This is a genomic window from Streptomyces sp. NPDC008086 (assembly GCF_042957325.1).
Classification (GTDB): Bacteria; Actinomycetota; Actinomycetes; order Streptomycetales; family Streptomycetaceae; genus Streptomyces.
Genome location: NZ_JBIBIA010000004.1, coordinates 784,373 through 830,829, shown reverse-complemented (window position 1 = coordinate 830,829; position 46,457 = coordinate 784,373). Strand labels below are relative to the sequence as shown.

Below are 46,457 nucleotides of genomic sequence, written 5' to 3'. Positions count from 1 at the left end.
ACGCTCCGCCACCACCACACACGCATCCGCCAGACCCAACACCCCCGACACATGCGCAGCCACCACCTCACCCACCGAATGACCCAACAAGAAGTGGGGCGTCACACCGTGGTGTTCGAAGAGGCGGAACAGGGCGACCTCGACGGCGAAGAGCGCCGCCTGGGTGTAGGCCGTCTCGTGGAGCAGTGCGGCCTCTGCGGTCCCTTCGGCGGCGAACAGGACACTCTTCAGGGGGTGCTCGAGGCGAGCGTCGAGCTCGGCGCACACCTCGTCCAAGGCTCGCGCGAACACGGGGTGAGTTCCGTACAACTCCCGCCCCATGCCGAGGCGTTGGGACCCCTGGCCAGTGAAGAGGAACGCGGTCTTGCCGGGCTTCCTGACACGTCCGCGCACCACCTGGGGCGAGGACGTCTCGTGTGCCAGGGCGTCCAGCGCGTCGAGGAGGGCGGTCCGGTCGCCGCCGAGTACGGCGGCGCCGTGGTCCATGACGGCGCGCCCGGTGGCCAGGGAGTGGGCGACGTCGGCGGGGGCGAGTTCGGGGTGCTCGCCGAGGTGGGCGTGCAGCCGTTCCGCCTGCTCGCGCAGGGCGTCCGGGGTGCGGGCCGTCAGGATCCAGGGAACCGTCGCTCCCGGGTCGGCGGTGTTGTCCGCGGCCGGCGCCGCCGATGCGGCCGATGCGGGCGCCTCCTCGATGATGACGTGGGCGTTGGTGCCGCTGATCCCGAAGGACGAGACCCCGGCGCGGCGGGGCCGTCCCTCAGCGGGCCACGGCCGCTGCTCGGTCAGCAGGGTCAGCGCACCGGATTCCCAGTCGACGTGCTTCGACGGCTCGTCCACGTGCAGGGTCTTGGGCAGCACGCCGTGCCGCATGGCCTGCACCATCTTGATGATCCCGCCGACACCGGCCGCCGCCTGCGCATGCCCGATGTTCGACTTCAACGACCCCAGCCACAACGGACGCTCACCGTCCGGCCGCTCCTGACCATAGGTGTTCAACAACGCCTGCGCCTCGATCGGATCACCCAGCGTCGTCCCCGTCCCGTGCGCCTCCACCACATCCACATCCGCCGCACCCAACCGCGCGTTCGCCAACGCCTGACGAATCACCCGCTCCTGCGACGGACCGTTCGGCGCCGTCAACCCATTGCTCGCACCGTCCTGATTCACCGCCGAACCCCGCACCACAGCAAGAACCGTGTGCCCGTTACGACGCGCATCCGACAACCGCTCCACCAACAACAGGCCGACACCCTCCGACCAGCCCGTGCCGTCGGCCGAGGCGGAGAACGCCTTGCACCGACCGTCCGCCGCGAGCCCCCGCTGGCGGGAGAACTCGACGAACGTCGTCGGCTGTGCCATGACGGTCACGCCGCCGGCGAGCGCGAGGTCGCACTCACCGCTGCGCAGCGCGTTGGCCGCCAGATGCAGCGCCACCAGCGACGACGAGCACGCCGTGTCGACGGTCATCGCGGGCCCTTCGAGGCCGTAGGTGTAGGCGATGCGGCCGGACAGGACGCTGGAGAGGTTGCCAGCGAGCAGGAAGCCCTCGAACTCGCCGGCGGAGGACGCGATCCGGGCGGCGTAGTCGTCGTACATCGCGCCGGTGAAGACGCCGGTGCGCGAGCCCCGCAACGAACCCGGGTCCACACCCGCACTCTCGAACGTCTCCCACGCCGTCTCCAACAACAACCGCTGCTGCGGATCCACCGCCGTCGCCTCCCGCGGCGACATCCCGAAGAACTCCGGATCAAACAGATCCGCCTCATGCAAGAACCCGCCATGCCGCGTGTAACTCGTCCCCACACGCTCCGGATCCGGATCGAACAACCCCTCCAGATCCCACCCCCGATTCGACGGAAACCCACTGACCGCATCCACCCCGTCGGCCACCAACCGCCACAACCCCTCCGGCGACACCACCCCACCCGGAAAACGACACGCCATCCCCACGATCGCGATCGGCTCGTCGGTCCCGCGGCGGGGCCGGGTGTGTCCGGTGCCGGCCGGCTTCTTCTGCTCGGCGACTCGTTCCAGGAGGTAGGCGGCCACGGCGCCCGGTGCCGGGTGGTCGAAGACGAGGGTGGAGGGCAGCCGCAGGCCGGTGGCCCGGGTGAGCTGGTTGCGCAGTTCGACGGCGGCCATGGAGTCGAAGCCGATGTCGCTGAAGGCCCGCTCGGGGGCGATGGCACCGGCACCGGTGTGGCCCAGGACGGCGGCGACCTTGCCGCGTACGAGGTCGAGGATCGCCTCCTGGCGGGCGTCGGCGGGGAGTCCGGCGATGCCACGCGCCCAGTCGGAAGCGGCCCCGGCGGTCGACCGGGTCGTGGCCGCGGTCCGTCGGGTGCGCGGTGCGAGGTCGCGCAGCAGCGGGTGCGTCGCGTCGGCCGCCGTGGTGATCGGTCGCAGCGGTACGGGGGCCAGGACGGGGACGTCCGTGCGCAGGGCCGCGTCGAAGAGGGCGAGGCCGCGTTCGGGGGTGAGCGGGGTGATGCCCGCCCGTTCCCAGCGGGCGATCTCGGCGTCGGTGAGTCCCGCGCCCATGCCGTGGGCGGTGTCCCACAGGCCCCAGGCGAGGGAGGTCGCGGGCAGGCCGTGGGCCCGGCGGTGCTGTGCCAGGGCGTCCAGCGAGGTGTTGGCGGCCGCGTAGTTGGCCTGGCCCGCGGTGCCGAGGAGCCCGGAGACGGAGGAGAACAGCACGAACGCGCGCAGGTCGAGGCTTTCGGTCAGTTCGTGCAGATGCCGGGCGGCGTCCGCCTTGGGCGCCAGGACGGCGTCGAGCCGCTCGGGGGTGAGCGACGGGACGGTCACGTCGTCCAGGACGCCTGCGGTGTGCACCACCGCGGTCAGCGGCCGGTCGGCGGGGACGGAGTCCAGGAGTGCGGCAAGGGCCGTACGGTCGCAGACGTCGACCGCGGCGATCCGCACCTGGGCGCCCAAGTCACCCAACTTCGTGGCGAGTTCGCTCGCGCCGGGCGCGTCGGGGCCGCGTCGCCCGGCCAGCAGGAGGTGGCGTACGCCGTGTTCGGTGACCAGATGGCGGGCGAACAGCGCGCCGAGGCCACCGGTGCCGCCGGTGATCAGAACCGTGCCCTCCGGGTCGAGACGCGGCAGGTCCGGGTCCGCGCCGGAGGCGAGGGCCGCGAGCCGGGGCACCCTCAGCTCTCCGGCGCGCACGGCGATCTGCGGCTCGCCCGTGGCCAGGGCCGCGTTGAGTTCCTCGTCGCCGGAGTCGTCGTCCAGGTCGACCAGGACCAGCCGGTCGGAGTGCTCGGACTGCGCGGCGCGGACCAGGCCCCACACCGGGGCCGCGGCGAGATCGACGACGTCCTCGCCGGGCCGCACGCCGATCGCGGACCGGGTCACCAGCGCCAGCCGTGTGTCGGTGAACCTGGCGTCGGCCAGGAACTCCTGGATCAGCCGCAGGGCGCGGTGCACGGCGATGGGCCGGCCGTCCTCGCGCGGAGGCAGGTCGTACAGGCGCACGGCGACGACATCGGCCGGTGCCACGGCGTCGAGGCCGTCGACCGCCTCGACCCGGTCGGTGGGCTCCGGCACGGCGGCCGGGGCGAGGACCGGCCAGCGCACTTCGTACAGCGCGGAGTCCGGGGCCGGAGCGGCAGGGACGGCCGTGCTACCCCTGGCCACGGGGCGCAGCGTCAGGGCCGCCACATCGGCCACCGGTGCGCCGGTGGTGTCGGTCAGGGAGAGGGCGAAGGTGTCCGTGCCCTGCGGGCTGATGCGGACCCGGAGGTCGGTGGCGCCGGTGGCGTGCAGGGTGACACCGGACCACGCGAACGGCAGCCGGATGGTGTCCTCCTGGCCGGGGGGCGCGGCCGCCGCAAGGACCAGTGGGTGGAGCGCGGCGTCGAACAGGGCGGGGTGCAGGGCGAAGCCACCGACGGCGTCCCGTGCGGTCTCGGGCAGCCGTATCTCGGCGTACAGGTCCTCGCCGTCGCGCCAGGCGGCCACCAGGCCCCGGAATGCGGGGCCGTAGCCGTAGCCGAGTCCCGCGAGTCGGGCGTAGACGTCCGTGAGCGGTTCGGGATCCGCGGTGGCGGGCGGCCAGGGCGCCGCGTCGGTGAACGCCGGGACGGGGACGTCCTGCCGGGCGAGGGTGCCGGTGGCGTGCCGGGTCCACCGGCGCGGTGCGCTGTCGTCGGTGTCGGGGCTGGCGTGCACGGTGAAGGACCTTCGGCCCGAGTCGTCGGCGGCGCCGACCGTCACCTGGACACGTGTGCTCTGTTCTGCTGCCAGGGGCAGCGGCGCGTGCAGCGTGAGGTCCTCGACGTGCGGTGCGCCGGTGGCGTCGCCCGCGGCGACGGCGAGCTCCAGGAAGGCGGTGGCCGGCAGCAGCACGGTCGCGTCGATGGCGTGGTCGGCGAGCCAGGGGTGACTGCTCAGCGAGATACGGCTGGTGAGCACGGTGTCGTGGCTGTCGGCCAGGTCGACGACGGTGGCGAGCAGGGGGTGGTCGGCGGTGTCCAGACCGAGGCCGCGCGGGTCGGCGGCGGGCTCGGGGGCCAGCCAGAAGTGCTCGCGCTGGAAGGGGTAGGTGGGCAGGTCCAGCAGGGCAGCGCCGGGGAAGAGGCGGGCCCCGTCGAGGGGGGCGCCGGCGGTGTGCGCGCGGGCGATGCCCTCGGCCAGCGTGCTGGTCTCCGGGCGGCCGGGGCGCAGGAGGGCGACGGTGGTGCTGTGGTCACCGGCGTCCGCGGTCTCGCCGCTGCCGTCGGCGTCGTCGAGCGCGCCGTGGACGAGCGGGGTGAGCACGGCGTCGGGGCCGAGCTCGACGAAGACGGTGGTGCCGTGGCGGGCCAGTTCCCGGGTGGCGTCCAGGAAGCGCACCGTGGCGCGGATCTGGCCGCTCCAGTAGTCGGGGGAGGTCAGCTCGGCCGGGTCGGTGAGCCTTCCGGTGACGGTGGACACCAGGGGGATGGCGGGCGGCTGGAAGGCGAGGCCGGCGGCGACCTGGCGGAACTCCGCGAGCACACCGTCCATGTGCGGCGAGTGGAACGCGTGGCTGACCTTGAGCTCGGTGGTCTTGCGTCCCCGCGCCCGCCAGGTCTCCGCGACGGACCGCGCGGTGTCGGCGTCGCCGGAGATCACCACGGAGCGCGGTCCGTTGACGGCGGCGACCGACACCCTGTCCTCGTGCCCGGCCAGCGTGCGCAGCACCTCTTCCTCGTCGGCCTGTACGGCGATCATGGCGCCGCCGGTGACGGCCGACGCCATGAGCCGGGCCCGGGCGGCCACGAGGGTCGCGGCGTCGTCGAGGGTGAGCACCCCGGCGACATGGGCGGCGGCCAGCTCGCCGATCGAGTGGCCGGCCACGAAGTCCGGTGTCATGCCGTGGTGGGCGAGGAGCCTGAACAGGGAGACCTCTAGGGCGAACAGCGCGGGCTGGGTGTAGGCGGTCAGATGCAGCAGAGCGGCGTCCGGGTCGCCTTCGGAGGCGAACATCACCTCGCGCAGGGGCCGTTCCAGTCGACCGGCGAACGCGGCGCACACCTCGTCGAGCGCCGCGGCGAAGACCGGGTCGGCGGCGTACAACTCGCGTCCCATACCGTGGCGTTGGGCGCCCTGACCGGTGAACAGGAACGCGATGCGGCCGGTGTCGGCGGCCCGGCCGGTGATGAGGTTCGGTGCCGTGTCACCCGTGGCCAACGCCTCGACCGCGGTGAGACGCTCCGCGAGCGAGTCGCCGAGGATGGCGGCGCGTTCCTCGAAGGTGGTGCGGGTGACGGCCAGGGACCGGCCGACGGCGGCCTCGTCGTCGGCCGCGCCGATCCGGGCCCGCAGCCGGGCGGCCTGCGTGCGCAGCGCCGGGACGTCACGGGCGGACAGCAGCCAGGGCGCCGGGATTGCGGTGGACGAGCCCGGCTCGGGCTCGGTGACCGGCTCGGCGGCGGGGTCGTGCTCCAGGACGACATGGGCGTTGGTGCCGCTGATCCCGAAGGAGGAGACGGCGGCACGGCGCGGGCGGGTGCCGGTGTCGGGCCAGACCGTGCTGTCGGTCAGCAGCGAGACCTGGCCGGCGGACCAGTCCACGTGCGGTGAGGGCTCGTCCACGTGCAGGGTCCTGGGCAGGACGCCGTGCCGCATGGCCTGCACCATCTTGATGACACCGCCGACGCCCGCCGCCGCCTGGGCGTGCCCGATGTTCGACTTCAGCGAGCCCAGGTGGAGCGGTGCTCCGGCGGCCCGCCCGCTGCCGTAGGTGGCCATGATGGCCTCGGCCTCGATGGGGTCGCCGAGACGGGTGCCGGTACCGTGCGCCTCCACGGCGTCCACGTCGGCGGCGCTGAGACGGGCGTCGGCCAGGGCCTGGCGGATGACACCCCGCTGGGCCAGTCCGCTGGGCGCGGTCAGGCCGTTGCTCGCGCCGTCCTGGTTGACGGCGGATCCACGGATGACGGCGAGGACCCGGTGGCCGTTGCGGCGGGCGTCGGAGAGCCGCTCGACCAGCAGCATGCCCACCCCCTCGCCCCAGCCGGTGCCGTCGGCGGCGGCGGCGAACGACTTGCACCGTCCGTCGGGGGCCAGCCCCCGCTGGCGGGAGAACTCCACGAACATGCCGGGCGAGGCCATGACGGTGGCGCCGCCGGCCAGGGCGAGGTTCGTCTCGCCGCTGCGCAGCGACCGGATCGCCAGATGCAGGGCGACCAGGGAGGACGAGCAGGCCGTGTCGACCGTCACCGCCGGGCCGAGCAGGCCGAGTTGGTAGGCGATGCGTCCCGACATCACGCTGGAGGTGCTGCCGGTGAGGACGTGGCCGTGGACGCTGTGCGGGGCGTCCTGCAGCCGTGTCCCGTACTCCAGCGCCGTGGCGCCCACGAACACGCCGGTGCGGGTGCCGTGCAGGGTCGCCGGCAGCACACCGGCGCGTTCGACGGCCTCCCAGGAGGTCTCCAGCAGCAGCCGCTGCTGCGGGTCCATGGCCAGCGCCTCGCGCGGCGAGATCCCGAAGAAGGCGGCGTCGAACTCACCGGCGTCGTGCAGGAATCCGCCGTGGCGCACGGCGCTCTTGCCGGGCCGCTCGGGGTCCGGGTCGTACAGGTCTGGGTCCCAGCCCCGGTTGTCGGGGAAGGCGGAGACGGCGTCGACCTCGTCGACGAGGAGCCGCCACAGGTCTTCCGGGGAGGTGACGTCGCCGGGGTAGCGGCAGGCCATGCCGATGATCGCGATCGGCTCGTCGCCGGCGCCACCGGCTCCGTCGGGGCCGGTTTCCTCGGCCCCGAGGAGTTCGGCGGTGACGAACTCGGCGAGGGCGGCGGGCGTGGGGTGGTCGAAGAGTGTGCCGGTCGGCAGCCGAAGGCCGGTGGCGGTGGCCAGGGCGGCGCGCAGTTCGGTGAGCATCAGGGAGCTGAAGCCCAGTTCGCCGAAGGCGGTACGCGGGGCGACGGGCTCCTCGGGCGGGTAGGCCAGTACGGCCCTGATGTGGGTGTCGACGAGATCGCGTACGGCTCGTTCGCGGTCGGCGGCGGACAGACCGGCCAGACGGGCGCCGAGCTCACCGCGCGGGCTGAGCTCGCCTTCGGTGTCCCCCGGGTCGGCGTGGTCGAGCGGCTCGGCTGCCGGGGCGGGCGTGGTCGGAGCGGTCCGACGGGTGGTGTCCAGCCAGTGGTGCCTGCGCTGGAAGGCGTAGGTGGGCAGGTCGACCCGGCGGGCGCCCCGCGCCCCGTACAGCGCGCCCCAGTCGACATGGGTGCCGTGGACGAACGCGGTGGCCAGCGCGGTCAGCAGGCTCTGCGTCTCGGGCCGTTCACGGCGCAGCACGGCGACGGCCGTGGCCTCGTCGGGGTCCCGGAGGCTGTCCTGGGCGAGCGCGGCCAGGACGCTGTCGGGCCCGACCTCGACGAAGGTCGTGACGCCCACGGCCTCCAGGGTGCGGATGCCGTCGGCGAAGCGGACGGTCTGCCGGATGTGCCGGACCCAGTACCCGGGCGTGGTCAGCTCCCCCTCGTCGGCGAGCGCGCCGGTGACGTTGGAGACCACGGGGATGGTCGGGGCGTGGTAGGTGAGCCGGGCCGCGGCGTCGTGGAACTCCTCCAGGACGTCGTCCATGTGCGGCGAGTGGAAGGCATGGCTGACGGTGAGCCGCGTGGTCTTGCGGCCCTGCGCGCGCAGCCGCTCGGCGACGGCCTCCGCCGCCTCGGCGTCACCGGAGATCACGGTGGAGTGCGGGGAGTTGACGGCGGCGACGGCCACCTTCCCCCCGTGGTCCGCGAGGAGGGCCGCGACCTCGTCCTCCGTGGCCTGTACGGCGATCATGGCACCGCCGGCGACGGCGGACTGCATCAGCCGGGCGCGGGCGGTGATCAGCGCGGCCGCGTCGGCCAGGTCGAGGACTCCGGCCACATGGGCGGCCGTGACCTCGCCCACGGAGTGGCCCGCCACGTAGTCCGGGCGGACGCCGAGGGACTCCAGGAGCCGGAAGAGGGCCACCTCCACGGCGAACAGGGCGGGCTGTGTGCGCGCCGTCTCGTCCAGGCCGTCACCGGTGCGCACGGTGTGGGCCACCGGCCGGTCCAGATACGGGTCGAGGGCGGCGGCCACCTCGTCGAACGCGGCCGCGTAGACGGGGAAGTCCTGGTACAGCCGCTGGGCCATGCCGATGTGCTGGGCGCCCTGCCCGGTGAACAGGAAGGCCGTACGGCCCTCACGGACGCTGCCGGTGACCACGGCGGACGAGGGGGTGTTCCGGGCCAGGGCGTCGGTGCCCGCGAGCAGACCCGGCCCGTCGGGTGCGAGGACGACGGCGCGATGGCGCAGGACGGCCCGGGTGCGGGCCAGGGACCAGCCCACGTCGACGGGCGAGGCGTCGGTGCCGGCGACGTGGGTGTGCAGGCGGTCCGCCTGGGCGCGCAGGGCGCTCTGGTCGGCGCCCGAGATCACCCAGGGCAGGATGGACGGCACGGTGGCGGCCCGCCGGAACTCGACGATGTTCGTGGTGGGGCTTTCGGTGAGCACGACATGGCAGTTGGTGCCTCCCATGCCGAAGGAGCTGACACCGGCCACCAGGGGACGCCGGGGGTCGGGCCACGCGGTGAGCTCGGTCTGCACGGCCAGCCCGAGCTCGCCCAGGTTGATGGCGGGGTTGGGGGTCTCGAAGTTCAGGCTCGGCGGCAGTTCGCGGTGGTGGATGCTCAGCAGCGTCTTGATGAGCCCGGCCATGCCGGCCGCGCCCTCCAGGTGTCCGATGTTGGTCTTGACCGAGCCGACGCGCAGCACGTCGCCCACCGGCCGGCCGGCACAGGCGCCGAGCGCCGAGCCCAGGGCCGCGGCCTCGATGGGGTCGCCGACCGGGGTGCCGGTGCCGTGCAGTTCGACGTACTGCACGTCCTCGACCGCGACGCCGGCCTGTTCCCGGGCGGTACGCAGGAGCAGCTCCTGGGCGACCTTCCCCGGCACGGTCAGATGGGTGGTGCCGCCGTCGTTGTTGACCGCGCTGCCGCGGATGACGCCGTAGATCCGGTCGCCGTCGGCGCGGGCCTGCCGGAGTGTCTTGAGCACGACGACACCGCCGCCCTCGCCGGGCACGAAGCCGTTGGCGCGCGCGTCGAAGGTGTATGTGGTCCCGTCCGGGGACAGTGCGCCGAAGAGCGACTCGGTGACGGTGTGCTCGGCGAGCAGGTTGAGGTTCACACCGGCGGCGAGCGCTGCGGTGGACTCGGCGCGGCGCAGGCTCTCGCAGGCCAGGTGCACGGCGACCAGCGAGGAGGACTGGGCGGAGTCCACGGTCATGCTCGGCCCGCGCAGCCCCAGGTGGTGGGAGACGCGGTTGGCGATCAGACCGCGGTTCACACCGGTCATCGTGTGCTGGGTGAGGGCGTCGGTGCCGTGCTGGTGGACCAGGGTGGTGTAGTCGTCGCGCAGGGTCCCCACAAACACGGCGGTCCTGGTGTCGCGCAGGCTCGTCGGCACGATGCCCGCGTCCTCCAGGGCCTCCCAGGCGAGCTCCAGGACGATCCGCTGCTGCGGGTCCATGGCGGCGGCCTCGCGGGGCGAGACGGCGAAGAAGGCGGCGTCGAAGCCGCCGACGTCCGGCAGGAATCCGCCGCGCGTGATCGCGGTGGGCACCGATGGGTCGAAGCGCCCCTCGGGCACGTCGGTGATGGCGCTGGTGCCACCGCGCAGCAGCTCCCAGAACTCCCCGGTGGACGCGGCTCCGGGGAACCGGCAGGAGAGCCCCACGACGGCGATCGGCTCGTCGCGCTCAGGAGAGCCGTCAACGGCCGCCGGACCATGCTCGCTCATCATGAACTTCCGCTGCCCTTTCACTACTGGATTCCCCCGCGGACCGACTCTGCTTTTTCGGGCGGGCGCCGGAGAACGGGAATTCTGAACAACAAGCCGGCTCTGAAAGGAGGAGGTGCCGCACAGCCGGGATGGAGGCACTACGGCATTGTGTGCGGGCGTGCTCCAACGCCCGCACACCACGCAGTAATCGAATGATTCACCGACAGGTGCTGCGCAAGGTGTTCAGGAGGAGAGGACCAGTCGGTGGCCGGCCTGGTCGCGCACCAGCGTGCACACGTCCCGCAGGGCGAGCTCCAGTCGGTCGATCTCCTCGTCGGTGAGCAGCAGGGACGGCTCGAAGCGCAGGGTGTGCACCGCGCTGGCGGTCGGGAAGGTCCGGATGGCGTGCGCGTGGAGCAGGTGCCCGGCGATCACATAGCCGAACATCGATGAGCGGGCCGCTTCCCGCAGCGTGTCGTCGGTGGCCTCGGACTGGTCGTGGAACTCGAAGCCCAGCATCAGGCCGTGTCCGCGTACGTCCCTGACCACGTCGGGGAAGTCACTGCGCAGGCCTCGCAGCATGCCGGCCAGCGCGGCGCCGCGTTCCCGCGCGAGACGGTAGCCCTGTCCACCGTCGGCCTCCAGCATCTGCAGGACCTTGAGGGCGATGTGGCAGGAGAAGCTGTCCTTGGCGAAGGTCGAGCTGTGCAGCAGCTCGAACTCCGGGCGGTAGCGCCCCTCGCGAACCAGTGTCACGGAGGCCTTGGCGAGGCCGCCGCCGAGGGACTTGGCGAACACGTAGTAGTCGCCGCGCAGGCCCAGCCGGGTGGCGCCCAGGAAGGAGCCGGTGCGGCCCATGCCGCTCTGGATCTCGTCGATGACCACGGGGCAGTCGGCCTCTTCGGCGAACGCCCTGATCTCCTGGGCGAACTCACGCGACAGCGGCCGGATGCCCCCCTCGCCCTGGACCGGCTCCAGCAGGACCGCGCAGATGGTGTGGTGGTCGCGTTCGACGAGCCGGACGCCGCCGTCCTCCACGGTCAGTTGCAGCAGCGTGCCCCGCTCGTCCTGCAGCACCTCCTTCAGCGCCTCCGGGCGGTCGCAGGGCACGAACCGGGCCTGTGCGCCGAGTGCCGCGAAGGGGGTGCGATAGGCCTCGTTGTGGGTCAGCTGGACGCTGCCCATCAGCTTTCCGTGGAAGCCCGACTTCAGTGCCACGAACACCGGAGGCCTGGCGCGCCGCCGTTGGTTGCGGCGGTCGATCTCGGCGATCAGGAGGTCGAGCGGGTCCTGTCCGGCGGCGGGCCGGGGCAGGCCGAGGCCGGCGCCCAGGCTCTCCGGCACGACCGCCGTCCCCGCCTGTACGGCCTCCTGTGCGCGCCGGTTGCTCTCCTCGATCTCCTCGAGGACCGCTGAAAGGCGCAGCACCCGGTCGAGTTCGGCATGCTTGATCGCCGCTTCGATGCCCTCCGCGCCGCTGTTGGCGAAGGTGGCGTAGTACGGCTCGTCGGATCCGGTCTCGCGTCGGATGATCCGGTTGAGTGCCTCGGCCAGCTGGTTGGCGTACGGATGCGAGGAGAACTGTGCGAGCACCGGGGTCTGCTCGTCGAGGAGCTCCCGGGCGCGGGCGACGATGTCCGGATGGTTGTGCCCGAAGATGAGCGCCCCATAGCCGGCGGCGTAATCGAGAACGGGTATCCGCTCGCCGTTGGCGCCCTTCCGGTAAAGCGTGTTGCCGCTCGCGCTCACGTACTCGACGTCCAGACCGGCCGTGGAAAGCAACCGACGCAAATTGGGTTCGGCGAGCTCGCGGGCCACGGATTCGGAATTCATGCCACTCCTTTTCGGGCACCCTGGAGATGCGTCCTGACATCCTGTTCCAGGGCGTCCCAGCGGACGGTCATACCGAGGTCATTCCGCGGAGCCGGTGGCGGAGTGGGCGCCGAATTACCGGGGGCGTGCTTGGGCCGTTGCCGGCGGGCGGCCGACAGCAGCAGGTCCACCAGGTGCTCCCCGGTGGCTCCGGTCGGCTGCACCAGCGTGACCGAGGAGGCGTGGCTGCGGCCGCCCGCCCAGGTGGGCCGTCGAAGCAGCAGTTCCGGCGCCGAAGCGGCCACCACGAACAGACGTCCCGATCCGGTGGAGCCCACCAGTTCCTCGATCGTGTCCAGGACCCGGTCGTCGGCCCGGTGGAGGTCGTCGACGCACAGCACCAGCAGCATGTGCTGGGCGGCGGCGAGGAACAGGTCGCGCCAGGCGGCGAGGACGTCACCCGTCGGGTCCGCGCCGCCGCCCCGAGGCGCCTGGTGCGCGGCGTCGAGCGCCGGGGGCAGGAGCGGGGCGAGCCGGGACGAGAGGCGCTGCGCCGCCGTCCCCGACCCGATGACCTCGCGCACCTTTACCGCCAGGGCCTCGCGCGCGGACTCGGCCGTGTCGTCGGCCTCGATGCCGCAGAACGCCGCCAGGATCTCGGCCGGCGCCTTCAGGGGGTGGCCGGTGGGTGCCGTCGGCGTACCGCCGGTCAGGAACAGGGGCGCGTCGGGACGGCTGCACGCCCACCGGCCGAACTCTCGGAGCAGTTCGCTCTTTCCGGTGCCGCTCTCCCCGAAGACCGTGACCAGATGCGGCACGACATGGCGCCGGGTCCGCTTGAGCAGACCCTGGAGGACTTCCAGTTCATGGGCCCGGCCGGCGCCCGTGCCGTCGGCGACGTGCCGCTCGCGCACTTCGATCGCCTGCCATGAGGCGGGCGAGACGGTGGTGGGGGTGTAGAGGACGGCGCTCTCCGTGGCCGTACGCACCGCGTCGCTGGCCCACACCTGTCCGGCCGGCACCTCCGCGAGCAGGAACTGGGACTCGTCGAGCGCCGCACCGACCACCGTCGGCGGACCGTCCTGGCCACGGCGGCGCAGCAGCACCTCTCCCCTGGTGACGCATACGTGCACGGTCAGACGCAGGTGCTGGGCGCCAGGTGTGGCGATGTCCAGGACGTCACGCACGGCGAGGGCCGCCAGGGTGGCCTTGCGGATGTCCTCCTCGCCCGGTCCGTCCATACCGAACACCGCCAGGGACACCGAGCCCAGGCTGGCCGTGACCGTCCCGCCGAAACGCTCGATCTGCGCCCTGACCAGTTCGGCGGCGCCGTCCAGCAGTTCGTCCAGGTCCTCCCGGACCTCGGCGCCCGCTGCCGGGGCGAGCCGCGTCCGCACGGAAACCACGCTGACCGTACGACGGTCGCTGACGGCGCGCGGCGCCCGGGCGCCTGGTGCGTCGGGGACGCGGGGCGCCGGAACGCGAGGGGCCGGAACACCGGCGGCCGGAAGGGCGGCTCGAGGGAGGGGGGTGTCGGCAGCGGCCGGCGCGGGGGTGTCCTGGGAGGGCGCCGGCCGAGAGCGCAGCCGGACCCTGGGCCGTACCTCCTCCGCGTCCCCTTCGACGAAGGCCCTGCGGTGGTCGGGGCGGTCCATCGACAGGGACGGGTCCTGGGTGAGGATCGCCTGTTGCAGCTGCTGCAGGCCCCGGCCGGGCTCCAGGCCCAGGTTCTCCACCAGTGCCGCACGCACCTGGCTGTAGGTATTGAGCGCGTCGGCCTGCCGCCCGCACCGGTACAGCGCGAGCATCAGCTGCGCCGAGGCCCGCTCCCGCAGCGGCTCGGCCTGCACCATGGTCTCCAGCTCGGCCAGGATCTCGTAGTGGCAGCCGCACAGCAGCTGGGCTTCGAAGTAGTCCTCGGTGACATCGAGTCGGGTGCTCTGCACGGCGGCCAGTTCGGGCCAGTCCAGGCCCGCCTCCACCAGGTCGGCCAGGGCCGGACCCCGCCACAGGGACAGCGCCTCGCGCAACAGCGCCGCGGCCGCCGGAGCGTCGCCCTCGGCCTGCTTGTTCCGGCCCAACCCCACCCATTTGTGGAACAGATGGAGGTCCACCTGCTCCGGATCGACGCGCAGCATATAGCCGGGTGCCTGGGTCAGCAGCGCGGGCGGCGGCCCGTCGTCGCCACGATGCGAGGCGAGAACGCCGCGCAGCCCGTAGACCGCGTTCTGCAGGATCTTCCGGGCGGTCGTCGGCGCCTCCTCCACGCCCCACAGGGCGTTCAGCAACCGACTGGTGGCCACCACCCGGTTGGCTTGGAGCAGCAAGTAGCCCAGGGTGGCACGCTGTTTCGTGCCGCCGAGAGCAACGTTCTGCTCATCGGCGACGACCTCCATCGGACCCAGTAACCGGAATTGCATCGTTCCCCCAGATCGACACCCGCTCGGTCAAAATCCGGTCACCATGCTGCAAGGGAGCGATCCAAGCCCACACAAATCTGATACAAGCTCCAACCACCGGAGTCACCCGCCGGTCAGAGAACCTCCAGTACCGCACACCCGAAACTGTGGCCGAAACCGTCCCCGACCAGCACCACCTTGTCCCCCGCAGCGAGCTCGGCGGACGCCAGCAGGTGGGCGAGACCCGCGGCCTGGTCACCGGACGGCAGATGCCCGACCCCGTTGCCCCAGTCCCAGGTGGTCCGTTTCTCGTCGATGCCCAACACCGCGCGCCTGTCCCAGCGTTGTAGCCCCGAACCCAGGTGCGGGAAGACGAACCGTGCGACGTCGTCGACGCCGAGCCCGGCGTCCGCCAGGGCGTGCTCCATGACCTCACGCTCCCGGTCGGCGAGCAGTTCGGCGAGTCGGGCCTGATCCGCCTCGGGGCCGGCCGCCGCGTCGGGAGCCGGTGCCCGCTCGGCGTCGGGTATCCGCCACGGCAGGTCGGAACGCAGGACCAGCCGGTGCGGCGACTCCCCCACCACCGTGGTGGCCAGGAGCCGGGCCTGTCCGGTGCCGGTGCGGACCACCACTCCCGTCGCACCGTCGGCGAGCACCCGTCCGGGCCCCCGGCGGAACCGGTCGCCGGGTGCCGTCGCGCCGTCGCCGGTGGTGACCAGAGCGGCGGTCATGTCCGGGGACGCGGAGAGGTACTGAGCCGCCAGATGCAGACCCACCAGGCCGCTGCCTGCGGACCCGCGGACCTCCAGCGCGGTGGCGCGCGGGCATCGCAGCGCCCGCCGCACGCCCTCCGCTGGGCAGCCGTCCGCCCGCACCGCCCAGGAGGAGGCGTGCACAACCAGGTCCACCTCGCCGGCCGGCACGCCCGAGCGGCGACGCGCCAGGTCGGCGGCCCGCACCACGAGGTCCGGCAACGCGCCGTCGTCCGCCACGCACACCGCACGGTAGGCGTCCCGCCGGTACTGCCGGGCGTCGTACAGCCCGGCGCCGACCGCACCCCGGACGTCCTGGCTGGCCCCCAGCGACATCGCGGCCGCGCCGATGAACAGGCCGTCCCAGCGCGTCACACGCCTACCCCCTCGATCTCAAGGACGGTGAACGGCCGCGGGTGTGGCGTCGCCCCGAGGGCTCGCGCCCGCCCGCGGTGGCGGTACGGCCGACAGTCACCGTCGGACACCGGCCGGTTGCCTGCGCGCTCATCGGGCCCGCACGCTATCGGCCCTCGGTCACCGCGAGAGGCCCCACGCCTGCCTCGCTCACGGCGGCGGTGACCACCTCGGCCACCCGCGGCAGGTGGGCGTCGAGGAAGAAGTGCCCTCCGTGGAAGACCCGTGTCGTGGAGCCGGCAGTGGTCAGCTCGCCCCACGCCTCCGCCTCGTCCCTGCCGACCACGGGGTCCGCGTCCGCGACGAGCACGGTGAACGGTATGTCCAGGGGCGGGCCCGGCCGCCACACGTAAGCGCCGATCGCGCGGTAGTCGGCCCGTAGCGCGGGCATGACCATGTCCCGCAACTCCGGGTCCTCCAGCACGCGTGGAGTGGTGCCGCCCAGAAGCCTGACGACCCGCATGATGTCCTGGTCCGTACGCAACCGGTCGTACCGGGCGGGCCGGGCGGTGGGCGCGCCCCGGCCGGAGAGGATCAGTGCCGCGGGCCCGGGCAGCGACCGCGCGGCGAGCCGGCGGGCCACCTCGTAGGCCACGAGTGCGCCCATGCTGTGCCCGAACAGGGCATACGGCCTTGTCTGGTTCGCCACCGGTGCGGTGAGCGCGTCGGCGAGCCGACCGAGGTCGTCGACGGGCTGCTCGTGCCGGCGGTCCTGCCGGCCGGGGTACTGCACCGCCAGCACGTCCAGCGCCGGAGCGAGGGCCCGTGCCAGCGGCAGGAACGCGCTCGCCGCGCCGCCCGCGTGCGGGAAGCAGATCAGCCGGGGTGTTCCGGTACCCCGCCGCGGAGCCGGACTCGGCGTATCGAACCTGCGCAGCCACTCGCCCTGCACTGCCACTCCCTGGATGTCCGTGCTCCACGCCGCTCGTGTGCGGCGCCCGGCCGCCCCCAGCGTGCACCGGTCCGTTCAAAGGCCGCACAAACGCCGCACAAGTCACCAACGCCCGAGGATCCGGCAGCGGCTGCGCAACGGGCGGAAGGAACGCGATACTTGTCGCATGATCGCCATCCGGTTCGACCGCTTCGGCGGCCCCGAGGTCCTTCGGACCGTGGAACTGCCCGTCCCGGAACCACAGCCCGGGCAGACCCTGATCACGGTCGAGGCCGCAGGCGTCAACTTCGCGGACACCCACCAGACCGACGGCTCGTACCTGACCGCCGACATGCTGCCCCACGTGCCCGGCAGCGAGGTCGTGGGTCGCACACCGGACGGCCGACGCGTCCTCGCCCGCGTCCCACACGGCTACGCCGAGCAGGTCCTGGCCCCGGAGAGCGCCCTCGTGGACATCCCGGAGGACCTCCCGGCCGCTCACGCGCTGGCCCTGCTCACCCAGGGTCTGACCGCCTGGCACCTGCTGCGCACCGCGGCTCGGCTGGTGCCCGGCGAGACGGTGGTCGTCCACTCCGCGGCCGGCGGAGTGGGCAGTCTGGCGGTACAACTGGCCAGGCTGTTCGGCGCCGCACGCGTCCTCGCCCAGGCCTCCACCCCCGACAAGCGGCGACTCGCCCTGGAACTCGGCGCCGACGGCATCGCCGACTACCCCCTGCCCGATCCGGCGGACGTCATCCTCGACGCGGTGGGCGGCGCCCTCTTCGACCAGGCCCTCGACTCCCTGGCACTCTCGGGCCGCCTCGTCACCTACGGCAACGCGGCCCGCACGCCCTTCACCCCCCTCGACCCGTCCCGCCTCAGCCGCCTCAACGCGTCCGTCGTCGGATTCTGGCTGCGTCCCACCCTGAAGGCCCCCGGCGCCTTCGCCGAGCCCCTGCGGGAACTCCTCGCCCTCACCGCCGACGGCCGGCTCCGCCCGGTCACCGGTCCCCGTTACCCCCTGGCGCAGGCCCGGCGCGCCCACGAGGACCTGCTGGCCCGGCGCACCACGGGCAAGGTCACCCTCCAGCCCTGACCTCTCAAAGCCTGCTCAAAAGCCGGTGCGGCCGCCTGACATACCCACACCCGGGCCCTTGAGTCCACGCCACCGCCACCCTCATGATCAACCACGGCACACCACGCCCCCTGACGTGACCGGGCCGGCCGATTCCCCCGTCGTCCCGGCCCGGTCACCACGCTCGCGGTGCCTGGGTGGGCAGCGGGGGTACCGCAGGAACTTCGGCTCCGACCACCGCAGCCCACGCGGAGGCAGGTGCCGGAACAAGGAAGGGCGCCGCCCGAGCCGCAGTGCGGCGGGATCAGGCCCGAATCGGGGGCCGGGCGGGGCCGTTCTCCAGGTCGATGACGAGGCGGAGGACGAGTTCGCCGTCGACGGTGCGGGTGCGGTCGCCGATGATCCGGTTGAGGTGGCGGACGCCGGGCTCCAGGGACAGGACGTGGGTGAGGAGCGGGTCGGCGCTGCTGTCGGTGCGCAGGGCTTCGGCGGCGGCGACGAGTTGGGCGTTGGTGACGCCGCGGTTGCCGGTGAGGGTGAGGCTCAGGCCCGGACGGGTGAAGGTGGTGGTGGCCGGGGGCCAGGGGCCGCCGGTGTTGGCGCGACGGACACCGTCGAGGTCGACGCCGGGCAGCAGGGGGGTGGTGGCGCGGGGCGGGACACCGCCGAGGGGGTGGACGGCGACCAGGCGCTCGCCGAGGGCGGTGACGGCGGCCTCGACGGCGGGGACGGTACCGCCGCGATGCGTGGTGACGAGGAGCGCGACGGCGCCGGTGACGTGCCGGTCGAGCGGGTCGGAGGCGAGGACGCTCACCGCGTGCGGGACGTGGGCCTGGGTCCACTTGAGCCCGGCCTCCGTGCGGTGGACCACGACGACCCGGACCGTGGGGAAGAGGAAGCGGGGTGCGAGCAGCGCGGCGAGGTTGCCGGTGAGGCCGTCGCCGTGGACGACCAGGGTGTCGGGCGCCGAGGTGGCCAGGCAGGAGAGGGCGTAGCGGACGACGGCGTAGGGCTCGACGAGGGTGGCGCGGGCGGCGGGGAGGTCGTCGGGGAGGCGGGAGACCAGACCGGCGCGCACGGCCGAGGCGCCGATGAGGACGCGCTGCTGGAAGAGGCCCGGCACGTTGTGGCCCAGGAGGAAGGAGGGGTCGCCGGGGTGGGTAGGGTTGACGATCACCCGGTCGCCGGGCGCGAAGCCGTCGGCGCCGGGCCCGGCGGCGACGACCCGGGCGGCGCCCTCGTGTCCGACGACGGGTGAGGGGTCGTCGCGGTCGCGGCGCAGGATCTGGATGTCGGTGCCGCAGAGGCTCACCTGCTCGGGTGCGAGCAGGAGTTCGCCGTCGACGGGGTCCGGGGTGGGGACCTCTTCGACACGGCAGGTGGTGCCGTGGCGGACGATCGCGAGGTGGGTGGCCGTGGCCGGCATGGGGGTCCTTCCTGGGTGGTGACGGTGGGCGGGGCCTACCGCTTGGTGACGGTCAGTGCTCCGTGGGAGAGCGCGACGGCGCCCGCCATCGGGTCCACCTCGCCGGGGCGGCACAGCCGCAGACCTTGTGCGGCCCGGTCGGGGCCGGTGTCGCGGTCGGCGTAGCTGCGCACCTCGCCGACCTGGCGGACCAGCTCGTCGCGGTAGGGGTCGCCGAGTCCCTCCGCGTAGCCGCCGCCGATGCCGATGAGGTCGATACGGGGGTCGAGGCAGCGCAGGGTGCGCACGAGCTCGGCGACGGGTTCCACGACCGTGCCGAGCAGACGGCGGGCGGCGGGGTCCCCGGACCGCAGCCGGGCGGGGAGGTCGTCGCGGATGCCCTCGGGGTGTGCGACGCCGAGCGCGGCGGCGACGTGCGGCAGGGCGGGTCCGGCGGCCAGCGCGGCGACGTGGCCGGTGCCGCCGCAGGGGCAGCTCAGGGCGCGGACGGCGGCGGGCGCGGTGGAGACGGCCGGGAGGTGGCCGACCTCGCCCTGCAGACCGTGGGCGTCGACCGGGACGGAGCGTTCGGCGAGGTCGGCGGTGCGCAGGGCGATGCCACTGCTCACCGTGACGTACACGACGCGGCGGTGCCCGGGCCGGGCGAACCGCTCGACGAAGCTCGCGAGACCGGCGGTGACGTCGTTGAACAGGTGCCAGCTCACGTCCGGGCGGCGGGCCGTGAGCAGGGCGTGCAGCGGGACGGGCCGGTCCGGGCCGCCGCCCCAGAGCGGGCCCGAGCCGTGCAGCACGCCGTGCTCCTCGTCCATGGCGGCGCCGCAGGACATCGCCACCCGCGCGCCCTCCGGCACCGCCTCGGCGAGGGTCTCGATCAGCTGCTCCAGGAGCACCGCCGGATCCTCGCCGGGCCGGTTGAGGATGCTGGGCGCGGGCAGCCGTACGGTCTCTCCCGACCCCGTGCGGATCCGCAGCCAGGTCCCTCCGAGGTCGACGGCGACGTCGGTGCGTACCCGCTCGTCGTGGTCCGCCGCCAGGGCGGAGGCCCGCGCGCTCACCGCCGTATCCCTTCCGCCGGTTCGGCGTGGGCCAGGGGCTGCCGGAACTCCAGGCGGATACGGCCGCCTTGCACCTGCGCGGTGACGGCGGTGAGGTCGTCGACGCGGTACGGGGCCGGTTCCGCGGCGGGGGCGGCGACGGCGACGGGGGTGCCGCCGGAGCGGTGGGCGGCGAGCAGGCCGGGGGCGGAGTCCTCGAAGAGAAGGCAGTCGGCGATGTCGACGTCGAGGAGACGGGCGGCGGCGCGGAAGCCCTCGGGGTCGGGTTTGCCGGCCCGGACGTCGTCGGCGCAGACGGCGACGGCGGGCAGGGGCAGTCCGGCGGCGGTGAGGCGGCGCTCCATCATGGTGCGGGAGGCCGAGGTGACGACGGCCCAGGTGCGCGCCGGCAGGGCGGTGAGCAGCCTGCGGGCACCCGGGATCTCCGTGACGGTGTCGGCGGTTGCCTCCTCGCGGGCCCGGATCCAGGCGACCTCGTCGGTGACGGTGGCGAAGCCGGCGGCGGGCAGGAGCCCGGCGACGATGTCGTGCGCGGTGCGGCCGGGCAGCGCGGCGAGCACGCCGGCCGGGTCGAGACGGTGGCGGGCGGCGAACTCCCCCCAGACACGGTCGATGGAGGCGGCGGAGTCGACCAGGGTGCCGTCCATGTCGAAGAGCAGGGCGCGGGCCGTCACGGCGCGTGGGGCGGTCATCCGATCTCCAGGGTCTGGGCGGCGAACCGGACCAGTTCGAGGTCTTCCTTCCAGTGCCTGCGCAGACGCTGGTCGCCGGGGTCGGTGTCGAGGATCACGTGGTCGGCGCCGGCGTCGCGCAGGAAGGCGATGTCGGCGCGGATCTGGTCGGGGGTGCCGTAGCCGAGGGGCCGGGAGTCCGGGTCGACCGGGGTGGTGGTGGGCAGGAAGAAGATCCTCGGGGCGAACTCCTTGCCCTCCGCGAGGACCCCGGCGGCCCGGGCGCACAGCTGCCGGTCGGGGTGCAGGGGGTGCCAGGCGGTGCCGAAGCGGTTGACACGTTCCAGGGCGCGCGGACCGTTGCCGCCGATCCACAGCGGCGGGTGCGGGTCCTGTACGGGCCGGGGTCCGGTGTGCACCCGGTGGCCGCGGTACGTGACGGTGTCGGAGGTCCAGGCCGCGACCAGGGCGTCCAGGGTGTGGTCGGTGAGGGCGCCGCGCCTGCGGAAGTCCACGCCGAGGACCTCGAAGGCGCGCGGGGCCCAGCCGACGCCGAGGCCGACGACGAGGCGGCCGCCGCTGAGCCGGTCGATGGTGGCGGTGGCGCGGGCGAGCGCGATCGGATGCCGGTGGGAGGCGATGAGGACGCCCGCGCCGAGCCGTACGGTCTCGGTCTGCCCGGCCAGCCAGGACAGCGTGGCGAGGCTCTCGTAGAACGGAGCGGGTGAGCGGCGGTGGGCGTCGTCGGTGAGGGCGAGGTGGTCGGAGACCAGGACGGTGTCGAAGCCCAGCCGTTCGGCCTCGCGGGTCCAGGTGAGCATGCCCTCCGGGGTCATCTGGGCCCCGAAGTTAGGCAGGTTGATGCCGAATTTCACGCGGTCACCGGCCCGGGGAGGGTGAGTCCGAAGGGGGCGTGGTGAGCGGTGTCGACCGGGTGCGGCGCGGCGTGCAGTTCGAGCAGGTTGCCGCCGAGGCGGTCGAGGGGGCGCGGCGGTTCCTGGCCGGGGATGCCGTGTTCGAAGAGTTCGAGGTTGAGGGCGTCGTCGATGACGACCATGGCCATCGCCGAGGTGCCTTCGACGTCGAGGCCGAACTGGCGCAGCATGAAGGCCCGGTCGGCGGCGATCTCGGTGCGCAGGACGACCTTGGCGCCGTGGTGGGTGACCAGGTGGTCGACGGTGGCGTCGAGGCTCCGCACGCTGTAGCCGGTGTGGTCGAGACCGAGCAGCGTCGGCAGCGGCGCGTCGTCGGCCGGCCGCTGGTCGTGGTGGAGCCGGTCCTCGGTGCTGTCGGCGTATCCGGGGACGTCGGGCCACTGCTGGAGCTCGAAGAGGGTGCCCCAGGGGGCCCGGAAGTAGATCCAGCGGTTCCCGCGGATCGGCCCCTCGGGGATGGTGATGATGTCGCCGAGGACATCGACGCCGGGCAGCTTCTCCAGATGGGCTACGGCCGCCTCTATGTCCGCGACGCGGAGGCAGAGGTGGTTGGTGCCGATGTCGACCAGGCGGGGCGGGGCCTCGGCGCCGGTGTCCGACACGGCGGGAACGAGCCGCACCTCGACGCCGGCCGAGAACGACACGACGCCGGCCCCGCCGTCCCGGTCCACGGCGGAGGGCCCGACCAACTCGGCGAGAAAGGCGGTGGCCTCGTCGACGTCGGGCACCGCCACGGTGATCCGGTGGGCCGGCGTGCGGGTGCCCGCGACGGGGTTCAGGGAGGCGTCCGGGACCGTGCTCATAGGGGGATTCCTTCGGGATGCGGGGCCGGATCGACCTGGGTTGTCTGGGAGCTGAGGGCCGGGAGCGAGGCGGGTGCCGGGGCCCCGACCGGGCCGACGGCCAGGCACGAGTACCGGCCAGGGGCTGGGCAGGAGTACCGGCCGGTGGCCAGGCGCGGGTGCGGGCCAGTGGCCAGGCGCGGGTGCGGGCCAGGGGCCAGGCGCGAGCACCGGCCGGTCGCCGGGGGCAAGACGGGAGCCAGGGCCCCGACCGGGCCGACGGCCAGGCACGAGTACCGGCCAGTGGCCAGGCGCGAGTACCGGCCGGGCGCCAGGGGCAAGCCGGGAGCCAGGGCCCCGACCGGGCCGACGGCCGGGCACGAGTACCGGCCAGGGGCTGGGCGCGAGTACCGGCCAGGGGCTGGGCGCGAGTACCGGCCGGGCGCCAGGGGCAAGCCGGGAGCCAGAGCCCGGACCGGGCCGACGGCCAGGCGCGAGCACCGGCCGGGCGCCAGGGGCAAGCCGGGAGCCAGGGCCCCGACCGGGCCGACGGCCAGGCGCGGGTGCCGGCCAGTGGCCAGGCGCGGGTGCCGGACGGGCGCCGGGAGCGAGTACCGGACGGTCGCCGGGAGCGAGTGGTGTCCGGCTACCGGTACCGGAATCGGGCCGGCAGCCGAGCGCGGGTGCGGCTGCCTCACGGCTGGAGGAGGACCTTTCCGCGCAGGCCGCCCGCGGCGAAGTCGCGGTGGGCTTGGGCGGCGTCGGACAGGGGGTAGCGGCGGCCGGTCGGGACCGTCAGGTGGCCGGCGGTGACCAGGTCGCTCAGGGTCTGGAGCTGGTCGCCGTCCTGCTCGACATAGCTCTTGCGGGGGGTGATGCCCCGCTCGGGAGCCGGCTGTTCGTTGTCGTCGATGGCGACGAACTGGCCGCCGTCGGCGACCGTACGGATCGCGGCGGCCACCCCCGCGGTGTCGACGACGGCCGTGTGGCCGGCGGTGGGGAGGTCCTCGGGCCGGGCGTGGACGGTGCCGACGCCGAGGGCGAGCAGGGCGTCGGTGTCGCCGGTGCGGGCGAGGGCGTCGACCGGGTGCCCGTCGGCCAGCAGCAGTTGGACGGCGATCCGGCCGACCGCGCCGGCGGCGCCGGTGACGAGGACCGGCGCGCCGGGCGGCAGGGTGAGCTTGGCGAGGGTCTGGACGGCGGTGAGCCCGGCGAGCGGAAGCGCGGCGGCCTCCTCCAGCGGCACTGTGCCCGGGGCGCGGGCGAAGAGGCGGGCGTCGGCGACGACCTGTTCGGCGTAGGTGCCGTAGCGGTGGGCCGGCTGGGCGACCATGCCGACGACCTGGTCGCCCACGGTGAACCGGGTGACCTCGCCGCCGGTCTCGGTGACGACGCCGGAGACGTCCCAGCCGGGGACGGCCGGATAGGTCAGGTTCAGGTCGAGGAACCCGGAGCGGGTCTTGACGTCGACCGGGTTGACGGCGGCCGCGGTGACGGTGACGCGGATGTCCTGCGGGCCGACGGGCAGTTCGGGGACCTCGTCGAGGGCCAGGACGTCGGGGTCGCCGGTGCGGTGGAAGACGACGGCTTTCATGCGGGTGGGTTCTCCCTCGGAGGGACGGTGGTGAAGGCGTGGCGGGCGTTGGCCTCGGCCGCGGTCAGGGCGAGGCCGCCGTCGGCGAGGATCGAGGCGCCGGTGACATAGCCGGCACCGGGCCCGGCGAGGTGGGCGATGACCGTGGCGATCTCCTCGGCGCCGGCCGGGCGTCCGAGCGGGATGTCGGGGCGGGAGATCTCCCGGTAGGTGTCCTCGTCGTGGACGCCGTTCATGGCGGTGGCGGTCTCGCCGGGCGCCACGGAGTTGACGCGGATGCCGTACCGGCCGAACTCCAGGGCGAGCACCTTGGTGACCATGCCGAGGGCGGCCTTGCTGGCGCAGTAGAGCGCGCCGCCGGTGATGGGCACGGTCTCGTGGACGGAGGTGACGTTGACGATGCTGCCCCGGACACCGCCCCGGATCATGTGGTGGCCCACCGCGGAGGCGAGCGTCATGGGGGCGACGGCGTTGATCGCGAACACCTCGTCGGCCCGCTTGAGTTCGAGGGCGTCGGCGGCGGAGCGGTCGTTGATGCCGGCGTTGTTGACCAGGCAGTCGATGCGCCCGGCCCGCTCGACGGCGGCCATGCAACTGTCGACGCCGGCCTCGGGGTCACGCAGGTCGGCCCGGACCGGGACGCACTCGGCGCCGGTGGTGCGCTCGAGTTGTTCGGCGACCTGGCGGATCCGGTCCTCGCCGGTGGCGTAGCCGAGCAGCAGCCGGTGGCCGGGGCGGGCGAGCGCGCGGGCGGTGGCCCGGCCGATGCCGCTGCTGGCCCCGGTGATCAGGGTGGTGTGCCGGTCAGACAAGGCTCAGCACCACCTTGGGGCGCGTCCGGCCGTGCTGGAGCACGTCGAAGGCGCGGGCCACCTCGTCGAGCGGTATCACCTGGTCGACGAGACCGGCGGCGAGTTCGTCGACCAGGGCGACGGCACGGGCGTAGTGGTCGACGCCGTGCCGGACGCCGGCGATACGGATGCCGGCCAGGGCGATCCGGCCGGGGTCGACGGTCTCGGTGCCGGCCGGGACGCCGACCAGGAGGCACAGGCCGCCGGGGCGCAGCCGGTCCAGCGCGGCGTTGAGGGTGCCGGGGGCGCCGGAGCACTCCAGGACGATGTCGTACCCGGTCGGGGCGTCGGCGGTGTTGGTGACCCGGTCGCGGTAGCTGCCGGGCGGGAGGTGACCGACGCCGCCGGGTTCGGCGATGTCGACGGTCACCGGGTAGCGGGCGAGGACGGCGGCGGCGAGGCTGCCCATGGTGCCCGCGCCGACCACCAGGACCTCGTCACCGGGCCCAGGGGCGGCCGCGCGGACCGCCTCCAGGACCGTGACCAGGGGTTCCACCAGGACGTGTGCGGGGCGCGGCCGCTCGGTGCCGGGGCCGAAGGGGACCAGGGCGTGGCGGGGCATCACCAGGTACTCGGCGGCGGCGCCGGCCCAGCCGTACAGGCCGACCTCGCGCAGTTCGGTGCAGAGGTTGCGGTGGCCGGAGGCGCAGGAGCGGCAGGACTGGCAGGGGATCATGGTGGAGCCGGTGACCACCTCGCCGTGCCGCAGTCCGGTGACGCCGGGGCCGTACTCCTCGACGGTGCCGGCCCATTCGTGGCCGAACCGGTGCGGGAAGACGGCCCGCCCGTCGGCGAGGTAGGCGGAGGTGCCGTGCAGGAGCTCCAGGTCGCTGCCGCACAGGCCGACGTAGGCGATCCGGACCAGTACCTCACCGGGCCCGGCGACCGGTCGGGCGGTCTCGACGAGGGTCGCGGTGTGCGGTTTGTCTATGACGGCGGCCCGCATCAACTGCCCTCACCCGCCAGGCGGTTACGGGTCCGGCGGGTGCCCACGGCGAGGGCCAGGACGGCTGCCAGGGCGAGGCCGGCGCCGACCGCGGGCAGGGTGCCCAGCGACGCGCCGAGGGAGAGGGTGGCCGAGCCGATCCAGGCGCCGGCGGCGTTGGCGAGCTGGAAGCCCGCGATGTTGACGGTGGCCGCGAGGTTGGGGGCCTCGCTCGCCGCGGTGATCAGCTTGGAGGCCAGCGGCGGGATGATCGAGAAGCCCGCGGCGCCGAGGACGAAGAGCCAGGGCGCGGTGAACCAGGTGCTGGAGCCGAAGACCGCGAGCAGGCCGAGCGCGACGGTGAGCGCGCCGAGCGCGACGAACAGGGTGCGGTCGATAGAGCGGTCGGCGAAGTGTCCGCCGAGCTGGTTGCCGACGACCGAGCCGATGCCGAAGACGAAGAGGAGCAGGGTGACATGGCCTGCCGAGAAGCCGGTGTGGTCGCGGAGGTAGGGCGCGATGTAGGTGAAGACGACGAACAGGGCGGCCTGGCTGAGCGCGGTCAGGGTGAGGGCCGCCCACACCGACGGGCGGGTGAAGACGGTGAGTTCGGCGGAGATCGACCCGGCCGGGCGGGCGGGGGCGCGCCGGGTGACGGCGACGAGCCCGACGGTGACCAGGGTCTGGAAGACGGCGACGACCACGAAGGAGGTGCGCCAGCCGAACTCGCCGCCGATCAGGGTGCCGAGCGGCACGCCGAGCACGGTGGCCAGGTTCAGGCCGAGCGAGACCCGGGCGATCACCCGGCCCTGGAACTCCGGCGGCACCAGCGAGGTGGCGAGGACCAGGCACAGGGCGAAGAAGGTGGCGTGCGGCAGCGCGGTGACGATCCGGAAGACGACCAGCAGCGCGAAGCTGTTCGCGAGCGCCGTGCCGAGGGTGCCGATGACGAAGACCGCCATGGAGCCGACGATCAGGGCGGTGCGCGGCACCCGGGTGGTGACGATGGTGAGCAGCGGACCGCCGATCATCACGGTGACCGCGTAGACGGTCACCAGGAGGCCGGCGGTGGCGTCGGAGACCTTGACGTCGCCGGCGATGTCCGGCAGGACGCCGGCCACGAGGTATTCGACGGTGCCGACGCCGAAGACGGCGAGCAGCATCCAGAACACGGCGGCGTTCGCGCCCGCCTCCCGTGCGGGTGTCGCGGTCTCGGTCCCGGTGGTGGCGGTCAACGGACGCCCCCCTTCGTCTCGTTCGTCTTGTTCGTGTCGGTGGTGGGCGCGGGCGCGCCGGTGTACTCCAGGACCGCGCAGCCCCAGGTGAATCCGACGCCTATGCCGGTGAGCAGCAGCCGGTCGCCCGGGGTGAGGGTGCCGGAGCGGCGCAGCAGGTCGAGGCCCACGACCGGGTCGGCGGCGCCGGTGTGCCCGATCTCCCAGCCGCGTTCGGCGAGCGTCTGGCCGGCGTCGATCTTCAGCGGGCCGAAGCACTGCTTGCGCAGCAGGACCTTGCCGAAGTTCGGCACCAGCCAGTGGGCGATGTCGGCATGCGCGGTGCCGGCGTCGGCGAGCGCGGTCTCGGCGCAGCGCGACAGTGCGGCGGTGTTCCGGGTCCAGAACTCCTCGGTGCTGCGGGCCTCGGCGAACGCGGCGACCCGCTGGCGCAGGTCGATGGGTTCGCCTGTGCCGTAGTACGGCATCGCCATCGAGTCGTTGCCGCGGTGCATCCGCTCCAGCAGCGGGTCGCTGACCACGGAGGTCGACAGGACCCGGAAGGGGCCGCCGTCGTGGCCGAGGACCAGGGCGCCGGCGCCGTCGCCGTAGACGAGGCCGCTGTCGGAGGCCCAGCGGTCGAACAGCGGCAGCTGCCAGGCGTCGGAGGCGGTGACCATGCCCTTGCCGGAGCCCGCGCACCAGCGGCCGACGAGTTCCATACCGACGACGGCGCCCGCGCAGGCGGTGCGTATCTCGATCGGTACGCACTCCTCTATGCCCAGCTCGCTCTGGAGGTAGGCGCCGCAGTTCCAGCCCTCCAGGCCGTTGTGCAGCACCACGGCGTGGACGAGGACATCGATGTCGGCGGGGTCGGTGCCGGAGTCCGTGAGCGCGGATCGGCCGGCGGCGACGGCCATCTCGGGTGCGGTCTCGCCGCGTTCGGGCCGGGCGACGACGGCCGACACCTGGCCGGTCTTGCGGTGTTCGACGTGGCTGTACCGTCCGCTCGCCACCATCTCGGCGGCGAACTCACGCTCTTCGGGCAGATAGGAGCCGAAGCCCTCGATGTAGAGACTGTCCCACTTCACGCTGCCTCACCGGCCCCGACGAGTCCGGCGACCGGTTCGAGGTCCTGCCCGGTACGCCGTCGCGCGGCGTCGAGTTCGCCGAGAGCGGCGTTCAGTTCCTCGGGGGTGACGTCGTTGACGAAGCGGTGGTGGCCGATGCCGACCGGCAGGGGCAGGCGCTGCTGTCCGTCGCGGTGGCGCACCGTGTCGGCGAGGGCGCCGTCCAGGATTCCGGGGCGGGCCAGGACGTCGGTCCACAGCGGCAGCCGCAGCCGGTCCATCAGGGCCAGGACGCGCTGGGCCTGGTGCTCCGTGACGTCGCCGCGCATCCGTCCCAGCACGGTGGTGAGCGCCATGTCGACGGCGACGGCCTCGCCGTGCAGCAGCTCCGGCAGCGCCTCCATCTCGATGGTGGGGCTGAAGGTGTGCCCGTAGTCGACGCAGCGTTCCAGGCACTGTTCCCACAGGTTGGGCTGGAGTTCCTCCAGCATCAGGTGGATGGCCTCGGAGACGATCCGGCGGGCCGCCGTCTCCAGCGCGGGAGTGCTGCCCTGGAAGCGGTCCTCGATCAGCAGCGGCCCGAAGTCCTCGAGCAGGTCGAAGAGTTCGGCCGACTTGATCAGCGCCATCTTCAGGATCTCGGCGAGGCCGTTGGAGAGGTGACGTGCGTCGAGGGTGCTGAGGAAGGAGCGGTCGACGAAGGTGGCCACGGCCGGCGCGTAGGTGCCGAGCCGGTTCTTGCCCTGCCCGTAGTTGACCCCGGTCTTCACGCCGACGCCGGCGTCGACGAGGCCCACCAGGGTGGTGGGGATGCGTACGTAGGGAGTGCCGCGCCGGTACAGGCTGGCGGCGAGCCCGACGACGTCGAGGAGGACGCCGCCGCCGATCGCGATCACCGGTTCACGCCGTCGGTCGATGCCGAAGTCGTTCATGGCGTCGACCACGTCCGTGACCAGGCTCCACCGCTTGACGCTCTCGTCGGCGCGCAGGGGCAGAAGGGTGACCGTGATGCCGTGGTGGTCGAAGTAGCGGGTGATGCGCTCCCCGTGGAGTTCGTCCACGGTGGAGTCGATCACGACGAGACGCCGGTCGCCGGGTCGCAGCGGGGCGTCGGCGCAGCCCGAGAGCAGCAGGGTGCTGCCGGGCTCGAACAGGCCGGACGCCTCGACGACGTGGTACCGGACCTGTTTGATGGCCTCCACGGTCCAGGACGGGGAGGCGGAGTGACTGCGGGTTAAGCCATCTATGAAAGCGGCACTGTTGTGCACGTGAAGTCCCCCTGTGGACAGGCATGATGCGTCCCGGCCGGCGACCACTCTGTCGCCGCGCCGCGTGAGCGCATGAAGGTGCGGCGAGGAACCACGCCCGCTGGACGTACCGGTTCCTCTCACCGGCCCGGCGACACTATCATTCGTTTATTGATCGCTACATGAATAGTGGATCACACCGGTGTGAAGCCGCGTCCCGGCCCGCGCCTCCGACATGAGCACGCTCACCGACGACGACGTGGGAGCACCCGATGGCAGGAGTACGCGGCCAGGGCCGTAAGTTCGATCTCGAAAACAGCCTGGAGAAGGCCATGTTCGCCTTCTGGCGGCACGGCTACGACGGCACCTCGGTGGCCACCCTCACCCGCGAGATGGGGATCAACGCCCCCAGCCTGTACGCCGCGTTCGGCAGCAAGGAGGGCCTCTTCCTCGCCGCCGTCGAGTACTACAACAACGGCCGGGGCAGCTTCATGCAGCGCGCCTTCGACGAGGAGGACCGCGCCCCCGCCCTGATCCGGCGGCTGCTGTACGAGGCCGCCGAGACCTACACCCACACCGACGGCCCCGGCGGCTGCCTGGTCATCGGCTCCGCCAGCCGCGTCTCCGAGGCCGGCCAACAGGTCGCCGACCGCCTCCGCGACATCCGCAACGCCAACATCGACCGCCTGGAGGCCCACATCAGAGCCGACGTCGAAGCGGGCACCCTCCCCCCCACCACCGACGCCCGCGCGGTCGCCGAGTTCGCCGGCGTCATCGTCCAGGGCATGTCCCACCGCGCCCGGGACGGCGCGACCACGGAGGCGCTACGGGAGGTGGCGGCGACGGCGTGGGACTCGGTACGCGTGCTGCTGGGCGAGACGTAGGCCTCCAGCCCTCGCCCCGGTCCCGGACCTGTCGAGAGGAGCGCAACATGTCGTACCCGGACCACCTCGAGTACCCGGTGTCCCGCTACCACGGGACAAGGGCGTGATCAACGCGTCCTTCCGCCCCGCCGACACCCCGCCGGACATCTCCGCACCCGGCGGCTCTACCCACTACCTCGCCACCAACGAGTCGACCGGCGGTGAATTCGGCCTGTACAAGGTGGAACCGGGCGCACGCTCCGCCGGCGCGAAGACCCACTTCCACAAGGCGATGTCGGAGTCCTTCTACATCCTCTCCGGCGCCCTGGAGCTCTACAACGGCGAGAAGTGGGTCACGGGCCGCGCCGGCGACTTCCTGTACGTACCGGTCGGCGGCCCGCACGCCTTCAAGAACGTGACCGACGAGCCCATGTCCATGCTCATGCTCTTCTCCCCGGGTGCCCCGCGCGAGGAATACTTCGAGCGGGTCGCGGAGATCACGCAGCGCGGCGGTGAGGAACTCAAGCGGTTCCGCATCCGGCACGACAGCTACTTCGTCGAGGACTTCGCACCCCCTAGTAGTCCGGCCGCGGCGATCCGGCCGATCCCGCGGCACGTCGTGAGTCAGTTCCCCGCCGCACAGAAGAGAGCCACACATGACCGACACCTGGAAGACGATCTCCCGCCTCGCCGAGTTCCTGGAGGACCACTCGACCCTCCCCCGCGAGCAACGCGTTCTGCTCCAGCTCCTCAAGATCCAGGAGGAGGCGGGCGAGGTCGCCGAGGCGGTGATCGGTGCCATGGGCCAGAACCCCCGCAAGGGACACTCGCACACCTGGGACGACGTCAAGGCCGAGATCTGCGACGTCATCGTCACCGGCATGGTCGCCCTGGCCCGCATGGACCCCGACGCCCAGGCCGTGTTCGCACGCCACATGGACCGCATCGCCTCCCGGGACCTTGCGGCACAGTGCGAGCCGGCCGACGCGGGCGCCGTGAACACGGCGACAGGACAGCGGGGTTGAACGCACCCGAGCCGCCGATCCCCGAGCTCAGTCGCCGACATGCACGTGCGCGGCCCACCGCGTCGGCACGGCCGGATACGCGTCCCGCACGCGGCGCAGTGTGTCGGTGAGCGTGGCGGCCGCCTGAGCGGTGTCGGCGGGCCGGGTGCCGTGCGCGGTGAGCGCCTCGTACACCGCCACGGCGGTCTCGGTGCTGTCCGCGGTGTGCCACTGGGTGCCGATGACGCCGCGGAAGCCCGCGAGGTGGAACGCCGACGCCAGGCTCAGCGGCTCGTCCAACAGCGCCGGGTCGGGACTGGCGGTGTCGCACGCGGACAGGAACGCGAGCCGCGCCTGTGTGGTGCGCAGGTCCCGCACGACGGACGGCACGAACATCCCGTCACTGAGCATCAGCCCGCCCAGGTCGGGGTGCTCGGCGGAGCTGACCGCGCGGCCGTGGCAGGCGAAGTGGGCGACCGCATGGCTCTGCAGGCCCTCCTTGATGGCGTCCGCCGAGGCGGCGGCGTCGAGGAGCACGGTGGAGCCGGGTAACAGCGCGGCCACCGCCTCGGCCTCCTCGCGGGCGCTCGTCAGCATCGGCACGCCTTCCCTCCCGCCCACGCCCACGGCGAGCGCGGTGGGGCGGGCGTGGCGCGGCGCGGGCATGTGGACGGTGTCGGCCAGCGCGGTGAGCGACGGCGTGTACGAGGAGACCACGCGGTCGAACACGGTCCGCCCGGCGTGGTCGCGGTGCCTGCCCGCCGCGTGCAGCGGCAGCGCCGCCATGACGCCGATCGGGCACCACCACAGCCGCGTGTCCCCGACCCGCTCCAGTACCGGCCCGGCCGTGGTGTCCCACAGCCACTCCAGCACCGCGTGCACGTCCAGCTGGGCCTGCTCGCGCCGGTCGAACGAGCACGCGGGGTCCTTCACGTCGGCGATGGCCGCCCGTAGTTTCCGGACCTGGGCGCGGGCCGCGGACTCGGTCAACCGCCGCAGCGGCACGGTCTCGACGGACCCCAAGTAGTCGCCGGGAACGATGAACGCGGCGCCCGCCGCGCTGACGATCACCGCGGTGTGCCCGATCAGGCGCTCGCGCAACACCTCCAGATCCGGCGGCATCAACAGGTTCTCGAACCCGGGAACCGCCCGCGCGTTCTCGATCAGGCTGTCCCGCCGGGCCGCGAGCCGTCTGATCCGCTCCACGGCCTGGGGTCGCGGATCCCAGTCCTTGGTGGAGGTCCGGCCGCGGAACTCCACCTCGATCGTGAACGTCAGATCGGAGTAGGAGTCGGCGTCGGCGAGATCCTTCTCCACCTGGCTCAGTTTCTCGGCGAGCTCCGGCCGGATCTCGACCAGCTTCGCCCAGCCGCGGCGGACTCCCCACGCGTCGCCGAACAGTACGGCCCGGCACTGTTCGAGCAGTTCCAGCGCCCGGTCCGGCTCGCCCGACCGCAGCCCGGCGTCCACCACCTGGTCGGCGAGCCCGTCCAACTGCCGTACGGCCCGCAGCCGCTGGGTGCGCGGCAGCGCCCGGCTGACCGTCGCGGGGATGGCGGCGATCACGCGTTCCAGCGCCTGGAGCACCGTCGCGGGATGCGCCTCGGCGAGCATCTCGGCCTGCCCCCGCTCGCACACCATCCGGTACTGGGCGGTGGCGGCCGGGTGCGTGGCGACCGCCCGGTAGTGGGTGATCGCCTGTTCGCGCAGCTCGTCGGCGCGCGGCCCGCCGAACGAGGCCAGCGCACGGGCCGAACGTGCGAGAGCGAACGCCCGTAGCGGCCACCAGTGATGGTCCCGCGGCGTCTCACGAACGGCTTTCACGGCGAGGTCGAGCGAGTCGTCCAGTGCCTCGAGGTCGCCGCACTGGTCGTACCGGTGGTAGAGCACGTCGGCGATCGTGCTCTCGATCCGCGGGTTGTCGGGGTGGTCGGGAGCCAGCAGCGCGAGCGCGGCACGGTAGGCGCGTTCGGCCTCGCGGAACGGCTCGGCGTCCGTCACGCCGGTGGCGACCGCCTGGGTCTGCACGGCGGAGGCGTAGTTGTAGAGCATCCCGATCCGGCGCAGGTCGTCCGCGGGGATGGCGGCCACCGCCTGGGCGCCCGCCTCGACGGCCCGCGCGAACAGGTCGTGGTCCCCGGCCTCGGCCACCGCCCGCGCCGCCATGGACAAGGTCGACCAGCGCAGCGGGAGGTTCTCGTCGTCGGGTGCGGTCAGCGCGACGGCCTCCTCGGCCACGGTGACGGCCTCCCGGCCGGCCGCCGGGTTGGCGCCTCGTTCGAACTGCTCGACCAGCGCGGACGCCAGGGTGGAGAGCCACAGTGCCCGCTGCTCGTCGTCGCGGGCCGGCATCTCCAGCAGGGCGCGTGCCGCGGCGACCGCGACCGTCGCGTCCTCGGGGGAGCCGGTCTGCACGGAGACGGTCGCCGCGGCATGGGCGAGCGCCTTCAACAGCTCGGCCCTGTGGGCGTCGTCGGGCGGCGTGGTGAGCATCGCTTCGAGGACCGTGTCGTAGGCGAGCCCGATGGCCGCGGTGTCCCCGCCGAGCTCCCAGAGGTCGAGGTGCCGGTGATAGAGGTCCAGCAGCGCGGCCGGCCTGTCCTCGTGGTCGAGCGGCAGCCCGAGGGCGAGCAACCACGTCTGGTCCCGCCGTTCCACCAGTACGCCGCGCACGATGTTCCGCCGCAGCAGGGCCGTCACCTTGTCGCGCTGCGCCCGCAGAGCGTGGGGATCGCGATGGCAGGTCCGCAGGAACCGCGCCACGTCCGGCCCGATCCGGTCGCGCACCTCCTGCTCGAGCTGGGCGAGCGCGGACAGGGTCATCGTGTTGCCGAAGTCCCGCTCCAGCGCGTCCGCGAGGTCGCGGCAGGTGACGAAGGCGCCGGCCAGGTAGATCGGCGCGGCGCCGTTCGCGTAGAGGTCGGACTCGTACTGCGCGAGCTCGACCACGACATCGCGCCACACCGGGCGTTCCCGCAGTGCCAGCTTGGCGGCGGCCCGGTAGTCGGCGAGCACCTGCCCGCGTCGCCTGCCCGCGCTCACCTGCGCGCGGGCCCGATCGACCAGCCGGCGGGCCCGCTGCGGGTCGCCGTGGGGTGTGCGGTCGAGCACCCAGCCCAGCGCGTTGACGACCTTCTCGGCGTAGGCGCTCGTGCCGTCGTACTCGTCGAGCATGAGCAGCAAGGCGGACTGGTCGACGGTGAGCGCGGCCTCCATCCGCTCGTCGTCCACCGCGTCCAGCAGCGCGGTGTAGGCGTTCACGAAGTCAACGAGCGACTCGGGGTCCTGGAGCTCGACGAAATCCGCCCGTGCCTCCATCAACTCCCCGTACTCCTCGGTGGCGGTGACGGCGGCGACCGCGGGATCGGTGTCCGCGCCCACGAGGGACGCCCAGGACTCCCGGTCGAGCAAGCCGTCGAACCCGCTCTGCGCGCAGTAGCGGAGCCAGTGGGCCTGGGCGAGGTGCGGCAGCAGGTGCGGCGGGCAATGCGACGGCGGTGGGAGGGCGGCGGCGAGCAGTGCGCCGACATCAGCGGAAGACTCGAAGTTCTCGACCACCAACCGGACATCGTCATACACGCGGTCCCCCGATCCGTTCCCTCCACGGTAGCGTGGCCGGGATCCGTGGCGAAGGGGGTTCGGAGTCGGCATGGCAGCAGCGACTGGCCCGCGTGTCGGAGCCCTGTGCGGTCAGGCGGGAGAGGCGCTGGCGGAACGCGCCGCCCGGTACGGCGTGGCGGACGTGCTCGCCAGGGTCGTCGCGGCGGCTTCGCTGGGCGAGGTGTCCGAGGCCGACCTCGACCTGCTCGACAACGCCTTCGCCGAGCACGGCATCGACAATCTGACACGGCCGAACCGCAACCTCGCCCCGTGGCCCGGACCGCGGACCGTGGTCGTCACGGCATGGAGGTGCCCGACCGGCGCGTGCCCGCGCGAGTCGACCGCCGAGCAGCTGTGGTGCCGTCTCACCGGGCAGCCCTTCCGCGAGATCAGGCTCGAACTGTGAACGCGTTCCTCACGGAGCTCGGCAAGAACCTGGCAGGTCGCTGGGCCGCCGTACTCGCGCTGCCCGCCGCGGTGTTCGTGGCCGTCGTGACGGCGGCGCTCGTGCTCGGCCCCTCGCACGCACTCGACCTCACGCTGCTGCGGACGCGGGTGACGGCGGTGTCCACGGGGCCGGCCCTGGTGTGGACCGCGGTGGGCTTCCTCGCCGCGTCCACCGCGGTGGGGCTCGCGGTGACGGCGCTGGGCGAGGCGGTGATCGGCTCCTGGGGAGCGACGGGCGCGGGCCTCGGCCGGCCGTTCACCGCGCTGCGCCACCGCCGCTGGCACCGGGCGGCGGCGCGGGCGGACACCGCGATCAGAGCGGTGCTGGCCGACCCGGACGACCGCCGGACCAAGGCCACGGCGCGCCGGGCCGTGCTGCGCCGCGACGCGATCTGCGAAACCGAGCCGAACTGCCCGACCTGGGCGGGTGACCGGCTGCGTGCCGTCGCCGACCGTGTCCGCCACGGCACCGGCCTCGACCTGACCACCACCTGGCCCCGGCTGTGGCTGGTACTGCCGGACGCGGCACGGGCGGAGGTGACGGCGGTCCAGGAGCGTTGCGCCGCGGCCGCCCGCACCCCGGTCTGGGGCGTGGCCTATCTGGTCGTCGGCGCCTACTGGTGGCCCGCGCTCGTGCCGGCACTCTGGCTGCTGTCGCTGTCACCGCGCCGGATCCGCCGCTCGGTCGATGTGTACGCGGACCTCGTGGAGGCCTCGGTCGACATGCACGGTCGTGACGTCGCGCATCAACTCGGCTTCGAGCCGACGGGCCGGCTGACCCCGGAGATCGGCGCCCGGATGACCGAGGCGTTCGAGAAACGCCCTCGCCGTCAGTGACCTTGCCCGCCGCCCGGCCGCCCGGATCGCAACAACGTTTCCGCACGTCGGTACGTTTCTGCTCGGTCCTGCTCGATCGGGGGCCGTCAGGCGTTCGCCACACCGTTCCCTGCCTGCCCAGCAGAGCTGCCGCCGCCTGCACCGCCGCTACGAACGCAAGGCCGAGCACTTCCTCGCCTTCGTCGGCATAGCCGCCACTCTCATCGGCTACCGCCAACTGACCAAGTGAAACCACGGCGAAGGCTACGCGCAGCAGGGGAAACGGCCCGCACTGATGCCGGAGCTGCCATGTCAGGCGAGCCAGTAGCAGGGCAGGCGAAGCAGATCGGCGGCACAGGCGGCAACCGCTTCGGCATGCGGCGGGATGTCTTCGTCCACGAGGCCTCGAGCCAGGTGCAGGTGGAGGGACTGGAGGGTGGCAAACGTGTTGAACGCCCAGACCGGGACAGGCCCAGGGCCTCCTCCGGCCAGGGCCTCCGCCACTGCGGTCAGCCAGCCGGTGGCCTGTTCGCGGTTCAGGCCGGGGGCCTGGAGGATACGCAGGAGCGCTCGCGCAAGCCTCGCGTCCTCCAACTGCGCGTATCGGTAGTCGCTCTGCGCTGCCGTCATCCTGCGGGCACAGAGTTCAAGTAGTTCCGTGCGGCGGTCGGGCAGGGCCTTTGCGAACGCGGCAGCAGCGTCGGCCCCGTGTGCGACGGCATGCAGCCAGCCCAGGGAGTCGTCCCAGCCGCGGGTGTCCTGCTCTACCGGATACCAGGCCGAGAATTCGGCATACCAGCGCTCCGCAGCCTGCTTCGGCACGAGGCCGGGGACAGTGTGTCCGCGCGTCAGAACGGAGCAGAGGAGCAGCGGTGCGAAGGTCCGAGCCTGTACCTCGGGGTGGATGAATCGGCTGGCGGCGGTGTCGCCGAGTGCCTCGAGGACGTCGTCGAGATGTCCTTCCCTGATCCAGCGGGCTGCTGCGGTGTATGCGCAGTCGTCACGGATCTCAGGGTCGGGTGAGAGCAGCATGGCTGCCAACTCGTCGGCAAGCTGAGTCGTCGGTACCGCCTGAGGGAAGGGGAAGTCGTCGGCCGCGATCGACGGCCAGTCGACGAAGTCAGCACTCATCACGTCAGGCTTTCACACTGCTGACGGAGACCTGCCGCCTCGTCCGCTATCGCAGACTCGCCCTCTGAAACAGCGTCTAAATGCCCCTCGGAACCCCTGAAGGCCGACCGCCAGCCAGTAGAAGGTCACGGCGCAAAGCCTCACGACGATCGGCGAATACGGCGTCACGTTCAATGTGACGGCAACGACCGAAAACCCCGACGACCCGGGATGGCCGCCATCGTCCAAGCGTTCGTCGACCTCATCGCGTCCTCGGCGGACTTCCGGGTGAACTCCGCGTCGCGGTCGTACTCCTACGCGGAGACGATCACCCCCATCGGCTAACGCCCCCCGCTCCGAGCCCTGAGCCGTTGGCCGGGGCCTTTCCCATCCCGATCACCTTGGTCGACCCCGAGGTGGCCAACCGACTCGTCCGGCGGGTGACCACCGACCACCCGGAGGTCGACCGTGCGACCGCGCGCCGTATCGTCGGCCAGGCGGCCGCGTTCATCGCCGCCTCCGGGCAGCAGCCGGGACGGTCCCTCTCCCCGAGCGAGCTGGTCGACTACGGCTGGCACGCGTTCATCCTGCACACCGTCGACTACGCCGTTCAACTGGACCCAGTACGAAGACCACGGCCCGGGGACCGAGTTGCTCGCCCTGCCCGCCGGCGGGCGCGTCCTGGACCTGGGCTGCGGCAAGGGCGGTAACGCGGTCCACCTGGCCTCGCTCGGCATGCACGCCGTCGGCGTGGACGTGTCCCCCATGCAACTGCGTGCGGCCGGCCAACGGTGGGGCGAGGTGCCGGGGCTGGAGCTTGCACCACACGGATGCCGTCGCCTACCTGCAGGGCGCCGGGGAGCCGTTCGACGCGGCCTATTCGGTGTACGGGGCCGTGTGGTTCACCGACCCGGGCCTGCTGCTGCCTGTCGTGCGGGAGCGGCTGCGCCCCGGCGGCCGGCTCGTGTTCTCGCAGCGCCCCCCGGTGGAGGGCTGTTACGGCTGCCAGGCGTCGTACATCCCGCGTGGAGCCGACGAGGACCCGATGGTCGTGAAGCGCTGGGACTACGAGCCCGCGGTGTGGCTTCAGCTGCTCGCCGAGTACGGATTCACGGAGGCACGGGCCACAGTGTTGTCGGCGCCTCCCGGACGGCGCACGGTTGGGACCCTGATCGTGTCCGCCCGCGCCTGACAGCAACCCGCGGCCCCGACCGGCAGCCCCGGTTATCTTCTTCGCGGTCCTGCAAGAGGGCCGCTGGCCTCCGGGCCCGGCATGGCTGGTCCCCCCTGTCGAACCCATGACCTGGGGGGTGGTGCCACCGGGCCCGAGAGGCGCCGTTGGAGACGCTGATGAGAGGTCCGACTACCGCCCGGCCGAGCGCAATGCCCGGCCGTACACGGGCGGCAGGTCTGCATAACGTGGATGCGCGCACGACGCCAACGCCCAGGCCAGCACCGCACGCCCCGTTCAGGAGGACGGCTTGAACGAGTACGACGACATAGGTGTCTTCCTGGGCCTGGATGTCGGGAAGAGCGCTCACCACGGACACGGACTCACCCCGGCCGGCAAGAAGGTCTTCGACAAGCAGCTGCCCAACACCGAACCGAAGCTGAGGCAGGTCTTCGACAAGCTCCGCGAGAAGTTCGGCACCGTCCTGGTCGTCGTGGACCAGCCGGCCTCGATCGGCGCTCTGCCGCTGACGGTGGCCCGCGACACGGGCTGCCAGGTCGCCTACCTGCCGGGCCTGTCGATGCGGCGGATCGCTGACCTCTACCCAGGCGAGGCGAAGACCGACGCCCGCGACGCCGCTGTCATCGCAGACGCCGCCCGCACCATGCCGCACACCCTGCGCTCGCTTCAGCTGACCGACGAGATCACCGCCGAGCTCACCGTCCTCATCGGCTTCGACCAGGACCTGGCGGCCGAGGCCACCCGCACCAGCAACCGGATCCGGGGCCTGCTCACCCAGTTCCACCCGTCCCTGGAACGAGTCCTGGGCCCGCGTCTGGATCACCAGGCGGTCACCTGGCTGCTGGAACGCTACGGATCCCCGGCAAGCTTGCGGAAAGCCGGACGCCGCGGACTGGTTGAGGTAATCCGGCCCAAGGCCCCGCGCATGGCGAAGCGGCTGATCGACGACGTCTTCGAGGCGCTCGACGAGCAGACCGTCGTGGTCCCGGGCACCGGCACCCTGGACATCGTGATCCCCTCGCTGGCCCGCTCGCTCGGCGCCGTTCACGAACAAAGGCGGGCGGCAGAAGCCCAGATCACAGCCCTGCTGGAGGACCACCCTCTTTCCAAGGTCCTGACGTCGCTGCCCGGCGTCGGCGTCAGGACCGCCGCAGCACTGCTGGTCACCGTCGGCGACGGCACCAGCTTCCCCACCGCCGCCCACCTCGCCTCCTACGCCGGCCTCGCCCCGACCACGAAGTCCTCCGGGACCTCGATCCACGGCGAACACGCACCCAGAGGCGGCAACCGGCAGCTCAAACGCGCGATGTTCCTGTCCGCGTTCGCCGCCCTGCACGATCCCGCCTCCCGCACCTACTACGACCGATGCCGAGCCCGCGGAAAGACCCACACCCAGGCGCTTCTCCGCCTGGCCCGACAACGGATCAACGTGCTGTTCGCGATGCTCCGCGACGGCACCTTCTACGAACCCCGACCCCCACGCCTCGCTTGACGAAAGACATAGAGGCACCCCCCGACTGCCGCCGGGGCCGCTCCATGTCTTGATCATCTTGCTTTCGGGCCAGCAGCGGGCCAGCTAACGATCTTCAGAGACGACGAAACCCCCTCCGTACAGAGGGGGTGGACACTGCACCGCAGGTGAAAACGTTCCTGCATCAAACCCTGAAAGTGGGGCGGGTGGGACTCGAACCCACGGCCGACGGATTATGAGTCCGCTGCTCTAACCGGCTGAGCTACCGCCCCATAGCGGCGTGTCGCGTACATGTGTGCGCGCCGTCTGCCGCAGCATAGCCGCTCATACGATCTCCTGCTTCGTATGGTCGACTTCGCATGCCCTGAAGGACTCCCCCGCGACCTGCACGGTTCCAGGAGATCAACCCGAACATGAAAAAGGACCCCGACGGGGTCCTCGTTCACTGCTCCCCCGACTGGACTCGAACCAGTAACCTGCCGGTTAACAGCCGGCTGCTCTGCCAATTGAGCTACGGAGGACCGAGCTCCCCGGACTGGACTCGAACCAGTAACCTGCCGGTTAACAGCCGGCTGCTCTGCCAATTGAGCTACCGAGGAAGGTCTCGTTTTGCATCGAACGTACCTACCTGGGTATTCGCCAGGGGGCGTGCGCTCGCTGCGACACATACATTAGCGCAAGCAGGGGGGTGCTCCGCCAATCGGTTCCCCCCCGGCACCGACGCCGCACCAGGGACCTACGCAAGGGAAGGGTGGCAGCCATGCGCTACCGGCTCACGTTCGTCATCGGGCTCGCCGTCGGTTACGTCCTCGGCACACGCGCCGGACGCGAGCGCTACGAGCAGCTGAAGAAGACGGCCCGGGAGATCTCCCAGAACCCCGCCGTCCGCAACACCGCCGAGTCGGCCGCCCAGCAGGGCCGCCACTTCGCCGGCAAGGCCTACCACACGGTCAGCGACAAGGTCTCCGACCGAGTCCCCACCTCGGTCGCCGACCGAGTCCGCTCCCTCCGAGAACGCAGCTCCCACAACGGAGGCGCAGAGGACGACTGGGGCACCAGCAACACCTAGCAGCCCTTCTGGACGTCGGTGACGGCAGCCGGCCCAGGGGCGCGGGGAACTGCGCGACCAGCCACAACGGCCGCGCACCCGCAAAACCCACACGCACCCCTACGGCGCCCACGGCCCAAGCCAGCGCAGCGCTACGGCACAATTTGGGCCATGGGGATAGTCGCCGGGCTGGACAGTTCGCCCGATTTCACGCGCATCGTCGTATGCGACACGGACTCAGGGGCCGTGCTCAGGCAGGGGTACGCCCCGCATCCGGTGGACGCGCCGGAGGGCGGCGGGTCCCGGCCCTCCGACGTCGATCCGCAGGCCTGGCTGCTGTCCCTCGGGGAGGCGGCCGGCGGCGGGCTGCTCGAAGGTGTGCAGGCCATCGGGGTGTCGGCGCAGCAGAACGCCGTGGTCCCGCTCGACGCGCAGGGCAACACCGTGCGTCCGGCGATGGTCGGCGGCGACAAGCGGGCCCAGGTCGCGGCGGCCGATCTGGTCGACGCGCTGGGCGGCCGGGAGGCGTGGGCGCAGGCCGTGGGGTGTGTGCCGCAGGCCGCGCAGCCGGTGACCAAGCTGCGGTGGATGGCGAAGACCGAGCCGGAGAACGCCGTACGCGCCGCCGTCCTCATGCAGGCGCACGACTGGCTGGTGTGGCAGCTGCTCGGACGGCCCGTGAGAAGGACCACAGACCGGGGCGGGGCCTCCGGGACGGGGTACTGGTCCGCGGCCACCGGCGCCTACCGCAGTGATCTCGTCGAGCTGGCGCTCGGCCATCAGGCGATGCTGCCCGAGGTGATCGGGCCGGCCGAGGCGGCCGGTACGACCCCGGAAGGGCTGCTCATCTCCGCCGGGACCGGCGAGACCATGGCCGCAGCGTTCGGGCTCGGCATCGGGCTGGGGGACGCGGTCGTGTCGCTCGGGGCGTCGGGTTCTGTCATGGCCGTGCATCCCGAGGCGCTCGTCGACAGCTCCGGGATGATCACCTCCCTGGCCGACGCGACCGGCATGCATCTCCCGGTCGTCACCACCCTCAACGCCGTACGCACCCTGCGCGGCACCGCGGAACTCCTCGGGGTGCCCGATCTGGAGGGGCTGTCCGACCTGGCGATGAAGTCGACTCCGGGCTCGCACGGGCTCGTGCTGCTGCCGTATCTGGAGGGTGAGCGGACGCCGAGTCTGCCGCACACCGCGGGCACCCTGGCAGGCCTGCGGCGGGAGTCCATGAAGCCGGAGCATCTGGCGCGGGCCGCGTTCGAGGGGATGCTGTGCGGGCTGGCGGACGCGTTGGACGTGCTGCGCGGCCGGGGCGTGGAGGTGCGGCGGGTCTTCCTGCTTGGCGCGGCGGCCGAGCTGCCCGCGGTGCAGGCGGCGGCGCCGTCGCTGTTCGGGGCGCAGGTCGTCGTACCGCAGCCGGCGGACTACGCGGCGATCGGCGCCGCCCGGCAGGCCGCCTGGGCGCTCGGGGTATCGCAGGGCACCCTCGATCCGCGCACTCCGCCCATCTGGCAGGGCGCGGCCGCGCAGGTGCTGGAGCCGGGCGAGGAGCTGGCGGTGGGGCAGGCGGTGCGGCAGCAGTTCGTGTCGGTGCGGGAGCAGACGCACCCCGGGGCGTTCCGGGCGTAGGGCGGACGGAGCGGAATGTAAGAGACCGGTAGGAGTCGTACCCGTAAGGCCGTATGAGGCCGCGCTGACGGCTTAATCGGTTGAGGTAACGCGGGTGGAGTGTTCGACGATAGGGGCCAAGGGCAACCAAACGCCCCCATCGACGATCCGCCCACTCCGAGAGAAGCAGCGTGCTCATACGACTTCTGCGGACCTACCTCAGGCCCTACCGAAAACCCCTCGCCTGGCTGGTGCTGCTGCAGTTCCTGCAGACCTGCGCCACGCTCTACCTGCCCACGCTGAACGCGGACATCATCGACAAGGGCGTCGTCAACGGCGACACCGGCTACATCCTGTCCTACGGCGCCCTGATGATCGGCATCTCGCTGGCGCAGGTCGTGTGCAACATCGGTGCCGTGTACTACGGCGCCCGGACCGCGTCGGCGGTCGGCCGGGACGTGCGGGCCGCCGTCTTCGACCGGGTGCAGTCGTTCTCGGCGCGGGAGGTCGGCCACTTCGGCGCGCCCTCGCTGATCACCCGGACCACCAACGACGTCCAGCAGGTCCAGATGCTGGCGCTGATGACGTTCACACTGATGGTGTCGGCGCCGATCATGTGCGTGGGCGGCATCGTGCTGGCCCTCGGTCTGGACGTGCCGCTGTCGGCGGTGCTGGTCGCGGTCGTGCCCGTCCTCGGCATCAGCGTGACCCTGATCGTACGGCGGCTGCGGCCGCTGTTCCGGAGCATGCAGGAGCGGCTCGACACGGTGAACCGGGTGCTGCGCGAGCAGATCACCGGCAACCGGGTGATCCGCGCGTTCGTGCGGGACGAGTACGAGCAGCAGCGGTTCCGCAAGGCCAACGCCGACCTCACCGACATGGCGATGGGCACCGGCCGGCTGCTCGCGCTGATGTTCCCGATCGTGATGACCGTGGTGAACCTGTCGTCCATCGCGGTGGTCTGGTTCGGGGCGCACCGCATCGACAGCGGCGGGATGCAGATCGGTGACCTGACCGCGTTCCTCGCCTATCTCATGCAGATCGTGATGTCCGTGATGATGGCCACCTTCATGTTCATGATGGTGCCGCGCGCGGAGGTGTGCGCCGAGCGGATCCAGGAGGTCCTGGGCACGGAGTCGAGTGTCGTGCCGCCCGTGGCGCCCGTGCGGGAGCTGCGCCGGCACGGCCATCTGGAGATCCGGGGAGCGGGCTTCCGCTACCCGGGTGCCGAGGAGCCGGTGCTGAAGGCGATCGACCTGGTCGCGCTGCCGGGTGAGACGACGGCCGTGATCGGCTCGACGGGCAGCGGGAAGTCGACGCTGCTCGGGCTCGTCCCCCGGCTGTTCGACGCGACCGACGGGCAGGTCCTCGTGGACGGCGAGGACGTGTCGGCGATCGATCCCCGGCTGCTGGCGAAGACCGTGAGCCTCGTCCCGCAGAAGCCGTACCTGTTCGCCGGGACCGTGGCGACCAACCTTCGCTACGGCAATCCGGACGCCACCGACGAGGAGCTGTGGCACGCGCTGGAGGTGGCGCAGGCCAGGGAGTTCGTGGAGCGGCTGGAGAACGGGCTCGACTCCCCCATCGCACAGGGCGGCACGAACGTCTCCGGTGGTCAGCGCCAGCGTCTCGCCATCGCGCGCACCCTCGTACAGCGGCCGGAGATCTATCTCTTCGACGACTCCTTCTCCGCCCTCGACTACGCCACCGACGCCGCGCTGCGGGCCGCGCTCGCGCGGGAGACCGCCGAGGCGACCGTCGTCATCGTGGCCCAGCGGGTGGCGACCATCCGGGACGCGGACCGGATCGTCGTCCTCGACGAGGGGCGGGTGGTCGGCACGGGCCGGCACCACGAGCTGATGGCGGACAACGAGACCTACCGGGAGATCGTGCTCTCCCAGCTGACGGAAGCGGAGGCTGCCTGATGGCCGGGATGGGGCGGATGATGGCCGGCGGCGGCCCCGACCAGCGGTCGCTGGACTTCAAGGGGTCGGGCAAACGGCTGGTCTCCCAGTTCAGGCCCGAGCGGCTGACGATCTACGCGCTGCTGCTCTGTGTGGTCGTGAGCGTGGGTCTGTCGGTCGCGGGGCCGAAGATCCTCGGTGAGGCGACCGACCTGGTCTTCGCGGGCATCGTCGGGCGGCAGTTCGAGCCCGGGATGACCAAGGACCAGGTCCTCGCGGCGATGCGGGAGCGCGGCGACGGCCAGATCGCCGACATGCTGCGCAGCACCGACTTCACGCCGGGCCAGGGCATCGACTTCGGCGCGGTGGGGAACGTCCTGCTGTTCGCGCTCGCCGTGTTCCTCGTCGCCGGTCTGCTGATGGCGGTGGCGACGCGGCTGGTGAACCGGGCCGTGAACCGGACGATGTTCCGGATGCGCGAGGACATGCAGACGAAGCTGTCGCGGCTGCCGCTGTCGTACTTCGACAAGCGTCAGCGCGGTGAGGTGCTGTCCCGCGCCACGAACGACATCGACAACATCGGGCAGACGCTCCAGCAGTCGATGGGGCAGCTCATCAACTCGGTGCTGACCATCGTCGGGGTGCTGGCGATGATGTTCTGGGTGTCGTGGCTGCTGGCGCTGGTCGCGCTGGTGACCGTGCCCCTGTCGTTCGTGGTGGCCACACGGGTCGGCAAGCGGTCGCAGCCGCACTTCGTGCAGCAGTGGCGTACGACGGGCAAGCTCAACGCGCACGTCGAGGAGATGTACACCGGGCACACGCTGGTGAAGGTGTTCGGGCGACAGGAGGAGTCGGCGCGGCAGTTCGCCGAGCAGAACGAGGCGCTGTACGAGGCCGGGTTCAAGGCGCAGTTCAACAGCGGTGTGATGCAGCCGCTGATGCTGTTCGTGTCGAACATCAACTACGTCCTCGTCGCGGTCGTCGGCGGACTGCGGGTCGCGTCGGGCTCCCTGTCCATCGGTGACGTGCAGGCCTTCATCCAGTACTCGCGGCAGTTCTCGATGCCGCTGACGCAGGTCGCGTCGATGGCGAACCTCGTGCAGTCGGGTGTCGCGTCGGCCGAGCGGATCTTCGAACTCCTGGACGCGGAGGAGCAGGAGGCCGATCCGGTGCCGGGGGTGCGGCCGGAGGAGCTGCAGGGCCGGGTGGCGCTGGAGGGGGTGTCCTTCCGGTACGACCCCGAGAAGCCGCTGATCGAGGACCTGTCGCTGACGGTGGAGCCGGGGCACACGGTCGCGATCGTCGGCCCGACGGGGGCCGGCAAGACGACGCTGGTCAACCTGCTGATGCGCTTCTACGACGTGTCGGGCGGTCGGATCACGCTCGACGGCGTCGACATCTCCCGCATGTCCCGGGACGAGCTGCGGGCCGGGATCGGCATGGTGCTCCAGGACACGTGGCTGTTCGGCGGCACGATCGCGGAGAACATCGCGTACGGGGCGTCTCGGGACATCAGCCGGGGCGAGATCGAGGAGGCCGCCCGGGCCGCCCACGCCGACCGGTTCATCCGTACGCTGCCCGACGGGTACGACACGGTGATCGACGACGAGGGGGCAGGGGTCAGCGCGGGTGAGAAGCAGCTGATCACGATCGCGCGGGCGTTCCTGTCCGACCCGGTGATCCTGGTCCTCGACGAGGCGACGTCGTCGGTCGACACCCGTACGGAGGTCTTGATCCAGAAGGCGATGGCGAAGCTCGCGCACGGGCGGACGTCGTTCGTGATCGCGCATCGTCTGTCGACGATCCGGGACGCGGACACGATCCTGGTGATGGAGAACGGTTCGATCGTGGAACAGGGCGCGCACGGGGAACTGTTGGCGGCCGACGGGGCGTACGCGCGGTTGTACAAGGCGCAGTTCGCGCAGGCGGTGGCCGAGGTGGACTGACGCCGCGCGTCCGTTGTGGCTGGTCGCGCCCGGGGGGTGGGTTGTGTCGTTGAAAAGGGGGGGGGGCTGACCCCCCCCCCGCCCCCCCCCCCCCCCCCGCAGGAAGGACAACATCGACC

Annotated in this window: 30 protein-coding genes, 3 tRNA genes and 3 pseudogenes; 15 read left to right on the top strand and 21 right to left on the bottom strand. The window is 72.4% G+C overall.

Going from position 1 to position 46,457, the window contains the following annotated elements; genetic code table 11:
* From ACFZBP_RS17870 to ACFZBP_RS17850, 5 genes are all read right to left on the bottom strand, one after another.
* A partial coding sequence (locus ACFZBP_RS17870) for an SDR family NAD(P)-dependent oxidoreductase (protein ID WP_391414077.1) occupies positions 1-10,257 on the bottom strand: 10,257 nt, incomplete at its 3' end.
* 222 nt (positions 10,258-10,479) lie between these two features.
* Positions 10,480-12,069 (bottom strand): aminotransferase class III-fold pyridoxal phosphate-dependent enzyme, encoded by a 1,590-nt coding sequence (locus tag ACFZBP_RS17865; protein WP_391414075.1) that lies wholly within the window; start codon positions 12,067-12,069, stop codon positions 10,480-10,482.
* Positions 12,066-14,468, bottom strand: a complete 2,403-nt coding sequence (locus ACFZBP_RS17860; protein ID WP_391414073.1) for a BTAD domain-containing putative transcriptional regulator — start codon at positions 14,466-14,468, stop codon at positions 12,066-12,068. Before ACFZBP_RS17860 ends, ACFZBP_RS17865 begins: the two co-directional genes overlap by 4 nt.
* Before the next feature lie 113 nt (positions 14,469-14,581).
* Positions 14,582-15,574, bottom strand: a complete 993-nt coding sequence (locus tag ACFZBP_RS17855) for a 3-oxoacyl-[acyl-carrier-protein] synthase III C-terminal domain-containing protein (protein ID WP_391414071.1) — start codon at positions 15,572-15,574, stop codon at positions 14,582-14,584.
* Between the two features lie 145 nt (positions 15,575-15,719).
* On the bottom strand, positions 15,720-16,505 hold the full coding sequence (locus ACFZBP_RS17850; protein ID WP_391414069.1) for an alpha/beta fold hydrolase: 786 nt from the start codon (positions 16,503-16,505) through the stop codon (positions 15,720-15,722).
* Positions 16,506-16,671: 166 nt separating this feature from the next.
* On the opposite strand from ACFZBP_RS17850, the gene ACFZBP_RS17845 reads away from it, so the two are divergent.
* Positions 16,672-17,580: a zinc-binding alcohol dehydrogenase family protein gene (locus tag ACFZBP_RS17845; protein ID WP_383449207.1), complete on the top strand. Its 909-nt coding sequence runs from the start codon at positions 16,672-16,674 to the stop codon at positions 17,578-17,580.
* Positions 17,581-17,863: 283 nt separating this feature from the next.
* On the opposite strand, the gene ACFZBP_RS17840 is transcribed toward ACFZBP_RS17845, so the two are convergent.
* The 11 genes from ACFZBP_RS17840 to ACFZBP_RS17790 all read right to left on the bottom strand — a co-directional run bounded on the left by ACFZBP_RS17840 (position 17,864) and on the right by ACFZBP_RS17790 (position 29,284).
* Positions 17,864-18,985: an alcohol dehydrogenase catalytic domain-containing protein gene (locus ACFZBP_RS17840; protein WP_391414066.1), complete on the bottom strand. Its 1,122-nt coding sequence runs from the start codon at positions 18,983-18,985 to the stop codon at positions 17,864-17,866.
* Between the two features lie 35 nt (positions 18,986-19,020).
* Positions 19,021-20,040 (bottom strand): ROK family protein, encoded by a 1,020-nt coding sequence (locus ACFZBP_RS17835; RefSeq protein WP_391414064.1) that lies wholly within the window; start codon positions 20,038-20,040, stop codon positions 19,021-19,023.
* Positions 20,037-20,732: an HAD-IA family hydrolase gene (locus tag ACFZBP_RS17830; protein ID WP_391414062.1), complete on the bottom strand. Its 696-nt coding sequence runs from the start codon at positions 20,730-20,732 to the stop codon at positions 20,037-20,039. The genes ACFZBP_RS17835 and ACFZBP_RS17830 overlap by 4 nt, the downstream gene beginning before the upstream one ends.
* On the bottom strand, positions 20,729-21,586 hold the full coding sequence (locus tag ACFZBP_RS17825; RefSeq protein WP_391414060.1) for a TIGR03619 family F420-dependent LLM class oxidoreductase: 858 nt from the start codon (positions 21,584-21,586) through the stop codon (positions 20,729-20,731). Before ACFZBP_RS17825 ends, ACFZBP_RS17830 begins: the two co-directional genes overlap by 4 nt.
* Positions 21,583-22,449, bottom strand: a complete 867-nt coding sequence (locus ACFZBP_RS17820) for a VOC family protein (protein ID WP_391414058.1) — start codon at positions 22,447-22,449, stop codon at positions 21,583-21,585. The genes ACFZBP_RS17825 and ACFZBP_RS17820 overlap by 4 nt, the downstream gene beginning before the upstream one ends.
* Before the next feature lie 673 nt (positions 22,450-23,122).
* Positions 23,123-24,022, bottom strand: a complete 900-nt coding sequence (locus ACFZBP_RS17815; RefSeq protein WP_391414056.1) for an alcohol dehydrogenase catalytic domain-containing protein — start codon at positions 24,020-24,022, stop codon at positions 23,123-23,125.
* Positions 24,019-24,834, bottom strand: a complete 816-nt coding sequence (locus ACFZBP_RS17810; protein WP_391414054.1) for an SDR family oxidoreductase — start codon at positions 24,832-24,834, stop codon at positions 24,019-24,021. Before ACFZBP_RS17810 ends, ACFZBP_RS17815 begins: the two co-directional genes overlap by 4 nt.
* A complete protein-coding gene (locus ACFZBP_RS17805) occupies positions 24,827-25,819 on the bottom strand; it encodes an alcohol dehydrogenase catalytic domain-containing protein (protein ID WP_391414052.1) in 993 nt (330 codons plus the stop codon). The genes ACFZBP_RS17810 and ACFZBP_RS17805 overlap by 8 nt, the downstream gene beginning before the upstream one ends.
* Positions 25,819-27,033: an MFS transporter gene (locus ACFZBP_RS17800; protein WP_383449216.1), complete on the bottom strand. Its 1,215-nt coding sequence runs from the start codon at positions 27,031-27,033 to the stop codon at positions 25,819-25,821. The genes ACFZBP_RS17805 and ACFZBP_RS17800 overlap by 1 nt, the downstream gene beginning before the upstream one ends.
* The gene (locus ACFZBP_RS17795; protein ID WP_391414050.1) at positions 27,030-28,103 is read right to left on the bottom strand and encodes a 3-oxoacyl-[acyl-carrier-protein] synthase III C-terminal domain-containing protein; all 1,074 of its coding nucleotides are present in this window, start codon (positions 28,101-28,103) and stop codon (positions 27,030-27,032) included. Before ACFZBP_RS17795 ends, ACFZBP_RS17800 begins: the two co-directional genes overlap by 4 nt.
* Positions 28,100-29,284, bottom strand: a complete 1,185-nt coding sequence (locus ACFZBP_RS17790) for an iron-containing alcohol dehydrogenase (RefSeq protein ID WP_391414048.1) — start codon at positions 29,282-29,284, stop codon at positions 28,100-28,102. The genes ACFZBP_RS17795 and ACFZBP_RS17790 overlap by 4 nt, the downstream gene beginning before the upstream one ends.
* 317 nt (positions 29,285-29,601) lie before the next feature.
* On the opposite strand from ACFZBP_RS17790, the gene ACFZBP_RS17785 reads away from it, so the two are divergent.
* The 3 genes and pseudogenes from ACFZBP_RS17785 (at position 29,602) to ACFZBP_RS17775 (ending at position 31,217) form a co-directional block, all read left to right on the top strand.
* Positions 29,602-30,213 carry a TetR/AcrR family transcriptional regulator gene (locus ACFZBP_RS17785; RefSeq protein ID WP_383449219.1) on the top strand — a complete coding sequence of 204 codons (612 nt, stop codon included), beginning with the start codon at positions 29,602-29,604 and terminating at the stop codon, positions 30,211-30,213.
* A 47-nt stretch (positions 30,214-30,260) separates the two neighbouring features.
* Positions 30,261-30,760: pseudogene (locus ACFZBP_RS17780) on the top strand (cupin domain-containing protein); the annotation flags it as partial.
* A gap of 88 nt (positions 30,761-30,848) precedes the next feature.
* Entirely contained in the window at positions 30,849-31,217 is a 369-nt protein-coding gene (locus ACFZBP_RS17775) for a MazG-like family protein (RefSeq protein WP_391414045.1), read from the top strand.
* A gap of 27 nt (positions 31,218-31,244) precedes the next feature.
* On the opposite strand, the gene ACFZBP_RS17770 is transcribed toward ACFZBP_RS17775, so the two are convergent.
* Positions 31,245-34,775, bottom strand: a complete 3,531-nt coding sequence (locus tag ACFZBP_RS17770) for a CHAT domain-containing protein (RefSeq protein ID WP_391414043.1) — start codon at positions 34,773-34,775, stop codon at positions 31,245-31,247.
* A gap of 70 nt (positions 34,776-34,845) precedes the next feature.
* Between ACFZBP_RS17770 and ACFZBP_RS17765 the strand changes: the two genes are divergently transcribed.
* The 3 genes and pseudogenes from ACFZBP_RS17765 to ACFZBP_RS17755 all read left to right on the top strand — a co-directional run.
* Positions 34,846-35,202: a hypothetical protein gene (locus ACFZBP_RS17765; protein WP_383449222.1), complete on the top strand. Its 357-nt coding sequence runs from the start codon at positions 34,846-34,848 to the stop codon at positions 35,200-35,202.
* Positions 35,199-36,080, top strand: a complete 882-nt coding sequence (locus ACFZBP_RS17760) for a hypothetical protein (RefSeq protein WP_391414041.1) — start codon at positions 35,199-35,201, stop codon at positions 36,078-36,080. Before ACFZBP_RS17765 ends, ACFZBP_RS17760 begins: the two co-directional genes overlap by 4 nt.
* A gap of 124 nt (positions 36,081-36,204) precedes the next feature.
* A pseudogene (locus tag ACFZBP_RS17755) lies at positions 36,205-36,309 on the top strand (IS5/IS1182 family transposase); the annotation flags it as partial.
* A 62-nt stretch (positions 36,310-36,371) separates the two neighbouring features.
* On the opposite strand, the gene ACFZBP_RS17750 reads toward ACFZBP_RS17755, so the two are convergent.
* The gene (locus tag ACFZBP_RS17750; RefSeq protein ID WP_391414039.1) at positions 36,372-37,190 is read right to left on the bottom strand and encodes a DUF2785 domain-containing protein; all 819 of its coding nucleotides are present in this window, start codon (positions 37,188-37,190) and stop codon (positions 36,372-36,374) included.
* 380 nt (positions 37,191-37,570) lie between these two features.
* Here ACFZBP_RS17750 and ACFZBP_RS17745 point away from each other — a divergent pair, with 380 nt between their 5' ends.
* The 4 genes and pseudogenes from ACFZBP_RS17745 to ACFZBP_RS17730 all read left to right on the top strand — a co-directional run bounded on the left by ACFZBP_RS17745 (position 37,571) and on the right by ACFZBP_RS17730 (position 39,853).
* On the top strand, positions 37,571-37,879 hold the full coding sequence (locus ACFZBP_RS17745) for a hypothetical protein (RefSeq protein WP_391414037.1): 309 nt from the start codon (positions 37,571-37,573) through the stop codon (positions 37,877-37,879).
* A pseudogene (locus ACFZBP_RS17740) lies at positions 37,851-37,913 on the top strand (hypothetical protein); the annotation flags it as partial. The gene ACFZBP_RS17745 and the pseudogene ACFZBP_RS17740, both read left to right, overlap by 29 nt.
* Positions 37,914-37,986: 73 nt before the next feature.
* On the top strand, positions 37,987-38,361 hold the full coding sequence (locus ACFZBP_RS17735) for a hypothetical protein (RefSeq protein WP_391414141.1): 375 nt from the start codon (positions 37,987-37,989) through the stop codon (positions 38,359-38,361).
* 289 nt (positions 38,362-38,650) lie between these two features.
* Positions 38,651-39,853 (top strand): IS110 family transposase, encoded by a 1,203-nt coding sequence (locus tag ACFZBP_RS17730; RefSeq protein ID WP_391414035.1) that lies wholly within the window; start codon positions 38,651-38,653, stop codon positions 39,851-39,853.
* A 177-nt stretch (positions 39,854-40,030) separates the two neighbouring features.
* Here the strand turns inward: ACFZBP_RS17730 and ACFZBP_RS17725 are convergent.
* The 3 genes from ACFZBP_RS17725 to ACFZBP_RS17715 form a co-directional block, all read right to left on the bottom strand.
* Positions 40,031-40,104: transfer RNA gene (locus ACFZBP_RS17725), tRNA-Ile, on the bottom strand.
* 176 nt (positions 40,105-40,280) lie between these two features.
* Positions 40,281-40,353 (bottom strand) — tRNA-Asn (locus ACFZBP_RS17720).
* Between the two features lie 5 nt (positions 40,354-40,358).
* Positions 40,359-40,431: transfer RNA gene (locus ACFZBP_RS17715), tRNA-Asn, on the bottom strand.
* A gap of 161 nt (positions 40,432-40,592) precedes the next feature.
* Here ACFZBP_RS17715 and ACFZBP_RS17710 point away from each other — a divergent pair.
* The 4 genes from ACFZBP_RS17710 to ACFZBP_RS17695 all read left to right on the top strand — a co-directional run bounded on the left by ACFZBP_RS17710 (position 40,593) and on the right by ACFZBP_RS17695 (position 46,338).
* On the top strand, positions 40,593-40,901 hold the full coding sequence (locus ACFZBP_RS17710; RefSeq protein WP_391414033.1) for a YtxH domain-containing protein: 309 nt from the start codon (positions 40,593-40,595) through the stop codon (positions 40,899-40,901).
* A gap of 150 nt (positions 40,902-41,051) precedes the next feature.
* The gene (locus ACFZBP_RS17705) at positions 41,052-42,509 is read left to right on the top strand and encodes an FGGY-family carbohydrate kinase (RefSeq protein WP_383449224.1); all 1,458 of its coding nucleotides are present in this window, start codon (positions 41,052-41,054) and stop codon (positions 42,507-42,509) included.
* 170 nt (positions 42,510-42,679) lie between these two features.
* Positions 42,680-44,413: an ABC transporter transmembrane domain-containing protein gene (locus ACFZBP_RS17700; protein ID WP_391414030.1), complete on the top strand. Its 1,734-nt coding sequence runs from the start codon at positions 42,680-42,682 to the stop codon at positions 44,411-44,413.
* Positions 44,413-46,338 carry an ABC transporter transmembrane domain-containing protein gene (locus ACFZBP_RS17695; protein ID WP_391414028.1) on the top strand — a complete coding sequence of 642 codons (1,926 nt, stop codon included), beginning with the start codon at positions 44,413-44,415 and terminating at the stop codon, positions 46,336-46,338. Before ACFZBP_RS17700 ends, ACFZBP_RS17695 begins: the two co-directional genes overlap by 1 nt.
* Positions 46,339-46,457 lie beyond the last annotated feature (119 nt).

Bases quoted from the DNA above. Each gene is read 5' to 3' on its own strand.
- ACFZBP_RS17865 (WP_391414075.1), bottom strand. From the start codon at position 12,069: ATGAATTCCGAATCCGTGGCCCGCGAGCTCGCCGAACCCAATTTGCGT.
- ACFZBP_RS17860 (WP_391414073.1), bottom strand. From the start codon at position 14,468: ATGCAATTCCGGTTACTGGGTCCGATGGAGGTCGTCGCCGATGAGCAG.
- ACFZBP_RS17845 (WP_383449207.1), top strand. From the start codon at position 16,672: ATGATCGCCATCCGGTTCGACCGCTTCGGCGGCCCCGAGGTCCTTCGG.
- ACFZBP_RS17840 (WP_391414066.1), bottom strand. From the start codon at position 18,985: ATGCCGGCCACGGCCACCCACCTCGCGATCGTCCGCCACGGCACCACC.
- ACFZBP_RS17830 (WP_391414062.1), bottom strand. From the start codon at position 20,732: ATGACCGCCCCACGCGCCGTGACGGCCCGCGCCCTGCTCTTCGACATG.
- ACFZBP_RS17820 (WP_391414058.1), bottom strand. From the start codon at position 22,449: ATGAGCACGGTCCCGGACGCCTCCCTGAACCCCGTCGCGGGCACCCGC.
- ACFZBP_RS17815 (WP_391414056.1), bottom strand. From the start codon at position 24,022: ATGAAAGCCGTCGTCTTCCACCGCACCGGCGACCCCGACGTCCTGGCC.
- ACFZBP_RS17805 (WP_391414052.1), bottom strand. From the start codon at position 25,819: ATGCGGGCCGCCGTCATAGACAAACCGCACACCGCGACCCTCGTCGAG.
- ACFZBP_RS17785 (WP_383449219.1), top strand. From the start codon at position 29,602: ATGGCAGGAGTACGCGGCCAGGGCCGTAAGTTCGATCTCGAAAACAGC.
- ACFZBP_RS17775 (WP_391414045.1), top strand. From the start codon at position 30,849: ATGACCGACACCTGGAAGACGATCTCCCGCCTCGCCGAGTTCCTGGAG.
- ACFZBP_RS17765 (WP_383449222.1), top strand. From the start codon at position 34,846: ATGGCAGCAGCGACTGGCCCGCGTGTCGGAGCCCTGTGCGGTCAGGCG.
- ACFZBP_RS17750 (WP_391414039.1), bottom strand. From the start codon at position 37,190: ATGAGTGCTGACTTCGTCGACTGGCCGTCGATCGCGGCCGACGACTTC.
- ACFZBP_RS17710 (WP_391414033.1), top strand. From the start codon at position 40,593: ATGCGCTACCGGCTCACGTTCGTCATCGGGCTCGCCGTCGGTTACGTC.
- ACFZBP_RS17705 (WP_383449224.1), top strand. From the start codon at position 41,052: ATGGGGATAGTCGCCGGGCTGGACAGTTCGCCCGATTTCACGCGCATC.
- ACFZBP_RS17695 (WP_391414028.1), top strand. From the start codon at position 44,413: ATGGCCGGGATGGGGCGGATGATGGCCGGCGGCGGCCCCGACCAGCGG.